Genomic DNA, 57,101 nt, shown 5'->3' on the forward strand with positions numbered 1-57,101 from the left:
AGCCATGTCCCCGGGCTGAACACTGCGCTCGCAATGACGGAAGAGAGATTTGGCATCCACACAGCGATCGTTCGCTGCGCAAGACTGCCAGCCTTGTGTCAGCAGCGGCGAGATCACTCCCCCAACCCATGCGCGACGACCTTGCGCATCACGTTCGGCAGCGCCTCGCCGTCGAGCGTCGCAATCGGCACCCATCGCATGCCGTCGGGCGCGCGGGTGCGGGCCGGCACGGTTGCGGTGTAGACCACGAGCTCCAGCGGGAAATGGGTGAAGACGTGGGTGACGACACCGAGCTTGCGGTGCCAGTGCTTGACGCTGGCCAGCTCTGGCGCTTGTGCCAGCGCGTCGGCATCGTCCTGGCCGGCGAGCCAGTCCGAGCCGGGGACCTCGGTCATGCCGCCGAGCAGGCCCTTGGCGGGGCGCGAGCGCACCAGGAGTTCGTCACCTCTGACGACGACGAAGGCGGCGCCGCGCCGCAGCGTGCCGGTCTTCTTGGCGGCCTTGCGCGGGAACGTGTCCTGGTCGCCGCGCTCGCGCGCGGCGCAATCCTCGTTGAAGGGACAGAGCGAGCAGGCCGGCTTCTTCGGCGTGCAGATGGTGGCGCCGAGGTCCATCAGTGCCTGGGCGCTGTCGCCGGCGCGCGCCGGCCCCAGCAAAGTGGCCGCGAGCGCCTGGATCTGCGGCTTGGCCTGCGGCAGCGCCTCCTCCACCGCGAACAGCCGCGAGACCACGCGCTCGATGTTGCCGTCGACCGGCATGGTCAGCCGATCGAACGCGATCGCGGCGATCGCCGCCGCGGTGTACGGGCCGATGCCGGGCAGCTTGCGCAGCCCCTCCTCGGTGTCCGGGAACGCGCCGCCATGCTCGCGCAGCACGGTGACGGCGCAGGCATGCAGGTTGCGCGCCCGCGAGTAATAGCCAAGGCCGGCCCACATCCGCAGCACGTCGTCGAGCTCGGCGCTGCCGAGCGCGGAGACATCCGGCCAGCGCGCCAAAAACTTCTCGAAATACGGGCCGACCGCTTTCACCGTGGTCTGCTGCAGCATGATCTCGGACAGCCAGACCCGGTACGGGTCGGAGCGCTGCCCGGCCGGCGCGCGCCACGGCAGCCGCCGGCGGTGGCGGTCGTACCAGGCGAGCAGTTGCGCGGGGCGCGCGGTGGAGGCACGATTCTCTGGCTGGCTCTTGCGCTTGGAAGGAAGGGCTGATGACACCATTGGCTTAATCTAGTACGTCAGGAGCCATCGTCGCCCCATTGGACAGCGGTCTGGTCCGCGGCATCCACGGCTTTCTTCGCGCCCGGGTTGACGATCGCACGCGAGAACCCTGTTCATCATGGCAAAGCCCGGCCGCCTCACCGCAAAGCCTCTCTCGCTCATGATGGGCGACGTGCTGTCGGCCGCCTATGCCAAGCAGGGCTTTGCCGCGCGCGAGCTGGTCACGCGCTGGCCGGAGATCGCCGGCCGCGACATTGCCGAGCATGCCCAGCCGTTGAAGATGCAATGGCCGCGCCCGGTCGAGGGCCAGCCGCAGGAACCGGCGACCTTGATCCTGCGCGTCGAGGGGCCGATGGCGCTGGAGATCCAGCATTCGTCGGACGCGATCCTGGAACGGGTCAACCGTTTCTTCGGCTGGCACGCGGTGGGCAAGCTGGCACTGCGCCAGGGCCCGCTGACCCGGCCGCCGGTGAAGCGCCGCCCTGCTCCGCCCGATCCGACGACGGTCTCGAAAGTGGCGCAGACCCTGACGGCGATCGAGGACGATGCGCTGCGCGACGCGCTGGCGCGGCTCGGCGCCGCCATCAAGCGAAATTGACGTTCGCTGTTTGATCCACCCTTGCGGCCCGGCATTGCCTCAGACGGGGTTTCAAGCTAGCGAAAAGCCGAGTTACGAGTGTTTCAGGCGCGAGATGCGCCCATTTCGGAGCAGAAGCCTTGATCATCACCCGCCGCGCCTTCACCGCTGCCCTGTCCCTGACCGGCCTCGCCGCGCTGGCCGGCTTTACCCCGCTGCGGCTGATCTCGGAGGCCCTGGCGCAGAGCGCGGCCGACGTCGCCAAGCCGCAATCGCTGCCCGACATGGCGCTCGGCCCGGCAGACGCCGCGGTGACCATCACCGAATACGCCTCGATGACCTGCCCGCATTGCGCCGCGTTCAACGCCACCGTGTTCCCGAAGCTGAAAGCCGAGTACATCGATACTGGCAAGGTGCGCTACATCTTCCGCGAGTTCCCGCTGGACATCAAGGCCGCCGCCGGCTCGATGCTGACGCGCTGCATCGCCAACGGCGACGCGCAGAAGTATTTTGCCGTCACCGACATGCTGTTCCGTTCTCAGAACGACTGGGTGGTGAAGAACACCACCGAGACCCTGACCCGGATCGGCAAGCAGGCCGGACTCAGCCAGCAGCAGGTGGAAGCCTGCCTGAAGGACCAGGCGCTGCTCGACAAGATCGCCGCCGACCAGAAATACGCGAGCGACATTCTTAGAGTGGATTCGACGCCGACCTTCTTCATCAATGGCGAGAAGATCAAAGGCGAATCCTCGATCGAGGAGTTTCAGAAGCGCATCAACCCGCTTCTCAAGAGCTGATTCGAATCAGCAGGACTCACTGAGTCCTGGAGGACACAGCGCGGCCCCTTCGTGGGGCCGCTTCTGTTTGGCGGGCCCGTTGCCACGAGAAAGCCTTGGAAAAGCAGGGCCGACGGGTTGCCCCGCGGGCCGCCCATCGCCATTGTCCGGCCCCTAGAACGGGCGGCCCCCGGCGACTCAGTCCACATTGACATTGCCTTCCATGGTATTGTCGGGGCTGGGAGATTCGTCTCCCGCCAACAGAGAATCTGTGCATGAAACTCACGCGTCTTCGTCTTCACGGTTTCAAGACGTTCGTCGAACCGACTGATTTCGTGATCGAACCCGGCCTCACCGGCGTCGTCGGTCCGAACGGCTGCGGCAAGTCGAATCTGGTCGAGGCGCTGCGCTGGGCGATGGGCGAGACCTCGCACAAATCTCTGCGCGCGGCTGACATGGACGCGGTGATCTTCTCCGGCTCGAACACCCGTCCGGCGCGCAACCACGCCGAAGTGGTGATGACGATCGACAACAGCGATCGCACCGCGCCGGCCGCCGTCAACGACCGCGACATTCTCGAAATCTCGCGCCGCATCGAGCGCGAGGCCGGCTCGGTCTATCGCATCAACGGCCGCGACGTGCGCGCCCGCGACGTGCAGATCCTGTTCGCCGACGCCGCCACCGGCGCGCGCTCACCGGCGCTGGTCCACCAGGGCAAGATCGGTGAGATCATTCAAGCCAAACCTGAGCAGCGCCGCCGCGTGCTGGAAGACGCCGCCGGCGTCGCCGGCCTGCATGCGCGCCGCCACGAGGCCGAACTGCGGCTGAAGGCGGCCGAGACGAACCTGCTGCGCGTCGAGGACGTCATCGGTCAGCTCTCCGGCCAGATGGAAGGCCTGCGCAAGCAGGCGCGCCAGGCGATCCGCTATCGCGAGGTCGCAGCCAAGGTGCGCAAGGCGGAAGCCACGCTCTATCATCTGCGCTGGATGGGCGCGCATGCCGACCTCAACGACGCCGCGCGGGTGCACGATCTCAGCGTGCGCGAGATGGCGGAGCGGACCCGCGAGCAGGCCGAATCGGCCCGCATCCAGGCCATCCGCTCGTCGCATCTGCCGGCGCTGCGCGAGGCCGAGGCCCGTGCCGCGGCGACGATGCAGCGGCTGAAGAATGCCCGCGACCTACTCGACCGCGAGGAGCTGCGCGCCAAGGAGCGCGCCGGCGAGCTCGACCGCCGCCTGATGCAGCTCACTGCCGACGTCGCGCGCGAGCAGCAGCAGAACCAGGATGCCCAGGTCGCGCTGCAGCGCCTGGAGACCGAAGACGCGGAGCTGAAGGAAGAGATCAAGGCGCGCGTCGAAATGCGTAGCGGCGTCGACGAGCGTGTCGCCGAGGCCGAGGCGCTGCTCGCCGAGACCGAGCGCCAGTTCACCGAGCTGACGACGCAGCTCGCCGATCTCACCGCGCGGCGCAACCAGCTCGAAGCCAACGTCCGCAGCCATCGCGACCGGCTGGCCCGCCTCGACCAGGACATCGCCAATGTCCGCGCCGACGAGGAGCGGCTGGCGCAGGAGACCGCCCATCTCGGCGACCTCGACACGCTCGCGGCCGCGCTCGAAGCGGCCGAAGAGGCCGAGGCGCAGGCCGAGGCCGCGGTGCAGACCAACGAGTCGGCGCAGGCCGCCGCGCGGCAGAAGCTCGAAGCCTCGCGCGCCCCGCTCGCCGAGGCCGAGAAGCGTGCGCAGCGGCTGGAGACCGAGGCGCGCACCATCTCCAAGATGGTCAACAGCGAGACCAAGAATCTGTGGCCGCCGATCATCGACGGCGTCACCGTCGCCAAGGGCTATGAGAAGGCGCTCGGTGCCGTGCTCGGCGACGATCTCGATGCACCCGTCGATGCCTCCGCGCCGATGCACTGGACCGTGGCCGGCGCCGAGGTCACCGATCCCGCGCTGCCCGATGGCGTCGAGCCGCTCGCGGCCTATGTCCAGGCGCCGCCGGAGCTGTCGCGGCGGCTCGCCCAGATCGGCGTCGTGTCGCGCGATCGCGGTGCCCAGCTGGTGTCGCAGCTGCGCACCGGCCAGCGGCTGGTGTCGCCGGAAGGCGACGTCTGGCGCTGGGACGGCTTCATCGCCGCCGCGCATGCGCCGACCGGCGCGGCCCGCCGTCTTGCCGAGCGCGCCCGCCTGATCGACATCGAGGCCGAGCTGGAGCAGGCGCGCATCGATGCGACGAACAAGCGCCAGGCGCTGGAGAGCGCCGAGGCCGAGGTGAAGGCGGCGACATCAGCCGAGAGCGCCGCGCGCGAAGCCTGGCGCGCCGCCCAGCGCGAGGTCAATTCGGCGCGCGAGCGCCACGCCAATGCCGAGCGCGAGATCAACCGCCATTCGGCGCGCAAATCGGCGCTGGTCGAGGCGTCCACTCGCTTGGCCCATGACCGCGCCGAGATCGCCGAGCTGCACCAGAATGCGCTGGAGGCGATTGAGGAGCTGCCGCCGACCACCGAAGCCGATGGCCGGCTGGCGGCCGTGCGCGCCGAGATCGAGGCCAAGCGCCGCGCCGCGGCGCAGGTCCGCGCCGAGGCCCAGGCGCTGGCCCGCGAAGCCGAACTCGCCGACCGCCGCGTCCAGGCGATCATCACCGAGCGCAACGACTGGTTCAACCGCATCCGCGGCGCCGGCTCGCAGATCGCCACCATCGAGGCGCGCATCGCCGAGGTGAAGGAGGAGCGAGCCGAGCTGGAGAATGCGCCGGAGATCTTTGCCGAGAAGCGCAGTGCCCTGATCGACGAGCTCGCCATCGCCGAGGAAGAGCGCCAGGTCGCGGCCGACGCGCTGGCCGAGGCCGAGACCGCGATGGGCGACACCGATCGCGCCGCCAAGGCCTCGCTGGAAGCATTGTCGAAGGCGCGCGAGGCCGCCGCCCGCGCCGAGGAGCGGCTGGAAAGCGCCAAGCGTCGCGTCGCCGATGTCGAGCGCGAGATCCACGACATGCTCGAATGCGAGCCGCAGGCCGTCGCCGCCATGGCCGAGATCGGCCCGGACACCGAGCTGCCGCCGCTGCACGAGATCGAAGAGACCCTGGAGAAGCTGCGGCGCGACCGCGAGCGGCTCGGCGCCGTCAATCTGCGCGCCGAGGAGGAGCTCACCGAGGTCGAGGGCTCGCACACCGCGCTGACCACCGAGCGCGACGACCTCGTCGAGGCCATCAAGCGGCTGCGCCAGGGCATCCAGAGCCTCAACAAGGAGGCGCGCGAGCGGCTGCAGTCCTCGTTCGAGACCGTCAACGATCACTTCAAGCGTCTCTTCACCGAGCTGTTCGGCGGCGGCGAGGCGGCGCTGCACCTGATCGAGAGTGACGACCCGCTCGAGGCCGGCCTCGAGATCATCGCCAAGCCGCCGGGCAAGAAGCCGCAGACGCTGTCGCTGCTGTCGGGCGGCGAGCAGGCGCTGACCGCGATGGCGCTGATCTTCGCGGTGTTCTTGACGAACCCATCGCCGATCTGCGTGCTGGACGAGGTCGACGCGCCGCTCGACGACCACAACGTCGAACGCTTTTGCAACCTGCTGCATGAGATGAAGGGCTCGACCGAGACCCGTTTCATCATCATCACCCACAACCCGATCACCATGGCGCGCATGAACCGGCTGTTCGGCGTCACCATGGCCGAGCGCGGCGTGTCGCAGCTCGTCTCGGTCGCGCTCGACGAGGCCGTGAAGATCCTCGACCAGCAGGTGGCGTGATCCTGTTCTGTCGGTCCGGGTCGCTGCGTCAGCGGCGCCCGGGATGACGCGTGGAGAGGACCGATGATCTCTCCTGATCTGCCGGCGGCGCTGAAGTCCGCTTTGGAAGCCAGGCTGCACGGACAGTCGCGACGCGACGCCGGAGAGCGCGCCGGCCGCATCTCGGCTTCCTATCGCAGCGGTGGCAATTCCGGGACGATCACGAGCGAGGCCGACGCCATCGCTTATGCCACGGTGCGGATGCCGGCGACCTACGCCGCCGTCGCGGCCAGCCTGAATGCCCTGATGCAGGCAAACCCGGATTTCGCTCCGGCGTCGCTGCTCGATGTCGGCGCCGGACCAGGCACCGCGAGCTTCGCGGCGGCGGAAGCGTTCTCCTCGCTGGCATCGTACAGCGCCATGGATTCCAATCCCGCCTTGCGCTCGCTGGCCATGGCGCTCGCGGACGACGCGACGCGCCTCCGCGGTCTCACCTACGCGCTCGGCCCGGCGCGGACGCTGCTGGACCGTGCTGAGCGCGCCGATCTCGTCATCGCCAGCTACATGATCGGTGAGTTGACCGAGGTCGAGCGCGCCGCGACGATCGACGCGTTATGGGCACGAACCAACGGCACGCTCCTGATCGTCGAGCCCGGCACGCCCGCCGGCTATCAGCGCATCATCGCGGCGCGCGACCGCCTGATCGCAACGGGAGCCCATGTCGCGGCCCCCTGCCCGCATGCGGCGGCGTGTCCGTTGATCGCACCGGATTGGTGCCACTTCGTCCAGCGGCTGGCGCGCTCGCGGGCGCATCGCGAGCTGAAAGGCGCGGACGTCCCGTTCGAGGACGAGAAGTTCAGCTTCATCGCCCTGACGCGCCAGCCGGCCTCGCAACGGCCGGGCGCCCGCGTGCTCGCGCAGCCCCTGGTCACCAAGGTCGGTGCGACGGCGAAGCTGTGCCGTGCCGATGGCACCGCGGCCGTCGTCAGCATTCCCCGTCGCGACAAGCCGGCTTTTGCCGCGGCCCGGCGCTGGGACTGGGGCGACGGCGTGACGCCGCCTTAGCCCGAGATCCGCGACCCGACATGGTTAAGATCGCGTGGCGTTGGTCGCTCATTTTGTCGACTTCGCGAAACCCGCGAGAAATCCGCGCTTGCTACGGTGGGCTGTAACGGGCGCTGAAGGCGCTGCTCACAAGGGAACGCGTGTCGATGTTCAGGACGATGACGATCGCTGCAATGCTGCTGGTTTCGGCAGGAACCGCCTTCGCCGGCGGCCATGGCGGTGAGTCCTCGGCACCACCGCCGCCGCCGAAGCAGGAGGGTCCGCCGGCCAAGGCGATCATCGGCAAGAACGGCCCGGTCCTGACCGATCCGAAGGGCATGACGCTCTATTATACTGAGCGCGACAACACCGGAAACAAGTCGACCTGCGACGGCGAATGCGCCCAGAAGCGCCCGCCGCTGATCGCGCCCGACAACGCCGTCGCGAGCGGCGATTTCACCATCATCACCCGCAGCGACGGCAAGAAGATGTGGGCCTATCGCTATCGCCCGCTCTACACCTCGCAGCTCGACAGCGCCCCCGGCGACATCAAGGGCACCGATTCCGCCCAGCAATGGCGCGTCGCCCGCCCTTATTGAGCCGACCGGATCAGGTCCGGAGGACCCCGGAGCGTCGGGCGACCACCGAACGGACGGCCTGGCCCGACCCGGCTTGAACGGTCGCGCACCCTGCTGCGACCAATGCACGCCGGTCCGCCTGAGGACCGACGGCGCCGCCGCTTGGCGGCCGCCTTGCCCTTCCGCCTTCGGAGCCCTTCATGTCCGGCTGGATCATTCTCGGCATCCTTGTCGTTCTCGTGCTGTTCGCTTTCAGCGCCTACAACCGTCTGGTGGCGCTCAGCCAGCGTGTCAGCCAGGCCTTTGCCGACATCGACGTCCAGCTCAAGCAGCGGCACGATTTGATTCCGAACCTGGTCGAGACGGTGAAAGGTTACGCCTCGCATGAGCGGGGAACCCTGGACGAGGTGATCAAGGCCCGGAATGCGGCCATCTCGGCGCAAGGCCCGGCCCAGGTCTCTGCCGCCGAAGGCCAGCTGTCCGGCGCTCTCGGCCGCCTGATTGCGCTCTCGGAGGCGTATCCGGACCTCAAGGCCAATGCCAATTTCCAGCAGCTCGCCGGCGAGCTGTCCGACATCGAGAACAAGATCGCCGCCAGCCGCCGGTTCTTCAACAATGCGGTGTCGGAATATAATACCGGGATCCAGCAGATGCCGGCGGCGCTGTTCGCCGGCACCTTCGGCTTCACCCGCAAGGAATTCTTCGACCTCGGCGCCAGCCGGACGGAGCTCGAAGCCGCGCCGAGCGTGAAGTTCTGAGCCAGCGCCTTCGCGCCTGAAAGGCCGATGTCATGGCTGCCTACGGTCTCTACACCCATATCGCATCGAACAAGACCCGTTCGGTGCTGCTGCTCGGCGGCCTTTTCCTGCTGATCTATGTGCTGGTGTTCGCCGGCGCGCTGATCGCGGAGGTGATGATCAACGGCAATGGCAGCGTCGCCGATTACATGAACGCCGCCACGCGCGACCTGGTCAAGGCGCTGCCCTGGGCCACGCTCGGTGCGGCCGCCTGGATCGTGATCGCCTATTTCTTCCATCAGAAGATGATCGATGCAGTGACGGGGGGCCACGCCGTGACCCGCCAGGAGCAGCCGCGGTTGTACAATCTGCTCGAAAATCTCTGCATCTCGCGCGGCATCACCATGCCGCAGCTGAAGATCATGGACAGCCCGGCGCTGAACGCCTTCGCCACCGGCCTGAACCCACGGCAATATGCGGTCACGGTCACGACCGGCCTGCTGGCGGCGTTGGACGACCAGGAGATCGAGGCGGTGCTGGGTCACGAGCTGACCCATATCCGCAACGGCGACGTTCAGCTGATGGTAGTGGCGGTGATCATCGCCGGCGTGGTCGGTTTCTTCGGCGAATTGTTCTTCCGCCTGTTCACCAATATGAGCTGGGGCGGCGGCTGGGGCCGCTCCTCCTCGTCCTCCTCCTCGTCATCGTCCGATTCCGATCGCAAGGGCTCCGGCGGGGGGGCGATCATCGTGGTGATCGTAGCCGTCGTCTTGATCGTGCTGGCCTGGCTGCTGTCCCAGGTCGTCAAGCTGGCCCTGTCGCGTACCCGCGAATATCTCGCCGACGCCGGCGCGGTCGAGCTCACCAAGAACCCCGACGCCATGATCAACGCACTGCGCAAGATCGAAGGCCGCGGCGAGCTGCCCGGCGCAACCTCCGCGGTCATGGAATTGTGCGTCGACAATCCCCGCGAGGGGTTTTCCGATCTGTTCGCCACGCACCCTTCGGTCGATGCCCGGGTCCAGGCGCTGATCAAATTCGCCGGCGGCCATGATCCGGGCCCGCTGGCGCTGCCGTCCGAGGCCGCCGAGGGGGACGCTGCCCCGACGGACGAGAATGCTCCGCCTCCGCTGCCCCCATCAGGCCCCTGGAGCGATGCGGGCCAATCGAACGCCTCTCCCGCGCCAGCAGACGCCCCTCAGGGTCCCTGGACCACGCCGGCCTCCGGCCCCTGGGGCAGACATTGACCCGGCGGACCGAGGCAGGGTTCGCGCACTGATCGCGCACAGCGTGCGGCTGTTCTGCCACTCCCTCTCAAGTGTGTCCGAGCCGGAGCGCGATTTCGGCCGGAATGCTTCCGATTACGTCGGTCTGTTGCAGCAAAAGCGCAAAATTCGCCGCTCCCGTGCTGCAATGAATTTGAATTCTTCAGCGTTTCTGCCATGTTCGCGCCCAAAGCAGAATGCAATGCGCCGGCCCGCTGGCCGGCCTCAAGGCTGAAGGACTTTCCATGGCGAAACCGGCAGTGGTTGTGGTGGGCGCGGACAAGGGTGGGGTCGGCAAGACCACGGTGTCGCGGACGTTGCTCGATTATTTCAGCGCCAACAACGTGCCCACCCGGGCGTTCGACACCGAGCATCCGCGCGGCACCCTGAAGCGCTTCCACCCGGAAATCACCGAGATCGTCGACATGAATTCGACGCCGGACCAGATGAAGATTTTCGACACGCTGAGCGCGGTGGCGCCCTCGGTGACCGTGATCGACGTCCGCGCCGGCCTGATGTCGCCGACGCTCGCGGCGCTGCGCGATATCGGCTTTCTCGACGCTGCCCGCTCCGGCCAGATCACCTTCGCGGTGTTCCACATCCTGGGCTCGTCGATCGCCTCGCTGGACGAAATCGCCGAGACGGCGAGCTACATGATCGGCGCGAAATATTTCCTGGTGAAGAACTTCATCAACAACACCAGCTTCTTCGAGTGGGACCAGTCGACCTACAATTCCTACTTCCACCGCATCAAGGACGCGACCGAGTTGACCATTCCCAAGCTCAACGAGATGGCATTCGAGCAGGTCGAGGTCGCCTCGGTGCCGTTCCTCAAATTCGTCGCCAACAAGGGCCCCCGTGACGAGGCCGCCAACTACTCCTTCGTGCTGCGCGGCTATGTCCGGCATTGGCTCGCCAACGTCTGGAGCGAGTACGATCGCATCAAGCTGACCGACATCGTCGGATCGACGAAGGCGGCGACGCCGCGGCCGGCCGGGGAAAAATAGCGTTTCCGTGAATGATGGGACTTTATCGCAAGCGCATTTGACCTGATATAGGTCTGATGCCCGCGACGCCCGTCTACATCGTCTGCTCGCCCCGGCCGCAGTCCGGGAAGACGCTGCTCGCGCGGGTGCTGAGCGAGTTCCTGCTGCTCAAGGACGGGCAGGTTCTCGCCTTCGACGTCACGCTGCGCGAGCCGTCGCTGCTCGACTTTCTGCCCCAGGTCACCGAAACCGCGACGATCGAGGACACCTACGGCAAGATCCAGCTGATGGATCGCGTGATCCTCAACGATGGCATCGCCAAGGTGATCGACCTCGGCTACTACTCGTTCGAAGAGTTCTTCAAAATGTCCGAGGAGATCGGCTTTTTGAAGGAGGCCGCGCGACGGGGCGTGGTCCCGGTCGTGCTGTACTGCGCCGAGGGCGACCGGGTCTCGATGCGCGCCTATGACGCCCTCCGGCGCCAGATCCCGCGGCCCCAGCTCATCGTGGTCGAGAACGACCATGTGCTGCGCGAGGACCTTCCGGACCTGTACAGCCGCGGCAAGCATCTGCGCATCGGCGCGCTGCCCGCCTTCCTGCGGACCTATATCGAGCGCTTCTCGTTCTCCTTCACCGGCTATCTGCGCCAGGAGAAGGATCCCTCCACCGAGCTCTACCAATGGATCCGGCGCAATTACTATGCGTTGCGCGAGATCGAGATGGAGGTCCTGATGCAGCGGTCCTGAGGCCGGCTGTCCTCAATGGCCCTCGAATGCGATCAGCGCACGCACGGGAACGTCGAGCGCGCGCAACTTGGCCGCGCCGCCCAGATCCGGCAGGTCGATGATGAAGCAGGCCGCCACCACGGTGGCGCCGATCTGCCGCAGCAGCTTCACCGCGCCCTCCGCCGTGCCGCCGGTGGCGATGAGGTCGTCGACCAGGATCACCCGCTCGCCGGGCTGCACCGCGTCGACATGCATCTCCATCTCGTCGGTGCCGTATTCCAGCGCATAGGACATGCTGACCGTCTTGTGCGGCAGCTTGCCCTTCTTGCGGATCGGCACGAATCCGGCCGAGAGCTGATGCGCCACCGCACCGCCGAGGATGAAGCCGCGCGCCTCGATGCCCGCGACCTTGTCGATTTTCGACCCGGCCCAGGGATGCACCAGTTCGTCGACCGCGCGGCGGAATGCGCGCGCATCCGCCAGCAGCGTTGTGATGTCCCGGAACAGGATGCCGGGCTTGGGATAGTCCGGAATGGTGCGGACCGTGTTCTTGATGTCCAGATCGAACGTCATCGCGCTCTCGTTGCCTTGTTTGGCCGTGACCGCGAGGAATTCGTCATTGCGAGCGAAGCGAAGCAATCCAGGGGCGAGAAAACAAGTCTGGATCGCTTCGTCGCTCACGCTCCTCACGATGACGGTGACCACGTTTCATCCCGGCTGATTGAGCCGGAACGCATTCTCCACGATCCTCAACCCCACGGCATCGCCGAGCGACATCAGCGATTCCGGGTGGAACTGCACGCCCCCGACCGGCAGCGTCTTGTGCTCGATCGCCATCGCGACGCCATCCTCGGTCGCCGCCGTGACGGTCAAGACCTCGGGCATGCTGTCGCGCTCGACGAACAAGGAATGGTAGCGGCCGATGACGATCTCGTTCGGCAGTCCCTGCATCAGCCGGCCGCCGCGCACCTGGACGCGCGAGGGCCTGCCATGCGCCGGCTGGGCCAACTGGCCGAGCTGGCCGCCAAAATACTCGCCCATCGCCTGCACGCCCAGACATACGCCGAAAATCGGCAGCTTCCTGGCGAGCGCGGCATCGATCGTCGTCGAGATCTTGAAATCCTCCGGACGACCCGGGCCCGGCGACAGCACGATCAGATCCCAGCTGCGCTCGGCCAGCATCTTCAAGGCATGGACGTAACGCACCACGGTGACGTTGGCGCCGACCTGGCGGAAATAATCGGCCAGCATGTGCACGAAGGAATCGTCGTGGTCGATCAGCAGCACGTTCTTGCCGGAGCCGGTCGCATCCGGCGCGGTCGAGGACAGCGGCTTCGGCGGATCGCCGCGCAGCGCCTGGAACAACGCCGCCGCCTTGACCTGGCACTCGCGATCCTCCGCCGCGGGATCGGAATCGAACAGGCAGGTGGCGCCGACGCGGACCTCGGCGAGCCCATCCTTCATGCGGATGGTACGGATGGTCAGGCCGGTGTTGATCGAGCCGTCGAAATTCACCGCGCCGATGGCGCCGGCATACCAGCGCCGCGGCGAGCGCTCATTGTCCTCGACGAACTGCATGGCCCACAACTTCGGCGCGCCGGTCACCGTCACCGCCCAGGCGTGCGTCAGGAACGCGTCGAGCGCGTCGAAGCCCGGCCGCAGCATGCCCTCGACGTGATCCACCGTGTGGAACAGCTTCGAATAGGTCTCGATCTGCCGGCGCGCCAGCACCTTGATGGTGCCGGGCACGCAGATGCGCGCTTTGTCGTTGCGGTCGACATCGGTGCACATGTTGAGCTCGAACTCGTCCTTCTCCGAGTTCAGGAGCTGGCGGATCTGCTCGGCGTCGCCGATGGCGTCGCGGCCGCGGGCGATGGTGCCGGAGATCGGGCAGGTCTCGACGCGGCGGCCGTCTGAGCGCACGAACATCTCCGGCGAGGCCGAGACGAGGAATTCGCCGTCGCCGAGATTCATCAGCGCGCCATAGGGCGACGGGTTGATGCGGCACAGCCGCTGGAACACTTCCGCCGGCGAGCGCTCGCAGGGTTCGGCGAACAGCTGGCCGGGCACCGCCTCGAACAGGTCGCCGCGGGCGAACGCCGCGCGCGCCTTCTCCACCGTGGCCTGATACTCGCCGGGGGCGTGATCGGCAAAACCCTGGCGCGGCTCCTTCAGATAGAGACTGGCATCGGTGTCGCGTGGCAGGCCCGCCGTGGACTGGCCATTCCAGGCAAAATCGTAGGACAGAACGACGCCGCGGCCGGTGGCGCGATCATAGGCCAGCAGGCGATCCGGCACATACAGCACGATGTCGCGCTGGTCCTTCTCGCGCGGCCGTTTCTGGACGAGATCTTCGATCTGGAACACGAGGTCGTAGGCGAAGGCGCCGAACAAACCGAGCAGCGGATCGTCATTGGCGGACAGCGTCGCGATCATGGCCCGCACCAGCGACATCACGCTGGCGCGCCTTGTGCGCTGGTCCTCCTCGACCGGGGCCGGGCCCCGGACGATGTGGCCGGCGAGCCGCGCGGGCGAAGCCGCGGTGATGACCACGCAGGGCTCGCGCAGGGTATCCTTGAGGAAGGCGACCAGGACCTCGCCGCGGCGGTTCAGCGCCTGCAGGGTGAAATCGGTCCCCCTGGTCTCCAGCACCAACGGCGGATCGGCGAAACCAAGATCGAAACTCTCATAGCGGCCGGGCACGGTGGTGCCGGAGGACAGCACCACGCCGCGGCGGCGGTCGAGCAGGTCGATCAGATCGTCGAGCCGGCTGGCGCCGCCGGAAAACTGCTCGACGGCGCGCGTGATCGCGAGCCCGCCAGAGGTGCGGTAGTCACTGCGGGCCGGAAGGGCGAAAACGGTCCTGTTCATGGGTCCTCTCGGGGCTTCTCTTACGAAACTTGCCGAGGAAACGCCACACAGGACCAACCAGAAGCCGCCGCTGCGTGGCGGCCCCTCTGCGATCGAATGTCAGACAAATCGCACCGGCCACCTTTTACAAGGTGCGCCACCAGAGACGGGCTGGGCGGACAAGGGTGCTCATACGGCGGAAATGACCACGCGAGACGCCTGCGGTCAAGGGCGGCGGGGCCACAGTCCGGGCTGGCTCCAGTGGCAAACCTTGCACGGGCATTGCTCCGCCTCGACCTCCGAGCACCGCGAGGGCCGGCCCGACTGCAACCCTCCCCTGGAGGGGGAGGGTGGACAGCATGCCCGCATGTCGCACAGGTGCCACAGCCGGGACTGGCGGCAGCGCGCGCCAATTGTTGCAGCTCGTCCCTTCGGCTTTCCAGCAGCGCGCGAAGCGCCGCTCCGCGGCCCATCCGCCGTGGGCGGCTAGGCCGTAGCCCTGGCGGCCAAGGCCTGCGCCTCTGCCGCGGCGCGGGCCATGCTGGACGACATCTCGTTCGTCACCGTGCTCTGCTCCTCGACCGCGGCCGCGGTCGAGGTGACGTATTCGCTGACATTGGTGATCGCCTGCTTGATGGAGCCGAGCGCCGTCACGACGTCTCCGGAGATGCCGTTGAGGTTCTCAATTTCCTGGGCGATCTTGTCGGTCGCCTGCTTGGCCTGGTTGGCGAGGCTCTTGACCTCGGATGCGACCACGGCGAACCCCCGTCCGGCTTCGCCGGCGCGCGCGGATTCGATGGTGGCATTCAGTGCGAGCAAATTGATCTGCCCGGTGATGTTGTTGATCATCTCGACGATGCCGCTCATGGCCTGGGCTGCGTCCGACAGGCGCTGGGCCTGACCGTCTGCGGCAGTCACCTGCCCCACGGCCCCGATCGCCGTCTCGCGCGACTTGGTCATCGCTTCGGAAATCTCGCGTACCGACGCGTTCAGCTCCTCCGAGCCCGCGGCAACGGATTCCATCATCGCGCGAACGCGCTCGTTGCCGATCCTGATCAGCACCTGGCGGGTGACGTCGGTGGCATATTTCACCACCTTGAACGGCTTGCCGTTGAGGTCGAGGATCGGATTATAGGACGCCTGGATATAGACCTCCTTGCCGCCCTTCCCAATTCGCTTGTATTCGGCCGCCTGATATTGCCCTCGATTGAGAGCCGCCCAGAACTCGCGATAGGCGGCGCTGTCGCGCTCCGCTGCCTCGACGAACATGCTGTGCTGCTTGCCGCTGATTTCGGCCAAGGTGTAGCCAAGCGCGCGTAGAAAATTGTCGTTCGCCGTGATGATCGTGCCATCCATGTTGAATTCGATTACGGCTTGCGACTTGCCGATGGCGTCGATCTGGCCGGCCAGATCTGCGTTCTTCAGCTTCTGCGCGGTCACGTCCGTTGCAAATTTGACGACGCCGAACGGTTTGCCGGTTGTATCGAGGACGGGATTGTAAGTGGCGAGAATCCAGACCTCCTTGCCGCCCTTGCCAATGCGCTTGTACTCGCCGCTCTGATATTCGCCGCGATTGAGAGCCGCCCAGAACGCGCGATACGCCGCGCTGTCGCGTTGCGATGCCTCGATGAACATGCTGTGGTGCCGACCCTGCATCTCATCGAGCCGATAGCCCAGCACGTCGCAGAAATTCTGGTTGGCCGTCACGATCGTCCCGTCGAGCGTGAACTCGATCACCGCCTGGGCGCGATTGATCGCGGCGATCTTGGACGAGTCCGCCATGCTGCGTAGCTTCTTCGCCGTGATGTCGGTCGAGAATTTCACCACCTTGATCGGCTTCTTGCTGCCGTCGAGAATGGGATTGTAGGACGCCTCGATCCAGACCTCACGTCCCCCCTTGGCGATCCGCTTGAACTCACCGGCCTGGAATTCGCCGGAGTTAAGAGACGCCCAGAACTCACGATAGGCGGCGTTGTCCCGTTCGTCCGGCGCGACGAACATGCTATGATGTTTGCCTTGGATCTCCTCGAGCCGATATCCAAGCGTATCGAGGAAGTTCTGGTTCGCGGTGATGATGCTGCCGTCCATGTTGAATTCGATCATCGCCTGGGAGCGGCTGATCGCATCGATCATCGCCTGCGCGTCACCCTTCGTCGTCCTGCGGCCGAACATTGTCTTCACTCCGTCCTCCGGCGCAGCCACCGCGGCTGCGATATCCGGACTTGCAAAGCTCTGGGATCATGGATGCCACCACAGCGTGCCTCCACCTCAGAACAGCCGGAACCTATTTGATTCAATTTATAGAAGTATTTGTCCGATCGCCGACAGAATGGCCGATTTCTGCCAGCGCCATTAACTTCACTGACACATTCGCATCGCGCGCACCGCCGGTTGTGCACGCGGACGGTACAAACATCCGGCGCGGCCGGCCGCCAGCGTTGCACGCAGTCGTGTAGCTGCCGGATCCTCCGTGTACGAAGCGGTCCGTGAAACTACGGATGGAAGCCCGATCTTCTGCTGACCTTGCGTCACGCTGGCTCGTTGACGAGGAACAAGAACGACCGGATTATGCACGGCGATGTGCTTACGCAGCGTCGCCGATTCGCACCGGCCTTGATGGCGGCGCCCGTGAAGGAAGCAAACTGGGCGGGGGCCGATTGCGCGACATCTCCTATCTCGATCGTTATCCGTTGTTTCGATCGCAAGACCGCGAATTCGCGCGCGATCGTATGATGGCCATCTACGGCGTCGATCGCTTCGACATTCACGATGACGAGTTCGGCATTGCGGCCAACCTCGCGTCCCTGAGCGCCACAGGGCTGGCGTTCTGCGCCTATGACGGCGCCGCGTCGGTGTCATTTCCGGAATCGACGATCATCAGGCAGTTCTTTTCGATCCGGGGGACAGCGTCCTATCGGACAGCTGCATCAAGCCACCCGATTGCCGCGTGGAGTCCGATCGTCTCCGGTCGTTCGAGGCTGGACCTTAAGTTTCCCGCGGGATACCGCCAGCTGGTGCTGAGGGTCGAGACCGCTCCCCTGCAAGGCCTGTTGAAAGCCATCCTTGGCGATGGCAGCGATCGAGACTTGGTTTTCGAGGAGGACAGTCCGGATCCGGCTGTCATGGCCTTCGTTCGCCAGGACGTTTTCAAGGCTGCCGACGAGTTGCAGAAGTTCGGGCAGAACTACTCCCCCCTCGCGATCGCAGAGCTCGAGCGCAGCTTGATGACCCGGCTGCTCCTGGCCCATCGACACAGCTTCAGCGATCGGCTGCACATCGTCCCGCGGCGCCTCAACCGCAGCATTGTCGATCTCGTCGAGTCGTATATCGAGGCTCATTGGAACGAGCCGCTCGACATGGAGAAGATCGCCCGCATCACCAGTGTCAGCGCCAGATCGATCTTTCGGGAGTTTTCGGAAACCGGACGTGGATCACCCGGCCAGTTCGCCAAGCGCGTGCGACTGCGGCGCGCGTCGGAACTTCTCGGAAAGCCCGATGCAAGAACGAGCGTCGTATCAGTCGCCTTCAAATGCGGCTTTGGCAATCTGGGTCGGTTTGCCTCGGATTATCGCCGGGAGATGGGGGAGTTGCCGTCTGAGACCCTGCGAAAAGCACGGCAGAGGCTTGGACATCCGGCCGCGGATCGTCCCGATGCAGACTCCACGCGGCTCTCATGAGCGGGGCGGACTCCATCGCTGCGATCTGTTCGCGCGCTACGCCTGCTCTGTCGGCCTCACCATCCCGAGTTCAGCAAACTTCAGCTCCGTCGCGATGACCGCATTCTCGTACACTTCGCCACGCTCGACAAAGTAGTTGAAATAGCCGGCCGGCGTTTCCGGCTGGATCTCGACCAGATCAACGCGCCTGTATTTGGGATCGGTGATGACGCCCGCCGCGATCAGGTCGTTGATGCGCTTGAGCGCATCGACCTCCGCCTTGTAGCCGACCGAGAACCACATCTCGGTGGTCCAGTCCTGCACCTCGAACCAGTTCTGCGGCGTCTCGCCCCGCCAGCCATTGGCGAGCGGACGCACGGCGAAAACGCGATCGAAGCCGTGCAGTTCGGAGATGATGCTGGCGCGGTGATAGGCGCCATCCATCTGTCCCTGGGGCAGCCTGGTGAAGCCGTACAGCGACAGCCACAGCGCGGCCTTGATCGCCTCCGGCGTGATCGGATGGAGGGCGCGTTCGGCCGCGACATCGGAGGCGTAGCGCAGGTCACGCTTGGCCGCGGACTGCCGCGCCTGCGCCGCGTGGGTGTTGGCAATCGACTTCTCGGAGGGCAGCAGCGCGCGCGCGGCGTCGTTGCCGTAGAGGAGTCCGGTGCCGGACTCGGGATCGTAGGTGTTGAATACGACACCGATCGACGTCCCGTTCAAGGTCGCGGCGGCCTGCGCGAAGTCGGCCTCGCTGCGCACCGGGACATATTGCTGCGCCGGCAGCAGCCGGTCGGCGAGGACGTTGAACGGGCCGTCGCGCCAGTCCGGCCAGGCCACAAAACGCGCCAGCGCCTCGGCATAGGCCGGACGGAACACACCGGGATAGCCGAACATCAAGGTGCGCAGCTGCGACGTCTGATCGCGGAGGCGATCCGCGGAGATCAGCTGCTGGCGCAGATCGAGGCCCTGCAGCCAGGCCGACAGCACCAGGATCTGGCCCGAGGTCGCCGTGACCAGATCCGGCGCGACGCCCCAGGCCCGGGCGGTGTCGAGGAAGCCGGCGCCATGGGCGTTCAGGCCGCCCAGCCCGGCGAGCGCAAAGGCCACACGCACGTCTCTCTCCGTCAGCAGAAGGACAGAAACTACTACCTCAGATTGTTTCGGCTACGCAACGGAGACGACGCGATTGCGCTCATTGAACGAACGAGCCCCATTCCGGGCGACCATGATCGGCGCTCAGCCGGCGTCGAATCAATGGTGATTCGCGGGCATAGGGCCGTGTCCGACGGCGCGGAAGCTGCAGCCAAGGGGTGTGACGAACCTCACAACCTCATGTTGCGCGCGTGCAGTGAGCATTAATTACCCACTCTTGGTTGCCGTGACCCGAAAAAGTTACATAACTTGACCCGGCCCGGGGGCAGCACCGTTGTTTCCCTGCAATAGTATGGCAATGATTGGTTAACCATATTGAATTACCTTGGTTAACATGGCCCGCGGCAAACAGCCTTCAGTGTCGCATGCGCTCCCGAAGCAGCAGACGCTGCTCGATTGCTTCCTCGAAGCGCAGGCGAAGCGGACGAAGCGTCGGCGGCGCTCCGTCGACGGGCCGACCATCGCTGACCCGCTCGATCCGGCCGACACCGCGCCGGCGGCCGACGAGGCCGAGCCGTCGTCGACCGAGATCTAGACCGCCCGCGCGGTCTGAGCCGCGCGGCGCGATCGTTTCCGATGGGCGGGGCCCACCGCGTTCAGCTTACTTACCCGAGATGCTTGTGGAAGAACGCCGTGGCGCGGCCCCAGGCAAGCTCGGCGGCGGCGCGATCATGCACCGTCATGCGCTGCTCGTTCACGAAGGCATGCTCCGCATCGTAGCGGTAGAGCTCGAGCGACTTGCCGGCCGCCTTCATCGCCGCCTCGAAGCCATCGACCAGCGCCGGCGTGCACCAATCGTCCTTGTTGGCGAAATGCGCCTGCAGCGGGATCTTGACGTCGGCGGGCTTGGCCGCCTGCTCCGGCGGAATGCCGTAGAACACGACGCCGGCCGTGAGCTCATCGATCCTGGTCGCACCGATGATCGTCACCGCGCCGCCGAGGCAGAAGCCGGTCAGGCCGACCTTGGCGCCGTTGCGGGCCAGATATTGCGCCGCGCCGCGCACGGTCTGCGTGGTCGCATCCATGAAATCGAGCGAGTTCATCTCGCGCCCGGCCGCGTCCGTGTCGTGATACGGCACCACCGTGCCCTTGTAGAGATCGGGCGCCAGCGCGTTGAAGCCGGCCAGCGCAAAGCGGTCGCACATCCCCTTGATCTGGTCCTGCAGGCCCCACCATTCCTGGATGACGACGACGCCCGGCGCATCGGCCTGCGCGGCCTTGGCCAGATAGCCCTTGGCCTCCTGCCCGTCGGGGCGCTTGAAGCTGATCAGTGTGCCCATGTGATCCTCCGCATTTTCTGTTGGGGTGTTGGGGATGCGGTTTACCGCAAATATGTGTCGCGCGCGACTGCAGCCGATCGGCTTCGCCGGAACGTGAGCATGTCGAGAGCCGGATAAGTGCGGCGACATCCGGGGCGCGACATCGGCACGCTACGCCGGCATCGCGCGCGGGGCGAACAGGATGACGGCCATGCCGATCAGGCAGATGACCGCACCGGTGACGTCCCAGCCATCGGGGCGATGGCCCTCGACCAGCCAGCCCCACAGCAGCGCCGCGGTGATGTAGATGCCGCCATAGGCGGCATAGGCGCGGCCGGCGAGCGGGCTCTCGGCGATGGTGAGCAGCGCGGCGAAGCCGGCGAGCGCGGCCATTCCGGGCAGCAGCCACAGCACCGACTGGCCGAGCCGCAACCACGCCCAGAACGCAAAGCAGCCGACGATCTCGAGCACTGCCGCACCTGCAAAGGCCAGCCATGATGTCATGCGTCCCTCCTCTGCCAGATCGCGCAATTGGCGGCGACGAGCCGACTGCCAAAACAAAAAAGCCCCCAGCTGGGGGCTTTTTCGATCTCATGCCGTGATGGCCGTGCGTCTCTAGTGCGCGGCGGCCCAGACGCGCTTCTTGGTGAAGTACATCAGACCGGCGAAGATGATCAGGAACACAAACACCTGATAGCCAAGCCGCTTGCGGGCTTCCATGTGCGGCTCCGCGGTCCACATCAGGAAGGTCGCCACGTCGTGGGCATATTGCTTCACGGTGGCCGGCGAGCCGTCATCGAAGGTCACCTGACCGTCCGACAACGGCGGCGGCATCTTGATGGCATGGCCGGGGAAGTACTTGTTGTAGTACGAACCTTCCGGGATGGTGACGCCGTGCGGCGGGGTCTCTTCATAACCCTGCAGCAGCGCGTTGACATAGTTCGGGCCCTGCTCCTGGAACTGGGTGAAGAAGTCGATCAGGAACCAGGGAAAGCCGCGCTTGTAGGAACGGGCCTTGGCGATCAGCGACAGGTCCGGCGGAGCCGCGCCGCCATTGGCCGCACGCGCCGCCTGCTCGTTCGGGAACGGCGACGGGAAATAGTCCGCCGGACGGCCCGGACGCTCGAACATGTCGCCGGCGTCGTTCGGACCGTCCTTGATCTTGTACTCGGCCGCGAAGGCCGCCGCCTGCGCCGGCGTGTAGCCGGGGCCGCCGGGCTCCGACAGATTGCGGAACGCGATATATTGCAGCGAGTGGCAGTTCGAGCAGACTTCCTTGTAGACCTTGAGACCTCGCTGCACGGCGCCGCGATCGAAGGTGCCGAACGGACCGGCAAACGACCACTTCGCCGACGGCGGGTTCTCCTGGCCTTCGCTGGCGCGGGCGTCGCCGGTGCTTCCGGCGAGCAGCGACAATGCGGCAACAAGCCCAACCACCGCCGTGGCCACAGCCTTGCGGCCTGACTTCGCCAGCACGTCGTCGGCGATCGAGTTCGGCAACGGCCGCGGCCGCTCGATCCGGGCGAGCAGCGGCAGCACGATCAGGAAGTAGGCGAAGTACAGCACCGTCAGGATGCGGCCGAGCACGACATAGACGCCCTCCGGCGGCTGCGCGCCGAGATAGCCGAGGCCGATGCAGACGACGAAGAAGATCCAGAAGAACTGCTTGCCGAGCGGACGGTACTTGTTCGAACGGGTCTTGGCCGAGTCCAGCCAGGGCAGGAACACCAGCACGATGATCGCGGAGAACATCGCCACCACGCCGGCGAGCTTGTTCGGGATCGAGCGCAGGATCGCGTAGAACGGCAGGTAGTACCATTCGGGCACGATGTGCGCCGGCGTCACCGCCGGGTTCGCCGGGATGTAGTTGTCGGCCTCGCCGAGATAGTTCGGCATGTAGAAGATGAACCAGGAATAGAAGATCAGGAAGCAGGTGACGCCGAAGAAGTCCTTGATCGTCGCATAGGGCGTGAACGGCACCATGTCCTTTTCGGTCTTGGGCTCGACGCCGGCCGGGTTGTTCTGGCCGGCGACGTGCAGGGCCCAGACGTGCAGCACGACCACGCCGGCGATCAGGAACGGCAGCAGGTAATGCAGCGCGAAGAAGCGGTTCAGGGTCGGGTTGCCGACCGAATAACCGCCCCACAGCAGGGTCACGATGCTCTCACCGAAATAGGGTACGGCCGAGAACAGATTGGTGATGACGGTGGCGCCCCAGAAGCTCATCTGGCCCCACGGCAGCACGTAGCCCATGAAGCCGGTCGCCATCATCAACAGGTAGATGATGACGCCGAGGATCCAGAGCACCTCGCGCGGCGCCTTATACGACCCGTAATAGAGGCCGCGGAACATATGGATATAGACGGCGAGGAAGAACATGGATGCGCCGCAGGCATGCATGTTGCGGATCAGCCAGCCGTAGTTCACGTCGCGGACGATCAGCTCGACCGATTTGAAGGCCAGATCGGCGTGCGGCGTGTAATGCATCGCCAGGATGACGCCGGTGATGATCTGCACGCCCAGCATCATCGACAGGATCGCGCCGAACGTCCACCAGTAGTTCAGGTTCCGCGGTGTCGGATAGGCAACGAAGGACGAGTGGACCAGGCCGATGATGGGGAGTCGCTGCTCGAGCCACTTCAAGGCGGGATGGCTCGGCTGATAGTTCGAAGGTCCACTCATGATGCGTTCCTGAAAGAATTATCTTGCACGATCGAGCTTGAGCTTGCGGACGTAACGTCCGCTCAGCCGATCTGGATCTTGGTGTCGGAAACGAACTGATAGGGCGGGACAGGCAGGTTGAGCGGCGCCGGTCCCTGGCGGACGCGCCCGGAGGCGTCGTATTGCGAGCCGTGGCAGGGGCAGAAGAAGCCGTCGTAATTGCCTTCATGGGCGATCGGGATGCAGCCGAGATGCGTGCAGATGCCGATCACGACGAGCCACTGCTCATGGCCGTCCTTGGTGCGGGACTGGTCGGTCGCCGGATCGATCAGGCTCGAGACCGGAACCTTGCGGACCTCCTCGACCTGCTTCTTGGTGCGGTGGGAGATGTAGATCGGCTTGCCGCGCCAGAACACCTTGATGTCCTGTCCTTCGGCGATCGGCGAAAGATCGACCTCGATCGGCGCACCGGCGGCGATGGTCGAGGCATCGGGATTCATCTGAGAGATGAAGGGCCACAGGGTGGCCACGCCACCGACCGCCGCGGCTGCGCCCGTGGCGACGTAAAGAAAATCCCGGCGTGTCGGATGATCCGCAGTAGACGCTGTCACGATTCCAACCCTTTCTTCGTTGCAGCCGGTGGAACCGCCCCGCTCGACGTTGGAATGCACGTGATCGGGAGATGCCTGCCGGCGCCCGCGTCCCCCGCGGCGGCAGAAAACAGCTCATGCCACCGCCCCTGGTGGGGAACAAGCCGTCCAGAATCGTTCTATTGGCACCCTTGCGATACGAGCGCAAGCCCGCTATCGGCCCCGCAGCACGCCATGCACCAATTCCCGCTCACCAAGCGGATGTTCCGCCCAATTCTTAAGACCAATTCGCATGCAGATCGCGCTCTATCAGCCCGACATTCCGCAAAACACCGGAACGATTCTGCGCCTGTGCGCCTGCCTCGGGCTCGCGGCCCACATCATCGAGCCGGCCGGCTTCGCCGTCTCGGACCGGCAGTTTCGCCGCGCCGGCATGGACTATCTCGATCATCTCGCGTGGCGGAGGCACGATTCCTGGAGCGCCTTCGAGGACTGGCGGGCCGCGCAGGGCCACCGGCTGCTGCTGTTCACGACCAAGGCGGCAACCTCCTACCTGGATTTCAGCTACAAGGCGGACGACATCCTGCTGCTCGGGCGCGAGAGCGCCGGCGTGCCCGACACGGTGGCGGAGGTCGCCGACGCGCGGCTGCGCATTCCGCTGAGGCCCGGCCTGCGCTCGCTCAACGTCGCCATGGCCGCCGCGATGGCCGCGGGCGAAGCACTGCGCCAGGTTGGACATTTCGTCCAATTGCAATCTGAGGGGGCGTGAGCGTGAGCTACGCGGTGAAGGAAATATTCATGACCCTGCAGGGCGAAGGCGCCCAGGCGGGGCGTGCTGCCGTGTTCTGCCGCTTCGCCGGCTGCAACCTGTGGAGCGGACGCGAGGCCGATCGCGCAACCGCGACGTGCCGGTTCTGCGACACCGATTTCGTCGGTACCGACGGAACGTTCGGCGGGCGTTACGACGATGCCGCTGCACTTGCCGCCGCCATCGCCGGGCAATGGACAGGCGGTGCGGCCGACCGCTATACGATCCTCACCGGCGGCGAGCCGCTGCTGCAGGTCGATGCGGACCTGATCGCGGCGCTGCATGCGCGGGACTTCGCGGTCGGGATCGAGACCAACGGCACGCTCATTCCGCCGGACGGCATCGACTGGATCTGCGTCAGTCCGAAAGCCGGCGCAGAGTTGAAGCTGCAGCAGGGCCATGAGCTGAAGCTGGTCTATCCGCAGGACGGCGCCGAGCCGGAGCGGTTCGCCGACCTCGCCTTCCAACGCTTCTCGCTGCAGCCGATGGACGGGCCGGAGGCGGCCGCGAACACGGCCCGCGCGATTCAATACTGCCAGCATCATCCGCAATGGCGGCTCAGCCTGCAGACGCACAAGATGATCGGCATCAGATAGAGGACTTCGACCCTTCCGATGTGGGAATTGACCAAATCGTTCACCTTCGAGGCCGCGCATGCGCTGGCGCATACGACGCTCGGGGAAGCCAGCCAGGAGATCCACGGCCATTCCTTCCGCGCCGAGGTCACGGTGCGCGGCACGCCGGACCCGACGACCGGCATGGTCGTCGATTTCGGCCTGCTGACACAGCGCTTAGGCGAGATCCAAGCCATGCTCGACCATAAGTTCTTGAACAAGATCGAGGCGATCGGGCTGCCGACGCTGGAGAACCTGTCACGCTTCATCTATGAGCGCGTCCGCTCCATCGGCCACGTCACCAAGGTCAGCGTCCACCGTGACAGCTGCCGGGAGACCTGCACCTATTTCGGTCCGCAGGGCTGATCACTTGTGGTAGGACTTCACCTGCAGCGACAACAGCGCTGTCACCGACAGCTGTCACCCTCTCTTGACAGCAGCGTGAACGACAATGTGCCAGGGGAAGGTTCATGACCACTGCCGCTATCGAGGATCGCAAGGCCCGCGCCCGCGCCTGGTTCGAGAGCCTGCGCGACCAGATTTGCGCCGCGTTCGAACAGCTCGAGGACGAGGCGCCGGCCGCGCTCTATCCGCGCCAGCCCGGCCGCTTCGTGCGCACGCCCTGGCAGCGCACCGACCATAGCGGCGCGCCGGGCGGCGGCGGCGTCATGGGCATGATGCACGGGCGGCTGTTCGAAAAGGTCGGCGTGCACTGCTCCACCGTGCATGGCGAGTTCGCCCCGGAATTCCGCAGCCAGATCCCCGGCGCGTCCGAGGACCCGCGGTTCTGGGCCTCGGGCATCTCCCTGATCGCGCATCTGTGGTCGCCGCACGTGCCGGCCGTGCACATGAACACCCGCTTTGTCGTCACCACCAAGGCCTGGTTCGGTGGCGGCGCCGACCTCACCCCGGTGCTGGACCGCCGCCGCAATCAAGAGGATCCGGACACGCTCGCCTTCCACGCGGCGTTGCAGGGCGCCTGCGATGCGCACGCCACGGTGGCCCCGTATGACAAGTACAAGCGCTGGTGCGACGAATATTTCTATCTGCCCCATCGCAAGGAGCCGCGCGGCATCGGCGGCATCTTCTACGACCATCATGATTCCGGCGACTGGGAGGCCGATCTCGCCTTCACCCAGGATGTCGGCCGGGCCTTCCTGAAGGTCTATCCGGAGCTGGTCCGGCGCAATTTCGGCGCAGCATGGACCGAGGCGGACCGCGAGGAGCAGCTGATCCGACGCGGCCGCTATGTCGAATTCAACCTGCTCTATGACCGCGGCACGACCTTCGGGTTGAAGACCGGCGGCAACGTCGAGTCGATCCTGTCCTCGATGCCCCCCGAGGTGAAATGGCCGTGAAACTCTCCTTCACTCGACGCGTAAATCCACTATGACCGCTTCCCTCCCCCGCGCCATGTTGATCGACATGGACGACACCATTCTCTCGGCCTATGGCCGGCCAGAGATCGCCTGGAATATCGTCGCCACCGAGTTCGCCGACGAACTCCTGCCGCACGCGCCGCAAGCCGTGGCGGCGGCCATCGTCGGCTCGGCGCGCAGCTTCTGGTCGGTCGCCGGCGCCGAATGGCGGATGAAGCTGATCCAGGCGCGGCAGGAGGTCGTGAAGGGCGGCTTCGCTGCGCTGGCAAGCCACGGCCCGGCACTGCCGACCGAGCTTGCGATCCGCATCGCCGACCGCTTCACCGCCTATCGCGACGAGCAGATGTTCATCTTCCCCGGCGCTCATGAGGCGATCGATACGTTCAAGGCGCGCGGCGTCAGGCTCGCGCTGGTGACGAATGGCGCCGCCGACCAGCAGCGCGCCAAGATCGAGCGCTTCGCGCTGGCGCACCGCTTCGACCACATCCAGATCGAGGGCGAGCACGGCTTCGGCAAGCCCGAGGAACGCGCTTATCTGCATGCGATGGAGCGGCTCGGCGTCGGTCCCGAGGACACCTGGATGATTGGCGACAATCTGGAATGGGAGATCGAGGCGCCGCAGCGGCTCGGCATCTATTCGATCTGGATCGACGTCCATGGCGACGGCCTGCCCGAAGGCACGCATGTGAAGCCCGACCGCATCATCCGCTCGCTGACGGAGCTCGTGCCGGCGCGGTGATCCGGCGCGCTGCGCTCATCGCGGGCTCGGGCGTCTTGCAGCCGGGCGTTTGTGCTCGTCCATCAGCATCGCCACGAACGCGGTCACCTTTGGCGCGCGAAAGCGCGCCGCCGGAAACACCGCATGGATGCCGCCGGACGGCAGCGTCCAGGACGGCAGGATGGGCACAAGGCGGCCGGCCGCGAGATCGTCGCCGATCAGGAAATCGGGCAGCACCGCGAGGCCGCCGCCGGCCAGGGTCGCGGCGAGCACGGCCGGCGTCGTGTTGATGGTCAGCGTCTGGCTCATCTGCACGATTTCCCGCGCGGCACTCCCTTTCGTGAACTGCCATGTGAGCGGCTCCTTCAGCGCCGTGTTCGCAATGAAGGGCAGCGCGGCCAGGTCGCGCGGATGCGCGACGCGCTTGATCGCGTTCGGAGCGGCCACCAGCAACTGACGAAAGCTGCCGATCCGCCGGGTCTGCAGGGTCGAATCGTCGAGCCATCCGACGCGGATCGAGAGATCGATCTGGCTCGCGACGAGGTCGATCTTGCTGTCGGACAGGATCAGTTCGACCCGGCAGGCCGGATAGGCCCGCGAGAACGCCGTCACGATCGGGGCGAGCGTGCAGGTGCCGTAGTCGTTCGGCGCGGCGATCCGCAACAGGCCCATCGGCGCAGCATTGGTCTGCGCCAGCTCGGCCATCGCGCTCTCCGCCTCGCGCAGGATCGCGGCGCATCGGGCGTGCAGCAGACGGCCGGCCTCGGTCGGCTCGACCCGGCGCGTGGTCCGCACCAGCAGGTCGGTTCTGAGCTCGCGCTCGAGCTGCGCGACCTGCTGGCTGACCACGGCCTTGCTGATCCCGAGCCGGCCGGCCGCGCGGGTGAAGGACGCGGCGTCGACCACGGCCGCGAAATAGACGAGGCGATTGAGATTGATCGGCTCCATGTTGCCCCGATGTGATTGTCAGTCTTTGGCATACAGTCTGTCCGATTATGCTGCCTTTCTCAACAAAGGAGATCGGGCTATGTGAGCGCCATGGCGATCCGAGACAGGGTTCTGGAGATGCGACTGACCTATCTGTTCGATCCGCTCTGCGGCTGGTGCTACGGGGCCGGCCCGGTGCTCGAGAAGCTCGCTGCCCGCCACACGGTCGCGCTCGAGCTGCTGCCCACCGGCCTGTTCGCGGGCCGGGGCGCCGGCCGGATGGACGCGCAATTTGCCGAATATGCCTGGAGCAACGATCAGCGCATCGCCAAGCTGACCGGACAGCGCTTCACCGACGCCTACCGCACCCGCATTCTCGGCGCCGGCGGCGCATTCGACTCGACCGCCGCGTCCCTCGGCCTGACGGCGGTCCACGTCACCGAGCCCGACCGGGAGCTCACGGCGCTGAAGGAGCTGCAGCTCGCGCGCTATGTGCACGGCCAGGACATCGTGAGCGCCGCGGGCGTCAGCGAGGTCCTTCGATCGGCAGGCTTCGCAGAGGCCGCCGAACGCATGCTGGCGCGCGACCCGTTGCTCGTCGAAGCCTATGGCCGCCGCATCCAGACCGCGCAGGCCCTGATGCGGCGCCACGGCTTGTCCGGCGTACCGGCCCTGCTGGCCGGGGACGGCACGGACCAGAGGCCCCTGCCCGGCAACGTGTTGTACCAGCCGATCGACGGCCTGCTCGCGCAGCTCGGAGCTTCCTGAGCCAACCAGCTCACCTTCGCCCGGCACACGTCACCCGGCCGTCGCGCACGGCCGGAGCGCCGTCGACTGCCCGGCTTCATCCTTTCACAACACCAAGGAGACTGAGATGCCGACCCGGAGACAGATCATGACGACCACTCTTGCAGGGACTGCCGCGGCCATTCTCGGCGCGTCCGTGACGGGCCGTGCCGCCGACAGCAAGCTGAGCTGGACGCATTTTCCGGCCGGCCCGAACGGCTTCTTCCGCGCACCCGTGCTGCTCTCGGGCCCGACCGAAGCGCTGCTGATCGATGGCGGCTTCAGCTATCCGGATGGCCGCGCGGTGGCGGCCGCGATCAAGGCGAGCGGCAAGTCGCTGACGGCGATCTATGTCAGCCAGTCGGATCCTGACTACTACTTCAGCCTCAAGCCGATCCGCGAGGCGTTCCCCGGCGTGAAGGTGCTCGCCGCCACGGCGACCGTCGAGGCGATCAAGGGCAATGTCGAGAAGAAGCTCGCGGTCTGGGGGCCGCAACTGAAGGAGAACGGCCCGCAGACGATGGCCGACATCGTTCTGCCCGAGCCGTTCGATGGCCCGTCGCTGTCGGTCGATGGCGAGACGATCGAGATCGTCGCAGCCGAGGGGCTCGCCAACCGGCGTTATCTCTGGGTGCCCTCGCTCAAGGCCGTGTTCGGCGGCGTCATGATCTTCTCGGGCGTGCATGTCTGGACCGCCGACACCCCGAGCAAGGAGCAGCGCGCCGCCTGGGTCGCGACCCTCGACACGATCATCGCACGCGCTCCGGCCGTGGTGGTTGCCGGCCATGCTGCCCCGGACGCTGCCACCGGCCTGTCCGGCGTTCGGCACACCAAGGCCTATCTCATCGCGTTCGAGGACGAGCTCGCCAAGGCCAAGGACGCCGCGGCGCTGAAGGCCGCGATGGAGGCGAAATTCCCCGGCCTCGGCATGGGCATCGCGCTCGACATCGGCGCCAAGGTCGCGAAGGGCGAGATGAAGTGGGGCTGACTCGGACGGCGCGATCATCGTAGCAAGCACGACAAGGCTGCACCTGGCCCGGGGCATCCGCCCCGCGCCTTAGGACTGTCGTATAAGGCGCTCTGCGTATGGCTCTGGTCTGTTTTCACGTCGTCATGGCCGGGCGTGTCCCGGCCATCCACGTCGCCCGGCGCCTGCGGAACGACGCGGATGCCCGGAGCCTTCGCCGCGCCGGAGCGGCTTCGGCCGCGCCGGCGGGACAAGCCCGGGCATGACGGAGGAACTCATTGGCAGACGACCGTGCCGCGATTGCCCATCTCTTCAGAATCGATCACCGATCCCCGTGCCCGGTTGCATCGTTAGTACGAAATTCACTCTGCAGCGACACGCGACCTTAACCAGCCGCGCCATTGGTGCCGCCCCCCGGTGCTCTACGGAGCCGCCGTAACCCAATCGCAATCCGCCCCCAGGTGTAGTTGCTGCGGGGCTTGGAGGGGAAAGGCGCCAGTCCGTGCGCGCCGCTTCGACCGATCGCAAGCCATTGGTGCAGCGACGGTGTCATGGCTCTCAATCTGCCGCAGATCTCCCTGAGCGTGTCGATCAGGAACTCGCTCCTGACCTCGGTATTCCTGCTGCTGGCCATTCTGGCCGGCGTGTCGGTGCTGGCGACGATGCGGCTGTCGGCGCTGCAGGACGCGGTCGAGAGCATCAACCGCGACCGGCTGCCGGAGATCCGCGCCCTCGCCGATCTCAATGTCGATGTCGCCCACACCCACCTCGTCGCGATCCGCGCCGCATTGTCCACGGCGGCCGAGCCGCGTGCCGCGGCCGAGCAGGAGCTCCGCCGCCGCACCACCGAGGTCGATGCGAAGATCGCGCGCTTCAAGGAGAGCATCGGCGACGACGCGCCGATGAGGATGGCGTTCGACCAGTTCGTCAACAAATGGGACATGTACCAGAAGCAGCAGGCCGTCATGCTGGAGCCGGAGGTCGGCGCCAACCGCGACCGTCTGGAGCGTGTCGTCAACATCGAGACGCCCCCGCTCTTCCAGGCCGTGGTCGATGCGGTCGAGCACGGCATCAGGCTCGCCGATCACCGCGCGGACAGCGCGATCAACAGCGCAACGCTGGACGCGCAGATCTTTCGCTGGGTGCTGTGGTCGGTCAACGGCGTCAGTATCATGATCGGGCTTGCCACGCTGCTCTTCGTGATTCACGACGTCTCGATGCCGATCTTCCGGATCACGCGCAGCATGGAGGCGATCGCCAAGGGCGAGCTGCAGACCGAGATCCCCTATGCCGATCACACCAACGAGCTCGGCCTGATGGCGCGGGCGCTGGCGGTGTTCCGCGCGAGTCTGGTCGAGAACGAACGGCTCAACGCAGCGACACGGACCTTGTCGGAGCTCAGCGAATGGCTGCAATCGGCAAAGTCCGAGCCGGAGCTGTACCAGATGATCTCGACAGTGCTGGGTGGCCTGATGCCGGAATGCACCGGCGCGCTCTACATCTATGCCGACAGCCGCGACGTGCTCGAGATCGCCGCCGAATGGAACGGCAGCTCGACGACGCGCGCGCTGCATCCGGACGATTGCTGGAGCCTGCGCCGCGGCCATGTCTACATCCACGGCACCAGCGAGGTCGAATTCCGCTGCGACCACGTGCATGACGGCGTCAACGAGAACTATTGCTGCATCCCGATCCTGGCCCATGGCGAGACCGTCGGCCTGCTGCATGTCGAATACAACTCCACGGGCCAGGAGACCGAGGCCGAGGCCAAGGCGCGTTTTGCCGATCGCGCAAGGCTGGGGCTCGCCTGCGCCGAGCATCTGTCGATCGCCATCGCCAACGTGAAGCTGCGCGAGGGCCTGCGCGATCAGTCGCTGCGCGATGCGCTGACCGGGCTGAACAACCGCCGCTACCTGATCGAGACCGCTCGCCGCGAATTGCTGCGCGCCGCGCGCAGCCGCACGCCGGTCAGCGTCGTGACACTCGACATCGATCACTTCAAGTCGTTCAACGACAATCACGGCCACGAGGCCGGCGACACCGTGCTGCGCCACATCGGCGAGATCCTCAAGGCGACGTTCGCCGACGGCGAGATGCCGTGCCGCCTCGGCGGCGAGGAGTTCGTGGTGCTGCTGCCGAACTGCACCATCGAGGAAGCCGCGCTGCGCGCCGAGGAGCTGCGCGCCCGCGTCGAGGCGCTCAACATCAGCTATGGTGACGGCATGCTGCCGCGGGTGACGATCTCGGTCGGCGTCGCCGCCTATCCCGAGGCCGGCATCGATCTGCCGGAGATCCTGCGCGTCGCCGACGGCGCGCTGTACCGTGCCAAGCAGAGGGGCCGCAACCGGGTCGAGCTCGCCTCCGGCGGCATGGTCCCGCCGATCGACGAGATGACCAGCCGGGCCGTCGCGACGCTCGACGCCATCGTTGCGCGCGCCGAGACCAGACCGATCGCGCCCGCCGATCCGGAGAGCGGCGCCCGCGTGGCGTGACCATCATCAGACCGGCGGACAGGCCTCAGCGGCGATGGCGAAGCGCATCGACGACCAGATCGAACGCGGCCGAGGTTTGGCGGCTGATCGGGTAATAGAGATGGTAGCCGGTCCAGGGCACGCACCAATCCTCGATCAGGCGTCGCAGTCGGCCGCCGGCAACATCCGCCAGCACCATGTCTTCCGGAACGTAAGCCAGGCCGAAACCGGCGAGTGCCGCCTCATAGACCTCGAAAATGCTGTTGAAGGCGAGTTGCCCCTCCACCCGCACCTTCAGCTCCTTGCCCCGCTTCTCGAACTCCCAGGCGTAAAGACCGCCATGGGTCGACAGCCGCAGATTGATGCAGCGGTGACCAACGAGATCATCGGGCCGTTCCGGCGGAGAGCGGCCATCCAGATAGGACGGCGCGCCGACCACAGCAAAGCGGATGTCGGGGCTGATGCGCACCGCAATCATGTCCTTGGCAACCTGCTCGCCGAGGCGCACGCCGGCATCGAATCCCTCCTCGACGATGTCGACGAGCTTGTTGTCCGAAACCAACTCCACATTGATGTCCGGATAGGCCGCGAGCAGCCGCTTGAGCTTCGGCCACAGGATGGCGCGGACGGCGTGATCGCCGGCGCTGATCCGGATGGTGCCGGCCGGCCGGTCCTGGAAGTCCCTGAGGCTCGCAAGCTCGGCTTCGATGTCGTCGAGCCGCGGCGCCACGGTGCGCAGCAGGCGTTCGCCCGCCTCGGTCGGGTTGACGCCGCGGGTGTTGCGTGTCAGCAGCCGCACGCCAAGCCGGCTCTCGAGCTCGCGGATGGTATGGCTGAGGGCGGATTGCGAGACGCCAAGCTTGGCGGCGGCCTTGGTGAAGGAGCGCTCGCGGCCGACGGCCTTGAAGGCCTTGAGGTGATCGAGATAGCCGCGCTGCATGAATGGACTCCGCTCAGACGAGCTTGCACCGATCGAGCAAACGCCAAGTGAAAAAACTGGCGCGGCCTGCGCAACCTCTCCCCGCCCTTCGCGGGGAGAGGTCGGATTGCGCAGCAATCCGGGTGAGGGGCATGGCACATACGACGTGACAGTCACAGCTCCATCGGAGTCATGAGTGTCGGCGGCCGCAGATGCACCACCCGTGTGGCTGCCCACCCCGCCCCTCTCAGCGCGAGCGAAGCTCGTCGCGCCCCCGTAAGAACGGGGAGAGGGAGCGCACCGGCTACGCAGCTCCAGCGTTGCCTTACGTGCGACCGGCCGCCTCCTCGAACTTCACCTTGGACAGCGGCAGGCTACGAACGCGTTGTCCGGTGAGTGCCGCGACGGCGTTGGCCACCGCGGGCGGCACGCCCGGCAGACCGGGCTCGCCGATGCCGCCCATCGGCGCGCCGCTCTCGACGATGCGGACATGCACGCGCGGCATCCGGTCCGGCGGCAGGATCGGATAGGCGTCGAAATTCCGCGCCTGCGGCGCGCCGTCGACGAAGACGATCTCCTCCAGCAGCGCCGAGGACAGGCCGAGCGCGACCGCCGAATTGACCTGCGACTCGATGATGGCCGGATTGACGATGCGGCCGGGATCGATCGCCACCCAGACATCGTGGACGCGCACGGCGCCGTCCTTCAGCGACACCTCGGCGATGGTCGCGACCTCGCTGCCGAACGGCGAGGCCATCGCCACGCCGCGCGCCCGCTTGCTGCCGTCGGCGGCGGTGAACGGGCCGCGCTTCCAGCCGCCGGAGAGCTCGCCGACGGCTTCGAGCAGCGTCTTGTGGCGCGGCTTGTCGGCGAGCAGGCGCAGCCGCAGCTGATACGGATCCTGCCGCCCGGCATCGGCAAGCTCGTCGAAGAACGTCTCGTAGAAGAAGTCGTTCATCGAATGCCCGACCGAGCGCCAGAAGCCGAGCACGTTGGGATCTTCGACCAGCACATGGGCGACGCGCCGGTGCGGGATCGCGTAGGGCTTCTCGGCAATGCCTTCGACAGCGGAGGAGTCAGCAGTGTCCGGCTTGCGGCCGAACCAGCGCGCCAGCGGGCCGTCGCCGACGGCCTCGGCCTCGATCGCGACGGGAATGCCGTCCTTGTCGAGGCCACCCTTGAAGCGCGCGAAGCCGAGCGGGCGCATGGCATCGCGCGAAAACTCCTCCTCGCGGCTCCAGATCACTTTCACCGGACGGCCGACGGCCTTGGCGAGCTGGATCACCTGCGGGAACGGATTGGCCGGCGGATAGACGAAGTGACGGCCGAAGAAGCCGCCGAGCGGCGGCGAGTGCAGCTTGACCTTGTCGGGCGTGATGCCGGCGACTTTCGCCGCGGCAGCCTGGAACATCTCCGGCGCCTGGTTGGGCAGCCACAGATCGAGCGTGCCGTCGGCATTCCAGCGCGCGATCGCCGAGGGCGGCTCGAGCTGGCCATGCACCAGATAAGGCGCGTCGTAGCTCGCAGTGATGACCCGCCCGGCTCCCGCAAGGCCAGCCGTGACGTCGCCGACCTTCTCCGCATCGAAGCCCGGCCCCGGCATGGCCGCGAGCTGGGCCTTGCGGCCTTCCGACGAAAAGTTCGCGGGCACCACGCCCTGCGCGCCGGCCGCGGGCTCCGTCCACGTCACTTTCAGCGTCTCGACCGCGCGCCGCGCATACCACCAGCGCTCGGCGACGACGGCGACCGCGCCGGCTAAGCGATGGATCGAATGCACGCCGGGCATCGCCTTGACCTCGGCCTCATTGGCGAAAGCGCCGGGCTCTTGGCCGCGCCGGGGTGCGTGCTGCACGGCGGCCTGCAGCATGCCGTCGACCTTCAGGTCGATGCCGTAGCTCACCTTGCCGGTCGACTTGTCGCGCGCATCGAGCCGCGCGAACGGCTTGCCGATCCAGCGGAAGTCCTTCTCCGGCCGCAGCGCGACCGTCTCCGGCACCGGCAGCTTGGCCGCGTCAGCGGCGAGTTCACCATAGGCGAGCGTGCGGTTCGAGGCGGCGTGACGCACGCGGCCGGGCTCGGTGGAGAGGCTGTCGGCCGGCACGCGCCACCGCGCGGCGGCGGCCTGCAGCAGCATCTGCCGCGCCGAGGCGCCGACACGGCGCATGGTCGCGTAGCTCGCGCGTACGGAGAAGCTGCCGCCGGTGAAGCGGGCGCCGCCGACGACGAGATAATCGGCGCCGGGCGGCGCGCATTCCACGACGAAAGTCGCGGGATCGGCATCGAGCTCCTCGCCGACGATCTGCGCCAGTGCCGTCGAGATGCCCTGCCCGCCTTCGATGAACGGGCTGCGCAGCAGGATGGTGCTATCGGGGCGGATCTCCAGGAACGCTGCGACGTTCGGCGCCTTGGCGACAGGCGCCGCGCCCTGCGCGACGGCCTTGGTGCCCGGCAGATCGAAGCCGAGCACCAGCGCGCCGGCGGCAGCACCGAGAAAGCCGCGGCGCGAGAGATTGACCGGGCGACCGGCGGACGTGGTGGAGGAGTGATCGCGAATGATCCTGTTCATGTGCGCTTGCCCTCAGCCCTGCGCGACCTGCCGCACGGCGGCGGCGATCGCATTGTAGGTGCCGCAGCGGCACAGATTGACCATGGCGGCGGCGATGTCCTGCTCGCTCGGCTTCGGCGTCTGCTTGATCAGCGCGGTGGCGGCCATCACCTGGCCGGACTGGCAATAGCCGCATTGCGGCACCTGGTTGGCGACCCAGGCCTCGACCACGCGGCGGCCGACCGCGTCGTCGCCGATCGCCTCGATCGTGGTGACCTGCTGCCCGGCGACGCTGCCGACCGGCGTGACGCAGGAGCGTGTCGCCTGGCCGTCGATCAGCACCGTACAGGCGCCGCATTGCGCGATGCCGCAGCCGTATTTCGTGCCGGTCATGCCCAACTCGTCGCGGATCACCCACAACAGCGGCGTGTCGTCGGCCATCGTCACTTGATGGCGCTTGCCGTTGATGGTCACTTCCATGGCGCTACTCCCAGGGCATCGGCGGCGGACAGCCGGCCGCGCGGACAGAAAACGAGGCGTCACATCTATCGCCTGCGTCCGCCTCGCATTAGCCGTCCGGCTTCGCATGCACCTATGAGTCGGTTCGATTAATCGAGGCGACATGCCGCAGCCAAATCGCAGCCCGGATGAGCGGGAGCCTGCGCCCGGAGGGCGGAAGGCGGACGCGACATCCGGGTTCTCACGCGCTGCCGCTGGTGAACCCGGATGTCGCTCCAGCCGACGCCGAAGAGGCGTCGGGTGGAGCTCATTCGGGCTACAAACTGGCTCCTGAGCGAACGACCCCGCCCCTCACCCAGAGGAGCCCGCCGCAAGCGGGCGTCTCGAAAGGCGAGGCCCGCAACCGCCGGCCGTGCCGCACGCACACGATCTGCTCACGCGCGATGGCGCAGCGCCTCGACCAGCAGCGTGAAGGCCGCCGACTGCTGGCGGCGGCTCGGGTAATAAAGATGATAGCCCGAATAGGGCAGACACCAGTCTTCGAGCACGCGCTTCAGACGTCCCTTGGCGATGTGCGGCTGCGCCCAGCCCTCCGGCACGTAAGCGAGGCCGAGGCCGGCGAGCGCGGCCTTCATGATCTGCGAGGTTGCGTTGTAGGTCAGCTGCCCCTCGACGCGCACCCGCAGGTCGTGGCCGCCCTTCTCGAACTCCCAGGCATGCAGGCCGCCATGCGTGGGCAGACGAAGCGTCAGACAATTATGGCCGATCAGGTCCTGAGGCTTCTTCGGAATCGGGCGCGTCTTGAAGTAGGACGGCGCACCGACCACGGCGATGCGCATGTCCGGCGCGATCCGCACCGCCACCATGTCCTTCTCGACCTGCTCGCCGCTGCGGACGCCGGCATCGAAGCCCTTGGCCACGATGTCGGTGAGGCCGTAGTCGACCACGATTTCGACCTTGATGTCGGGATAGGCCGGCAACAGCTTCGCGAGCTTCGGCAGCAGGATCGCTTCGGCAGCATATTCGGTCGCCGTGATGCGGATCGTGCCAGCCGGCTTGTCGCGCAATTCGCGGATTGCCGCGAGCTCCGCCTCGATCTGCTCCAGGCGAGGGCCTGCGGTGGTGAGAAGACGCAGCCCCGCCGCGGTCGGCGCGACGCTGCGCGTGGTGCGCGTCAACAGCCGCACGCCGAGCCGCGCCTCGAGCTCGCGGATCGTGTAGCTCAGCGCCGATTGCGAGACGCCGAGCTTGGCCGCTGCGTTGGTGAAACTGCGCTCGCGCGCGATCGCCACGAAGGCCAGGAGATCGTCCAGTCTGCCGCCCTGCATTCATCAATCCTGCTTATAAGTGCATGCCGATTATAGCGGCTAGTGCCGGTCGAGGCGCGCGCTAAATGAGCCATGGCGGCAAGCCTCTGTGAGGAGACCAAGCCATGCGCGGCGCTGTTCTGTATGGTCCACATGACGTGCGTTTCGAGGACCGCGAAACGCCAGATATCATCGAGCCGACCGACGCCATCATCCGCATTGCCGCAACCTGCGTCTGCGGCTCGGATCTGTGGCCCTATCGCGGCCTGCAGCCGCTGAACGGCCCGACGCCGATGGGCCACGAATATTGCGGCGTGGTCGAGGAGGTCGGCCGTGCGGTGCGCCGGATCAAGCCCGGCCAGTTCGTCGTCGGCTCGTTCGCCACGTCGGACAATACCTGCCCGCACTGCAATTTCGGCTATCAGTCGTCCTGCGTAAAGCGCGAGTTCATCAGCCGCGCCCAGGCGCCGTTCCTGCGGGTGCCGCAGGCCGATGGCACGCTGGTGCCGACGCCCGGAGTCCCCTCGCCCGAGCAGTTGGCGAGCATCCTCACCACCTCGGACGTGCTCGGCACCGGCTGGTTCGCCGCCGATGCTGCCAACGTCAAGCCGGGAACGACGGTCGCCGTGGTTGGTGACGGCGCCGTCGGCCTGCTCGGCATTCTCTCCGCCAGGCAGATGGGCGCCGAGCGCATCATCGCGATGAGCCGGCACGAGAGCCGGCAGAAGCTCGCGCTGGAATTCGGCGCCACCGACATTGTCACCCAGCGCGGCGACGCGGGCGTGGCTGAAATCATGGACATGACGGATGGCATCGGCGCCGACTCGGTGCTGGAATGCGTCGGCACGCAGCAATCGATGCTGCAGGCGATCCACGCCGCGCGTCCCGGCGGCTATGTCAGCTATGTTGGCGTCCCGCACGGGGTCGAGCTGAACGGCGAGGAGTTGTTCTTCGCGCACGTCCACCTGCATGGCGGTCCGGCCCCGGTGCGCAAATATCTCCCCAAGCTGATCGACCTGGTGATGAGCGGCGCGATCACCCCCGGCAAGGTGTTCGATCTCACGCTGCCGCTCGAAAAGGTCGCGGACGCCTATCGCGCCATGGATGAGCGCCGCGCGATCAAGGTGCTGCTGCAGCCCTGAGGGCTTCGACCGGCCGCCGTGCCCGACGGCGCCGGCGTCCACTCCACGAAGAAGGACTTGTTCGATGACAAACCCGTTGGACTACACCGGCAAGGTGGCGCTGGTCACCGGCGCCTCCTCCGGCATGGGGCTGGCAACGGCGCAGGCCTTCGCTGTGGCCGGCGCCGCTGTGGTGCTCGCGGATATCAGAGAGGATGCGGTGGTCGCAGCAGCCAGGGAGCTGGTTGGTCGCGGTCACAACGCGCTGGCAATCCGCTGCGACGTGAGCGACGACGCCGACGTGGCCGCGCTGGTCGATCGCACCGTCGCGACCTTCGGGCGGCTCGACGCCGCCTTCAACAATGCCGGCGTGATGGCGCGCATCGCCCCGATCACCGACAGCCCGCGCGAGGATTGGGACCGCGTGATCGGCATCAATCTGCGCGGTGTCTGGAGCTGCATGGCCTACGAGTTGCGGCAGATGCAGAAACAGGGCAGCGGCGCGATCGTCAACAACGCGTCGGTCGGCGCGCTGACCGGCAATCCCGGCATCGCTTCCTACATCGCCTCCAAGCATGGCGTGGTCGGGCTGACGCGGACGGCGGCGCTCGAGGTCGTCAGGCACGGCATCCGCGTGAATGCGGTCAATCCCGGCCTGATCGATACGCAGATCGCGCGCGACGTCGTCGCCGGTGACGAGACCGCCTATGACGGCATCGCCAACACGGTGCCGATCGGCCGCGCCGGCCGGCCCGAGGAGATCGCGTCTGCGGTGCTGTGGCTGTGCAGTCCGGGCGCGAGCTACGTGATCGGCCACGCGCTGACCGTCGACGGCGGAATGACCGTGGCATGATCCGTGCCGCCACGACGCATCTGCTCGCCGCCACGCTCGCGCTGGCGCTCACGCACCGCGCCGAGGCAGCAGGGGAAACGACGGCACCACCGCGCCCGACAGGACAGATCATGAAGCTTCGCCTGACGATCAACGGCAAGGCCGCATCGGCCACGCTGCAGGACAACCCGACGACGCGCGACTTTGTCGCGCTGCTGCCGCTGTCCTTCACTATGAAAGACCTGTTCGGCCGCGAAAAATTCGCCCATCTTCCCCGCGCCCTCACCGAGGGTGGCGAGCGACGCCGCGACTACGCGATCGGCGACGTGATCTACTGGTCGCCCGGGCCTGATGTCGCTATCTATTACCGCCATGACGGGACACCGATCCCATCGCCGGGCGTCATCGTTCTCGGCAGGATCGACGGCAGCGTGGCGGCGCTCGAGGTGCCCGGATCCGTCGAGGTGACCATCGCGGCGGAGTGAGCGTGGCCATGCGTCGTCGCGACCTGCTCGCGGCGATGGCCAGCGCCATCGCCGCACCCATCACTGCCAAGGGCGCGACCGCGCCCGCGGCCCAGCCGAGGAATGAGATCATGGACATCGACATCAAGCGCGCCGGCTCGCGGCCATCCGGCAAAGGTCCGGCCGAGTGGTTCACCGGCGCGGTCCGCATCGACCCGCTGTTTCAGGCCCAGGACCCGGCCCGCGCCAATGGCGCTCACGTCACCTTCGAGCCCGGCGCCCGCACCGCCTGGCATACCCATCCGCTCGGCCAGACGCTGATCATCACCTCCGGGCTCGGCTGGGTACAGCGCGAGGGCGGCCCGATCGAGGAGGTTCGTCCAGGCGATGTCGTATGGTTTCCGCCGGGGCTCAAGCACTGGCATGGCGCGACGGCGACCACCGCGATGAGCCACATCGCGATCCAGGAGTCGCTGAATGGCAGTCCGGTGACCTGGATGGAGCATGTAAGCGACGCGCAGTACGGACGGTGATCGGCGATCTCCGGCTTCGTCTGCACCGCTCGGCGGACTGTCACTCCGGCTCGTAGCTATCGAGCGCTGCGCGCAACGCCGTCACGCCGCTCAGCAACTGCCGCGCCTGCGCCGCGGTCAATCCGGAGGCGGCCTGGATGCAGGCCGGGACGGTCGCGGCCTTGGCGCGCAGTGCCGCGCCCGCCTCCGTCAGGCTGATCCGCACCTGGCGCTCGTCCGAGGGATCACGCCGCCGCGCGATGTAGCAGAGCGCCTCGAGGCGCTTCAGCAAGGGCGTCAGCGTGTTCGATTCCAGGAACAGCCGCGAGCCGAGCTCACCAACGGTCTGGTCGTCCCGCTCCCACAGCAGCACCATCACCAGATATTGCGGGTAGGTCACGTTGAGGTCGTCGAGCAGCTGCTTGTAGACGCGGTTGAACGCGTGACCTGCGGCATAGATGCCGAAGCACAGCAACTCGTCGAGCTTCACCTCCGGGCCGTCCGGGCGCTCCATCGTCTTGCCAGCCATCGTGCCTCGCGACTTGGTCTCCCCGTCCCAGTTTATATCGTACACGATCTAATCGCAAGCGCTTGACACCCGGCCTTCTCGCGTCCATAAATATCGTGCACGATTTAATCGTGAACGATATTAAGGAGTACGGCCATGAGCTTCAACGAATCCGATCAAGCATCGCTATCCCGGCGGGTGGCGCTCGCAGCCGGCGCGGCGCTGGCGACGGCACCGCTGCTGGCATCGACGCCGGCCACGGCGAAGTCTTCGGCCGACCACGGCGCGCAGCGCAGCAGCACACCGGCCTTCATCACCACCAAGGACGGCACGAAGATCGCCTACAAGGATTGGGGCAAGGGCCAGCCGATCCTGTTCTCGCATGGCTGGCCGCTCGCCGGCGACGCCTGGGACGCCCAGATGCTGTTCTTCGGCCAGAAGGGCTTTCGCGTCATCGCCCATGACCGGCGCGGCCACGGCAGCTCCGATCAGCCGTGGGACGGCAACACCATGGATCAGTACGCCGACGATCTCGCCGAGCTGATCGAGAAGCTCGACCTCACCGACCTCGTGCTCGTGGGGCACTCGACCGGCGGCGGCGAGGTCGCGCACTATATCGGCCGTCACGGCTCCAAGCGCGTCGCCAAGGTGGTGCTCGTCGGCGCCGTGCCGCCGCTGATGCTCAAGACCGAGGCCAATCCCGAAGGCACGCCGCTCCAGGTGTTCGACGACATCCGCAAGGGCACCGCGACCAACCGCGCGCAGTTCTTCAAGGACCTGACGATCCCGTTCTACGGCTTCAACCGGCCGGGGGCGAAGGTCAGCGAGGGCCTGCGCGAACAGTTCTGGCGGCTCGGCATGCAGGGCGGCATCAAGGGCGAATACGACTGCATCCACGAGTTCTCGGAAGTCGACTACACCGCCGACCTCAAGAAGATCGACAAGCCGACGCTCGTCATTCACGGCGACGACGATCAGATCGTGCCAATCGCGGCCTCCGCGGCGAAGACCGCGAAGATCGTCAAGGACGCACAGCTCAAGATCTACAAGGGTGGCGCCCACGGCCTCGCCCAGGTCGATCCCGACACGTTCAACGCCGACCTGCTCGCGTTCATCCGAAGCTGAGCACGGTCGTCCGGGCCGGCTCGGCCGGCCCGGAACGCCGTAACGGCTATGCTGCCGGCAGCAGGTGCCGCAGCGCCGATGCGATCATCACGCCGCCGCCGGTGATGACGGCGGCGTCGAGGATCGCGGCATGGATGTGCACCGGCATGCGCGCGACGAAGGCCTTGGCAAGAAAGGCACCGGGCACCGCGATCGCACCGATCAGAAGTGCGAAGGCCAGCACCTGGGCGGTGACAACGCCGGCAAGGCCGAACACCGAGATCTTGATGACGCCGGTCGCCACCGAAATCATCGCGTCGGTGGCGATGACCGCGGCGCCCTCGAGGCCGGCCGCCATCAACAGCGACAGCAGGATTACGCCGGAGCCGGAGGTGCCGCCGACGAGAACCCCATATCCGACAGCGCCGGCAGCCAGCCCGCCATTGCCGATCCTGACCTCACGCTTGCGCAGAATTCGGCGCAGCGGAACGCTCATGATCAGCATGGTGCCGATCACGAAGGCCGCGCCGGCATTGGTCAGGCGGGTATAGCCATAGGCGCCGAGCGCCGTGGTGACCGCGGCCGCGGCGATGACGATGCCGGCGCGCGTGCGGTCGGCATGGCTGATATAGGCGACGACGCGGCTGAGATTGGTGAGGATCGCGGAGATCGCGATGATCGGCACGACCGGCTCGGCGCCCACCATCGGCACCAGCACCAGCGGCATCAGGGCACCCGTGCCGTAGCCGGCGAGACCGCCGATGATCGAAGCGAATAAAGCGACGGAAGCAACGAGCAGGAGCTGCAGCAGCGAGATATCGGCAAAGCCTGCGAGAAAATTCATGCACGTCCGTCGCGGTTGACACGCGCCGCCGCCTGACCGGCGGTCGCGGTCAGCGATGCCGGCCCGGCCGGACGATCCGCCGCGCTAAGCATCCGCTGCGAGAGCCAGTTCATGACCGAGAAGCGGTTCGGCCGCAACCCCGCGCGCGATCAAATCGATGCTTCCGGCAGCAATGCCGCCGAGTCGTGCGCCACGCGCAATGACGCGCGAGCGAAGGACGCCCCGCGACATGCACCCCGATCCGCTTCAGACCTCGATGAAGTCCTGCGTGGTGTGCTCACCCGACCAGATCTTGTCCGGATCATAGATCCGTTCGCGCCGCTTCGATCGGAAATCAATCCCGCGAACGACCTCACCCGTCCCCCTGAGCGGGCGCTGGCCGTCGCTCGCAACGCCGGCGCTTCCAAAACGAGGTCTGCGGATGATTTCGGATTTGCTCATGGATCCTCTCTGGCGGGAGGTTTTGTAATGTTATAACATCACTCTCGTCAAGCGGAAGCCGCGCCGCCCCAGGCGAGCAACGGCGGGACCGAACCCGGCCCTCCGGCCAGCGAGCGGTCGGCACCAGATCGCGACGACAGCAGCGGGGGCTCGCTTGCGATGGCCCCGTCACGACCGGACGGCTCGCTTGCGACGCAGACTTCAACGACCTCAGACGCCGACGACCCAGACGCCAACGACCCCAGACGCCGAAAGAGACGAACATGACCGCGGCCATCAAACAGACTCCCGTCACCGTTCTCACCGGATATCTCGGTGCGGGAAAGACAACCTTGCTGAACCGCATCCTGACCGAGACACATGGCAAGCGCTACGCCGTCATCGTCAATGAGTTCGGCGAAATCGGCATCGACAATGATCTGGTCGTGAATGCGGAGGAAGAGATCTTCGAGATGAACAACGGGTGCATCTGCTGCACCGTGCGCGGCGATCTCATCAGGATCTTGCAGGGATTGATGAAACGGCGCGGCAAGTTCGACGGCATCATCGTCGAAACCACCGGGCTCGCCGACCCCGCCCCCGTGGCACAGACATTCCTTGTCGACGAGGACGTCCGCCGCGACACCAGGCTCGATGCCATCGTCACCGTCATCGATGCGAGACACCTGCTCGGAGACATCGATCGCGCGCAGGAGGCGCAGGAGCAGATCGCATTCGCCGACGTGGTGCTCCTCAACAAGACCGATCTCGCCTCGGAAGCGGAGCTTGATACGATCGAGGCCCGCATCCGCCTGATCAATCCCTATGCGACCCTCCATCGCACGCAGCGCTGCGCGCTCGATCTCGAGCAGATCCTTGATCGCCATGCATTCGATCTCGACAGGGTTCTCGCTTTCGAGCCGAACTTTCTCGCCGAGGACCATGACCACGAGCACGATTCCCATGTCAAAAGCCTGTCCTTGACGACGGAAATCCCGCTCGTTCCGGAGAAGTTCTTTCCGTGGATCCAGCAGACGGTCCAGCTGTTCGGGACGGATATCCTGCGTCTGAAGGGCATCCTCCATTTCCGGAACGATCCCGATCGCTTTGTCGTTCAAGGCATTCACATGCTGCTCGAGGGCGATCATCAACGTCCCTGGAAGCCCGGGGAGCCGAGAAGCAGCCGCTTGGTGTTCATCGGGCGCGATCTGCCGGAGGAGATTCTGCGCGACGGCTTCGGCCGCTGTCAGAGCCCGGAGCCGTGACGCCGCTGTTGTGAGGCAATGCCCCCCAGGATCGAACCGTTAGATGCGTCCGTCGCGGTTCACCCGCGCCGCGGCCTGATCGGCGATCGCACTCAGGGAGGCCTCGTCGAGCGGGAAGTCGGCCGCGAGCCAGGCATCCTCCGCAAGCGTCAGCACATGGCCAAGCAGCGGCCCTTCCGCGACGCCGCGCGCGATGAAATCGGCCGCCTTCAGCGGCAGCTTCGGCGGCGTGAAGCGCTGCGGCAACAGCGCCAGCTCGCGCCAGCGTTGCGCATCGTGATCCCGCCCGGCGCGAGCCCAGCCCAGCATCAGACGGTCGCGATAGACGGTCTCACCGAGACGATACAGAAGGCGCCGCGCGCGCGCCTCGTCGGCGGTCGCAAGCCGCCACCAGCGGTGACCCATGCCGTCGAGCGCTTTGGTCTCGGCATTGGAGAGCTTCAACCGCGCGCCGAGGCGGCGCGCATCCTCGGTGACGGCGACGGCGAGCGCCGCAAGGCGCCGAACGGCGCTCGGCGGCAGCGCCAGCGTGCGTTCGATCTCGATCATCGCCGCGAACGGGCCCAGATAAGCGACGCCGCCGAGAATCGCGGTCAGCAATCCGCCATCGGTCATCGCAGTGACCGCGCCGACCGCGCCCCCGGTGACGAGCAGCTTCAGCATCTCCATGCGCACTCGTTCGGCCGACAAGGTGGCGAGCCCGGCCCGGCCGGCGATGCAGGCGAGATAACCGTCACGGTCGGGCACGCCATGGCCGAACGCCGAATGGATGCGGAAGAAGCGCAGGATGCGCAAATAATCCTCTGCGATGCGCTGTGCCGGATCGCCGATGAAGCGCACGCGCCGCGCCGCGATGTCGGCGAGCCCACCGACATGATCGTGCACGACGCCGTCCGGCCCCACCGACAGCGCATTGATGGTGAAGTCGCGCCGATGCGCGTCGCCGATCCAGTCGCGGCCGAACTCGACCTTGGCCTTGCGGCCAAAGGTCTCGGTATCCTCGCGCAGGGTCGTGACCTCGAATGGATGCCCCTCCAGCACCAAGGTCACGGTGCCATGGTCGATACCGGTCGGCACGCTCTTGATCGAGGCGGCCTTGGCGCGGCGGATCACCTCCGCCGGGAGGGCCGTGGTCGCGATGTCGATATCGCCGATATCGATGCCGAGCAGAGCGTTGCGAACGGCGCCGCCGACCACCCGGGCCTCCTCGCCGTCGCTGTTGAGCAGCGCCAGCACGCGCGCGGCCGGACCGGACGAGAGCCAGGGCGCGCTCAGCACCCGTACCTCGGTCATTTCTCGGCTCCGGGAACGAGCCTGCCATTCTCGATATGGGCGGGGACGTAGGTCGAATGCGGCGGCGCGCCGGAGAATTCCGCCAGCAGGACCAGACTTGCAATCACCAGCAACAACGCCGCCACCGTCAATTTTGCGACCAGGTGCAGCGGCCATGAGGCAGGCACCAGGAGCCCGGACCGGGTCGCGATCAAAAACACAATATAAACTGCGAAAGGAATGAGGAAGATTCCGACTTCCGTCAACACGGGTCGGATCATGGCAGATAAATCCGTTCGTAGAGCACGCGCAGGATCCCCGCCGTCGCCCCCCAAATGTAGCGCTCCGCAAACGGCATCGCGTAGTACGAGCGCTCCATGCCACGAAACTCCTTGGAATGCAGCTGATGATTGGTGGGGTCCATCAGGAAGGCCAGCGGCACTTCGAACGCATCGTCGACCTCGCCTTCGTTGATTTTGAGCGTAAATCCGGGCCGTACGCGGGCCACGGTCGGCAGGATGCGGAAGCCGAACGCGGTGCCGTAGACGTCGAGATAGCCGATCGGGTCGACGAAGCTGCGGTCGAGCCCGACCTCCTCCTCCGCCTCGCGCAAGGCCGCGTCGAGCGGCGAGGCGTCGGTGACGTCGATCTTGCCGCCTGGAAAGGCGATCTGGCCGGCATGGCTGCTGAGATTCGGCGAGCGCTGGGTCAAGAGCACGGTCGGCTCGGGATGATCGACCACGGGGATCAGCACGGCTGCGGGCCGGATCGGCTGCTCGCGGGCGATGATTTCGAGCATGCGATCGGTGCCGGAATCGCCGCTGGTCGGAATGACGTCCGGATCGAGCAGAGCTTTTGGAACGTCGAAGCGCAACCGCTCCCGGCCACGCGCAAAGAACTCGACCGAGTTCACCTCGGCCGTCGTCGTCCTCACCACCATGGGCTCGTTCAAAGCGCCGCCCTCACCTCTTCTGCGTTGGCCATGGGGAAGAACGCACCGTCCGACTCCACCCCGAACATGACATCACCATCGATCATCCGCTCCTGACCCATGTCAACAAGCTCATAATAGAGCGACCGCGTCACCTTGGCCCAGAGATCGGCGCGGACGTGCAGATAGGGCGTCAATCCGCCGCTTTCGCCCGGCTCGAAGCGCAGCCGGTGCTCGGCGTCGCAGACGACCCAATCGTCGACATTGGTTCGGAAGTAGAGCCGCGCTCCGCCCTCACGCGCCTCTTTCCGCATTTCTACGGCCATGAAGGGCGCATCATCGACGCGAATGCCGACCTTCTCGACCGGCGTGACCAGGACATAACGGTCGCCTTCGCGCTTGAGGATGGTCGAGAACAGCCGCACCAGGGCCGGACGGCCGATTGGCGTGCCCATGTAGTACCAGCTACCATCGCTGGCGATTCGTATATCGATATCGCCGCAAAATGGCGGATTCCACAGATGCACCGGCGGGAGGCCTTTTCCCGATGCGCCGGCCTGTGTCACGGCCGAGGTCAACCGATCGAGTCCAATATCGGTACTCTGCCCTTGCTTCGCCATGGTTTGCCCCGAGTTTGCGTTCGCCTTGGCACGATTGGTGCAAGAATTCATCGCGCTCGTCTGTGCAAAAGTTCCTGACGGCCGTGCACGTCATGTAAGGTCGCCATATCGTGATGCCGTCAATACCCCGTAATGCCGATAATATGGGGATAGTTTAACTCAACGAATACAGCGCCTTCGCATAGATTGGCAGCCGGCTCCTGACAAATTGGAGCGGAACAACCGTCTGAAGGTTGAAATGCGGGGCAGAAGGAGCGACGGGAATGGCTGAGAGTGCCGAGAAGCTCGAGGATGCGATCGTCCGATCCGCCGAACAGGTCTCCGGTCAGGTCCGCGCGGCAAAGGAGGCGATCTCCGGCGTCATCTTCGGCCAGGACCGCGTGGTGGAAAACACCCTGGTGACGATCCTGTCCGGCGGCCACGCCTTACTGATCGGCGTGCCCGGCCTGGCCAAGACCAAGCTCGTTGAGACATTGGGCGTCACGCTCGGTCTCGACGCCAAGCGCGTTCAGTTCACGCCCGACCTCATGCCGTCCGACATTCTCGGCGCCGAGGTGCTCGACGAGAGCACCGTGGGCAAGCGCTCGTTCCGCTTCATTGCCGGACCGGTGTTCGCGCAGCTCTTGATGGCCGACGAAATCAACCGCGCCAGCCCGCGCACCCAGTCGGCGCTGCTCCAGGCCATGCAGGAGCAGCACATCACGGTTGCAGGCGCGCGGCACGATCTGCCCAAGCCTTTCCACGTGTTGGCGACGCAGAACCCGCTGGAGCAGGAAGGAACCTATCCGCTCCCCGAGGCGCAGCTCGACCGCTTCCTGATGGAAATCGACGTCGACTATCCCGATCGCGACGCCGAACGCCGCATCCTGTTCGAGACCACCGGCGCCGAAGAGAGCGCGGCCAAGGGCGCGATGACCGCCGATGCGCTGATCGCGGCGCAGCGGCTGGTCCGGCGGCTGCCCGTCGGCGATTCCGTCGTCGAGGCAATCCTGACTCTGGTGCGCTCGGCACGTCCCGGCGCAGAGGCCGGCGATGCCGGCAAGCTGATCGCCTGGGGCCCTGGCCCGCGCGCCAGCCAATCACTGATGCTCGCGGTGCGCGCACGCGCGCTGCTCGACGGCCGCCTCGCGCCGTCGATCGACGACGTGCTCGATCTCGCCGAGCCGGTGCTGAAGCATCGCATGGCGCTGACCTTCCCCGCCCGCGCCGAAGGCCGCACCATTCCGGACGTGATCCGGCAACTGAAGAGCCGGATTGGTTGATGGCCGCAGCGACAGGGCACGCCGACAAGGAGATCCTCGCAATCCGGCGCGCCGACGGCGAAAGCCGGACATTGGCGTCCTCGCTGCCGCGCCTGGTCCTGGAAGCCCGGCAGATCGCCGCCAACGTCATTCACGGCCTGCACGGGCGACGCCGCGCCGGGTCGGGCGAAAGCTTCTGGCAATATCGCCGCTTCGTCTCCGGCGAGCCGTCGCAGCGCGTCGACTGGCGTCGCTCGGCACGCGATGACCATCTTTATGTCCGCGAGCAGGAATGGGAGGCCGCACACACGGTGTGGATCTGGCCGGACCGTTCGCCGTCAATGGCCTTCGCCTCCAAAGGCGCGCGCGACAGCAAGCTGGAGCGTGCGCTGATCGTGACATTTGCGCTGGCCGAACTGCTGGTCGCCGGCGGTGAACGCGTCGGCATTCCCGGCCTGCTCAATCCGACCGGGAGCCGCAGCGTCATCGACCGCATCGCGCAGGCGATGCTGCATGATGAGACGGCGCGGCCGAGCCTGCCGCCCTCCTTCGTGCCGTCGGCGCTGGCCGAAATCGTGGTGCTGTCGGATTTCTGGTCGCCGATCCCGGAGATCAGCACGATGCTCGCCGGCCTGTCGGCGTCGGGCGCGCATGGCACGATGGTGCAGGTGGTCGATCCCGCCGAGGAGACCTTTCCCTATTCCGGGCGTGTCGAGTTCGTCGAGCCCGAAGGTGGCGAGGTGATCACCGCCGGCCGCGCCGAGAGCTGGGCGCAGGACTACGTCGCCCGCGTCGCGCTGCATCGCGACCAGATCCGCGCCGAGACCGCCAAGCTCGACTGGCTGTTCACGACGCACACCACCAGCCGCTCGGCGGCCGAGTTGCTGTTGTTCCTGCACGCCGGCATGACGACGAGCAAGGTCGGCACCCGCGGCAGCGTCAAAGTGGGCGCAGGCACGAGAGGGCTCGGCGCATGATGGGACTGCCGCTGTCATTCGCCGAACCGTTGCTGCTGACCGGCCTCATCAGCCTGCCCGTGCTGTGGTGGTTGCTGCGGGTGATGCCGCCGCGGCCGCGGCGCATCGAGTTTCCGCCGACACGGCTGCTGTTCGACATCACGCCGAGAGAGGAGACGCCATCGCGCTCGCCGTGGTGGCTCACATTGCTGCGGCTGATCGCGGCGGCGCTGGTGATCTTTGCGGCGGCCGGCCCGATCTGGAATCCGCGCACCGAAGCCGTCGGCAGTAAAGCGCCGCTGGTGCTGCTGCTCGACGACAGCTGGAGCGCCGCCGCAAGCTGGGAGACGCGCATCAAGGCGGCCGACGAGATCATCGCCAATGCCGATGCCGACCGCCGCGGCGTTGCGCTCGTGCCGCTGTCGGAGCCCGCGCGCGATCTCACGCTGATGCCAGCCGGCGCGGCCCGCGTCGCGCTGCGCCAGATTGCGCCCAAGGCCTACACCACCGAGCGCGCCGACGCGCTGCCGCAGCTCGATCGCTTTCTCAAGGCCACGGGCGATGCCGAGATCCTGTGGTTCTCGGACGGCGTCGATCCCGGCCGCGGCAGTGAGTTCGTGACCGGTCTCGCCAAGACCATCGGCGATCGCAGCCTGACCGTGTTCGAAGGCGGCACCCTGTCGCCGCTGGCGCTCGCCGGCGCCGAGAATGCCGCCGCCCGGATGACCGTGAAGGTGCTGCGCGCCGATCTCTCGATCCCCGGGGGCGTGGTGCGCGCCCTCGACGCCAAGGGCTCGCCGCTCGGCGAGGCGCAATTCAGCTTCGCCGCCGGTGCACACGACGCGGAAGCCAGTTTCGACCTGCCGGTCGAGCTGCGCAACGACATCACCCGGCTGGAGATCGCGGGCGAGCGCTCGGCCGGCGCCGTGCAGCTGCTCGACAAGCGCTGGCGCCGCCGCGCCGTCGGCATCGTTTCGGGCGCCACCAGCGACACCGCCCAGCCGCTGCTCGCACCGACCTTCTATCTGACTCGCGCGCTGTCGCCCTTCGCCGATCTGAGGCTGGGTGACCGCGGCGCGCCGCAACAGATCATCACGCAGTTTCTCGACCAGAAAGTGCCGATGATCGTGATGGCCGATGTCGGCACGCTGTCTCCGGAGCTGCGCGATCGCCTCAATGGCTGGATCGAGAATGGCGGCGTGCTGGTGCGCTTCGCCGGCCCCCGGCTGGCGCAAGGCGATGACGACCTCGTGCCGGTCAAGCTGCGGCGTGGCGGGCGCACGCTCGGCGGCAGCCTGACCTGGGAGAAGCCGCAGCATCTCGCAGCGTTCGCAGCAGACGGCCCGTTCGCCGGCATCGGCGTGCCGAAGGACGTCACGATCAGCCGTCAGGTGCTGGCCGAGCCCGACGCCGTGCTCGCGACCAAGAGCTGGGCCTCGCTCGAGGACGGCACGCCGCTGGTCACCGGCGAACATCGCGGCAAGGGCCTGATCGCGCTGTTCCATGTCAGCGCCGACATGCGCTGGTCGGATCTGCCGATGTCCGGCGCCATGGTCGAGATGCTCCGCCGCATTGTCGACATGTCCGGCTACACCTCGACGCCGGGGGCGGGTCCCGCCGGCGAGAGCGCCAAGGCGACGCTGGCGCCGCTGCACATCCTCGACGGCTTCGGTGCCTTCGGACCGCCGCCTTCGACGGCCAAGCCGCTGCCGGCCGATTTCAACGACCGGGCTTCGCTCGATCATCCACCCGGCTTCTACGGCCCAGCCGAGGGACCTACCGCAGTGAACACGCTCAGCCCCGCCGATCGCATCCTGCAGCTCGACACCTCTGCGCTGCGCGCCAAGCGCGCGAGCTACACGACGGCGGAACCGCGCGATCTCCGGGGCATCCTGCTGTCGACCGCCTTGCTGCTGTTCCTGATCGACGCGGTCATCGTCGCGCTGCTCGGCGGCGCGCTGGCCGCACTGGCACGCCGGCGGCGCGCCGCGCCGGCGGCGATCGCCTTGGTCATGCTCGCCACCGGTGCGCTGCTTGCGGTCGCGCTGCCGACCGCCGCACGCGCCGACGCGGCCAGCGATGATTTCGCCATGCGTGCAGTGTCGCAGACGCGGCTCGCTTACGTCGTGACCGGCAATGCCGATGTCGATGCGATCGTGAAGGCCGGGATGACCGGGCTGACCTTGTTCCTGGCGCAGCGCACGGCGCTGGAGGCCGGCGACCCCGTCGGCGTCGATCCCGCCCATGACGAACTCGCCTTCTTCCCCCTGATCTATTGGCCGATCGTGCCGGGCGCGCCGAAGCCGCCGCAGGACGCGATCAACAAGATCGACGCCTATATGAAGCAAGGCGGCACCGTGATCTTCGACACCCGCGACGCGGTCGAGGCGCCTCCCGGCGACAACGGCGCCCAGCAGACGCCGGGCATGCAGTCGCTGCGCGACATCCTGTCCTCGCTGGATGTGCCCGAGCTCGAGCCGGTGCCGCGCGAGCATGTGCTGACCAAGACGTTCTATCTGCTGCGCGACTTCCCCGGCCGCTTCACCGCAGGGCAGACCTGGGTCGAGGCGCTGCCCAAGGACGAGGACGAGGACAGCGCGGCCCGCCCGGCGCGCGGCGGCGACGGCGTGTCGCCGATCATCATCACCTCGAACGATCTCGCCGGCGCCTGGGCGCTCCGCCCCGACGGCCAGGCCATGCTGCCGATGGTGCCGGGCGAGCCGCGCCAGCGCGAATTCGCCTTCCGCGCCGGCGTCAACATCGTGATGTACACGTTGACCGGCAACTACAAGGCCGACCAGGTGCATGCACCGGCGCTGATCGAACGGCTCGGACAGTGACCATGGTCGTCATGAACGTCGGTCCCGCCCCAATCTCCGCCGTCATGCCCTTGCTTGTCCCGGGCATCCACGTCCCTCCGTTCTCTCAGCACGACGTGGATGGCCGGGATGGGCCCGGCCATGACGAAGCCAGCGAGTTTGCCTCATGAACTACGGCATCGCGTTCACGCCTCTGGTTCCGACATTGGTGCTGTGGCTGGCGATCGGCGCGATCGTGGTCATCGCGGCGCTGCTGTTGCTCGGCCGCTCGCGCTCGGCCTGGATCCGCGTCACTGCGCTCGCGCTGATCGCGCTGGCGCTCGCCAATCCGCAGTTCACGCGCGAGGACCGCGAGCCATTGAGCTCGGTGGCCGCCGTCGTCGTCGACAAGAGCCCGAGCCAGAATTTCGGCGACCGCAACAAGCAGACGCAGGCGGCCCAGGAGGCGCTGGTCGACAGCCTGAAGAAGATCAAGGGCCTCGAGGTCCGCGTCGTCGATGCCGGCCAGGCCGATGGCGAGACCGACGGCACGCATCTGTTCGGCGCGCTGACCTCGGCGCTGTCGGACGTGCCGGTCGATCGCGTCGCCGGCGCCTTCCTGATCACCGACGGCCGCGTGCATGACATTCCCGGCAATGTCGCAGCCCTCGGCTTCCAGGCGCCACTGCAAGCGCTGATCACCGGACAGAAGGCCGAGCGCGACCGCCGCATCGCCATCACCGCCGCACCGCGCTTCGGCATCGTCGGCCAGCCGCAGACGATCAGCTTCCGGCTCGACGATCAGGGCGTCAGTGGCGCCAGCGCCAAGGTCGTGATCCGCCGCGACGGCGAGGTCATCAGCGAGCGCACCTTGACCAGCGGTCAGGCCGCCAATGTCGACGTCGACATCAAGCATGAAGGCCAGAACATCGTCGAGATCGAGGCCTCCCCGCTCGACAACGAGCTGACGCTCGTCAACAACCGTGCTGTCGTGTCGATCGACGGCGTGCGCGACAAGCTACGCGTGCTGCTGGTGTCGGGCGAGCCGCATTCCGGCGAGCGCACTTGGCGCAACCTGTTGAAGTCGGACGCCAGCATCGACCTCGTCCACTTCACCATCCTGCGGCCGCCGGAGAAGCAGGACGGCACGCCGATCAACGAGCTGTCGCTGATCGCGTTTCCGACCCGCGAGCTGTTCCAGCAGAAGATCAACGAATTCCAGCTGATCATCTTCGATCGCTACGCCCGCCAGGGCGTGCTGCCGATCGCCTATTTCGACAATATCGCCCGCTACGTCAGGAATGGCGGCGCGGTGCTGGTGTCGGCCGGGCCGGACTACGCCTCCAACACCAGCATCTGGCGCACGCCGCTGGACTCGGTGCTGCCCGCCGAACCGGTCGGCGTGACCGAGAAGCCGTTTTATGCGCATCTCTCCGACGCCGGCAAACGCCACCCGGTCACGCGCGGGCTCGAAGGCTCGGCCTCCGAGCCGCCGCATTGGAGCCGCTTCTTCCGCACCGTCGAGACCCGCAACGCGGTCAGCCCGCCGGTCATGACCGGCGCCGACGGCAAGCCGCTCTTGCTACTGTCGCGCTTCGGCGCCGGCCGCGTCGCACTGCTGTTGTCCGACCACATCTGGCTGTGGGCACGCGGCTATGAAGGCGGCGGTCCACATCTCGATCTGCTGCGGCGCATGTCGCATTGGCTGATGCAGCAGCCTGACCTCGACGAGGAGGCGCTGCGGCTGCAGGTCCAGGGCAAGGACCTCGCCGTCATCCGCCAGACCATGGGCGACACCGTGCCGCCGGTGACCGTGACGTCACCGTCGGGCCAGACGCGTGAGCTCACCCTGGCCCAAGGCGATCCTGGCGAATGGCGCGCGACCCTGCCCGCCAACGAGCTCGGCCTGTGGCAGGCCACCGACGGCACCTTGAAGGCGCTGATCAATGTCGGGCCGACCAATCCCAAGGAGTTCTCCGAGGTCACCTCCACCACCGAGACCCTGAAGCCGCTGGCGCAGGCGACCGGCGGCGATGCCCGCCGCATCGGCGATGGATCGGGCATCGACATGCCGCGCATCGTCCCGGTCCGCTCGTCGACGCTGTTCAGCGGCGATGGCTGGATGGGCGTGCGGATCCGCGATGCCAGCGTGGTCAAGGGCGTCGGCGTGCTGCCGATGTTCGCCGGCGTGATCGGCCTCCTGCTGCTGCTCGGCGCGCTCGCCGCGACCTGGGTTCGCGAGGGACGCTGAGACCAATCGTTCGGGTGCGGCCCTTCATGCGCATCCGGACGCGTCAGCGTGGCGCTGAGGGCACAGCTGGGCCGATTCAGTGGCCATTTGTCGTCGGCTGATTGACAGTTCCTGATCCCCCCTGCGATGTTACTTTGTAACAATGGCTGAGCCTCTCAGCTGAACGGGGTGGCCGATCGACATGAGCCAATGCTGGCCATGAGCTGGTTTCGCGCGAACATCAAACATGGATCGCGGCTGGCGCTGTGTGCGCTGCTGCTGCAGTTCGCGCTCGCCTTCGGTCATGTTCATTGGCTCGCAGCGCAGGCTCAGGATGGCGCGGCGGTCAATATCGCCAGCGTTCGCACCGGCTCGCCGGCAAGTCCCGATCCCGATCAGCAGCCGTCCGCAGACAACTGCGCCATCTGCGCCGTCATGGCGATGGCGCAGTCGATCCTGCTGTCCCCGGCGCCGGTTCTCGCCCTTCCCGCCCCCGTCGCGTTTCGTCTGCCCGACGCGATCACTGCTCCGCTCGCCGCCGTCGCGGTCAGCACGGCGTTCCAGCCGCGCGCCCCTCCCACCGCCTGATCTCAACCACGCGAAACATCGCCACCGCTGCGCGCACGCGCGCAGCGACAGCATGCACGAATGGGGCCGGCGCAAGCCGGCGGCAGGCGCATCCCACAAGCGACGATGTGGGACGCCTGATCAGAATCAGGAATGGAAAATGTTGCCCAGAGCTTTGATGTCAGGCTGCAGCGCCGCAGCCATTTTGTGCCTTTTCAGCGCCTCCGCGCGTGCCGATGATCCAAAGCCGGCGGCCGAACTGCCTGAAGTCAACGTCACCGCGCCGAGCCCGATCCGAGCGCGCAAGCCGGTGGTGCCGCGGCCCAATCCGACCACGCGCGTGGCGCGCGGCGGCACCCGTGCGCCGGCGCCCGCGCGCGAAACACCGGCCGCGCCGCCGCCCCCCCAGCAAGGCGTGCTGCCGGTCGTGACCGATCAGTTCGCCACCGTCACGGTGGTGCCGAACGAGGAGCTTCGCCGCTCCGGTGCCGCCACACTCGGCGATCTGCTGAACTCGAAGCCGGGCATCACCGGCTCCAGCTTCGCACCGGGCGCCTCGAGCAGGCCGATCATCCGCGGCCTCGATGTCAACCGCGTGGGCATTGTCGAGAACGGCATCGGCGGCGGCGGCGCCTCGGATCTCGGCGAGGACCATTTCGTCCCGATCGATCCGCTCACCAGCGATCAGATCGAGGTGGTCCGCGGTCCTGCGGCGCTGCGCTATGGCTCGACGTCGATCGGCGGCGTCGTCAGCGCCACCAACAATCGCATCCCGCAGGCGCTGCCGACGTGCTCGAGCGCGCCGTTCCAGAGCTATGGCCTGCCCGCGACCGCGCCCGCGGCGGCAAGTGCGCCCTGCGTCACGGCCGAGACGCGCACCTCCTTCAGCTCGGTCGATCGCGGCGTCGAAGGCGGCGTGCTGCTCGATGCCGGCGGCGGCAATTTTGCCCTTCACGCCGACGCCTATGGCCGCAAGACCGGTGATTATTCCATTCCGGGCTATCCGTATCTGTTCGACCAGACCCGTCCGGTGAACGGCCGGCAGCCCAATTCGGCGGTGCAGAATGACGGCGCCTCGATCGGCGGCAGCTATTTCTTCAGCGGCGGCTTCATCGGCGCGGCGATCACGCAGACCGACGCGCTCTACCACATTCCGGGAACCGACGGATCCGACAACCGGACGCGCATCGATGCGCATCAGACCAAGATCACCGCGAAGGGCGAGTACCGGCCGGACTCGGCGGCGATCGACGCGATCCGCTTCTGGGCCGGTGCGACCGACTACCGGCACAATGAAATCGGACTCGCCGATGTGACCAACCCGGCGACCGACGGCATCCGCCAGACCTTCACCAACCGCGAGCAGGAAATCCGCGTCGAAATGCAGATGATGCCGGTCAATCTGCGCTTCGCCACGCTGACGACGGCCTATGGCCTACAGGCGGGTCACCAGGAGCTCAACGCGCCGAGCCCGGACAATCCAGGCACCGTCTTCAACGGCCTGTTCGGGCCTAACACCAACAACCGCGTTGCCGGCTACGTCTTCAATGAACTCGCCTTCACGCCCACGACCAAAGCGCAGGTCGCCGGCCGCATCGAGCACGTCTCGTTGAACGGCTCCACGCCCGACTTCCCGGCGGACTTTCTTCCGAACGGCGCGCCGCAAGCCAACATCGCCCGCAACCCGTCTTACACGCCGAAGAGCGCGAGCGTCGGCCTGT

At 66.7% G+C, this 57,101-nt stretch carries 52 protein-coding genes (1 of these 52 running past the window's edge); 31 read left to right on the top strand and 21 right to left on the bottom strand.

The window, feature by feature from the left end; genetic code table 11:
• Window positions 1-113: 113 nt before the first annotated feature.
• Window positions 114-1,217 (bottom strand): A/G-specific adenine glycosylase, encoded by a 1,104-nt coding sequence (mutY, locus tag HL671_RS02050; RefSeq protein WP_172235462.1) that lies wholly within the window; start codon window positions 1,215-1,217, stop codon window positions 114-116.
• 118 nt (window positions 1,218-1,335) lie between these two features.
• Here mutY and HL671_RS02055 point away from each other — a divergent pair, with 118 nt between their 5' ends.
• From HL671_RS02055 to HL671_RS02095, 9 genes are all read left to right on the top strand, one after another.
• Complete coding sequence (locus HL671_RS02055) at window positions 1,336-1,815, top strand: DUF721 domain-containing protein (protein WP_041750545.1); 480 nt, start codon at window positions 1,336-1,338, stop codon at window positions 1,813-1,815.
• Window positions 1,816-1,934: 119 nt separating this feature from the next.
• Window positions 1,935-2,591, top strand: a complete 657-nt coding sequence (locus HL671_RS02060) for a DsbA family protein (RefSeq protein WP_172235463.1) — start codon at window positions 1,935-1,937, stop codon at window positions 2,589-2,591.
• Between the two features lie 254 nt (window positions 2,592-2,845).
• Complete coding sequence (gene smc / locus HL671_RS02065) at window positions 2,846-6,310, top strand: chromosome segregation protein SMC (protein WP_172235464.1); 3,465 nt, start codon at window positions 2,846-2,848, stop codon at window positions 6,308-6,310.
• Window positions 6,311-6,373: 63 nt separating this feature from the next.
• On the top strand, window positions 6,374-7,354 hold the full coding sequence (locus tag HL671_RS02070) for a small ribosomal subunit Rsm22 family protein (protein WP_172235465.1): 981 nt from the start codon (window positions 6,374-6,376) through the stop codon (window positions 7,352-7,354).
• Window positions 7,355-7,533: 179 nt separating this feature from the next.
• Entirely contained in the window at window positions 7,534-7,932 is a 399-nt protein-coding gene (locus HL671_RS02075) for a COG4315 family predicted lipoprotein (RefSeq protein WP_012042517.1), read from the top strand.
• 179 nt (window positions 7,933-8,111) lie between these two features.
• Window positions 8,112-8,669 (top strand): LemA family protein, encoded by a 558-nt coding sequence (locus tag HL671_RS02080; RefSeq protein ID WP_012042516.1) that lies wholly within the window; start codon window positions 8,112-8,114, stop codon window positions 8,667-8,669.
• Between the two features lie 32 nt (window positions 8,670-8,701).
• Window positions 8,702-9,895 (top strand): M48 family metallopeptidase, encoded by a 1,194-nt coding sequence (locus HL671_RS02085; RefSeq protein WP_172235466.1) that lies wholly within the window; start codon window positions 8,702-8,704, stop codon window positions 9,893-9,895.
• Between the two features lie 263 nt (window positions 9,896-10,158).
• Window positions 10,159-10,920: a P-loop NTPase family protein gene (locus tag HL671_RS02090; protein WP_012042514.1), complete on the top strand. Its 762-nt coding sequence runs from the start codon at window positions 10,159-10,161 to the stop codon at window positions 10,918-10,920.
• A 56-nt stretch (window positions 10,921-10,976) separates the two neighbouring features.
• Window positions 10,977-11,645: a hypothetical protein gene (locus tag HL671_RS02095; protein WP_012042513.1), complete on the top strand. Its 669-nt coding sequence runs from the start codon at window positions 10,977-10,979 to the stop codon at window positions 11,643-11,645.
• Window positions 11,646-11,657: 12 nt separating this feature from the next.
• On the opposite strand, the gene HL671_RS02100 is transcribed toward HL671_RS02095, so the two are convergent.
• From HL671_RS02100 to HL671_RS02110, 3 genes are all read right to left on the bottom strand, one after another.
• Window positions 11,658-12,197 carry an adenine phosphoribosyltransferase gene (locus HL671_RS02100; RefSeq protein WP_012042512.1) on the bottom strand — a complete coding sequence of 180 codons (540 nt, stop codon included), beginning with the start codon at window positions 12,195-12,197 and terminating at the stop codon, window positions 11,658-11,660.
• 135 nt (window positions 12,198-12,332) lie between these two features.
• Window positions 12,333-14,495 (bottom strand): anthranilate synthase component I, encoded by a 2,163-nt coding sequence (locus HL671_RS02105; protein WP_012042511.1) that lies wholly within the window; start codon window positions 14,493-14,495, stop codon window positions 12,333-12,335.
• Window positions 14,496-14,960: 465 nt separating this feature from the next.
• A complete protein-coding gene (locus HL671_RS02110) occupies window positions 14,961-16,646 on the bottom strand; it encodes a methyl-accepting chemotaxis protein (protein WP_041750543.1) in 1,686 nt (561 codons plus the stop codon).
• A 326-nt stretch (window positions 16,647-16,972) separates the two neighbouring features.
• Between HL671_RS02110 and HL671_RS02115 the strand changes: the two genes are divergently transcribed.
• The gene (locus tag HL671_RS02115) at window positions 16,973-18,151 is read left to right on the top strand and encodes a helix-turn-helix transcriptional regulator (RefSeq protein WP_246579456.1); all 1,179 of its coding nucleotides are present in this window, start codon (window positions 16,973-16,975) and stop codon (window positions 18,149-18,151) included.
• Between the two features lie 36 nt (window positions 18,152-18,187).
• Here HL671_RS02115 and HL671_RS02120 read toward each other — a convergent pair whose 3' ends face one another.
• Window positions 18,188-19,246, bottom strand: a complete 1,059-nt coding sequence (locus HL671_RS02120; protein ID WP_172235467.1) for a hypothetical protein — start codon at window positions 19,244-19,246, stop codon at window positions 18,188-18,190.
• A 397-nt stretch (window positions 19,247-19,643) separates the two neighbouring features.
• Here HL671_RS02120 and HL671_RS02125 point away from each other — a divergent pair, with 397 nt between their 5' ends.
• Window positions 19,644-19,820 (top strand): hypothetical protein, encoded by a 177-nt coding sequence (locus tag HL671_RS02125; RefSeq protein ID WP_168167850.1) that lies wholly within the window; start codon window positions 19,644-19,646, stop codon window positions 19,818-19,820.
• A 70-nt stretch (window positions 19,821-19,890) separates the two neighbouring features.
• Here the strand turns inward: HL671_RS02125 and HL671_RS02130 are convergent, their stop codons facing one another.
• The 4 genes from HL671_RS02130 to petA form a co-directional block, all read right to left on the bottom strand.
• Window positions 19,891-20,565, bottom strand: coding sequence for a dienelactone hydrolase family protein (locus HL671_RS02130; protein ID WP_012042507.1), 675 nt, complete (start codon window positions 20,563-20,565; stop codon window positions 19,891-19,893).
• 150 nt (window positions 20,566-20,715) lie between these two features.
• Window positions 20,716-21,048 carry a YnfA family protein gene (locus HL671_RS02135; RefSeq protein ID WP_172235468.1) on the bottom strand — a complete coding sequence of 111 codons (333 nt, stop codon included), beginning with the start codon at window positions 21,046-21,048 and terminating at the stop codon, window positions 20,716-20,718.
• A gap of 111 nt (window positions 21,049-21,159) precedes the next feature.
• A complete protein-coding gene (locus HL671_RS02140) occupies window positions 21,160-23,226 on the bottom strand; it encodes a cytochrome c1 (protein WP_172235469.1) in 2,067 nt (688 codons plus the stop codon).
• Window positions 23,227-23,288: 62 nt separating this feature from the next.
• Window positions 23,289-23,819 carry a ubiquinol-cytochrome c reductase iron-sulfur subunit gene (petA, locus tag HL671_RS02145; RefSeq protein WP_085972692.1) on the bottom strand — a complete coding sequence of 177 codons (531 nt, stop codon included), beginning with the start codon at window positions 23,817-23,819 and terminating at the stop codon, window positions 23,289-23,291.
• 268 nt (window positions 23,820-24,087) lie between these two features.
• Between petA and HL671_RS02150 the strand changes: the two genes are divergently transcribed.
• The 5 genes from HL671_RS02150 to HL671_RS02170 all read left to right on the top strand — a co-directional run bounded on the left by HL671_RS02150 (window position 24,088) and on the right by HL671_RS02170 (window position 27,335).
• The gene (locus HL671_RS02150) at window positions 24,088-24,564 is read left to right on the top strand and encodes a tRNA (cytidine(34)-2'-O)-methyltransferase (RefSeq protein ID WP_012042503.1); all 477 of its coding nucleotides are present in this window, start codon (window positions 24,088-24,090) and stop codon (window positions 24,562-24,564) included.
• Window positions 24,565-24,566: 2 nt separating this feature from the next.
• Entirely contained in the window at window positions 24,567-25,199 is a 633-nt protein-coding gene (gene queE, locus HL671_RS02155; RefSeq protein ID WP_172235596.1) for a 7-carboxy-7-deazaguanine synthase, read from the top strand.
• A gap of 18 nt (window positions 25,200-25,217) precedes the next feature.
• On the top strand, window positions 25,218-25,583 hold the full coding sequence (locus HL671_RS02160) for a 6-pyruvoyl trahydropterin synthase family protein (RefSeq protein WP_172235470.1): 366 nt from the start codon (window positions 25,218-25,220) through the stop codon (window positions 25,581-25,583).
• A 104-nt stretch (window positions 25,584-25,687) separates the two neighbouring features.
• On the top strand, window positions 25,688-26,575 hold the full coding sequence (gene hemF / locus HL671_RS02165) for an oxygen-dependent coproporphyrinogen oxidase (protein WP_012042500.1): 888 nt from the start codon (window positions 25,688-25,690) through the stop codon (window positions 26,573-26,575).
• 31 nt (window positions 26,576-26,606) lie between these two features.
• Window positions 26,607-27,335 carry an HAD family hydrolase gene (locus HL671_RS02170; RefSeq protein ID WP_172235471.1) on the top strand — a complete coding sequence of 243 codons (729 nt, stop codon included), beginning with the start codon at window positions 26,607-26,609 and terminating at the stop codon, window positions 27,333-27,335.
• A gap of 15 nt (window positions 27,336-27,350) precedes the next feature.
• Here the strand turns inward: HL671_RS02170 and HL671_RS02175 are convergent, their stop codons facing one another.
• Window positions 27,351-28,262, bottom strand: a complete 912-nt coding sequence (locus HL671_RS02175; protein WP_012042498.1) for a LysR family transcriptional regulator — start codon at window positions 28,260-28,262, stop codon at window positions 27,351-27,353.
• 117 nt (window positions 28,263-28,379) lie between these two features.
• On the opposite strand from HL671_RS02175, the gene HL671_RS02180 reads away from it, so the two are divergent.
• The 3 genes from HL671_RS02180 (at window position 28,380) to HL671_RS02190 (ending at window position 32,486) form a co-directional block, all read left to right on the top strand.
• The gene (locus HL671_RS02180) at window positions 28,380-29,009 is read left to right on the top strand and encodes a DsbA family protein (RefSeq protein ID WP_041751369.1); all 630 of its coding nucleotides are present in this window, start codon (window positions 28,380-28,382) and stop codon (window positions 29,007-29,009) included.
• A 106-nt stretch (window positions 29,010-29,115) separates the two neighbouring features.
• Entirely contained in the window at window positions 29,116-30,015 is a 900-nt protein-coding gene (locus tag HL671_RS02185) for an MBL fold metallo-hydrolase (protein ID WP_172235472.1), read from the top strand.
• Window positions 30,016-30,545: 530 nt separating this feature from the next.
• On the top strand, window positions 30,546-32,486 hold the full coding sequence (locus tag HL671_RS02190; RefSeq protein WP_012042494.1) for a diguanylate cyclase: 1,941 nt from the start codon (window positions 30,546-30,548) through the stop codon (window positions 32,484-32,486).
• Window positions 32,487-32,511: 25 nt separating this feature from the next.
• On the opposite strand, the gene HL671_RS02195 is transcribed toward HL671_RS02190, so the two are convergent.
• The 4 genes from HL671_RS02195 to HL671_RS02210 form a co-directional block, all read right to left on the bottom strand.
• Window positions 32,512-33,405 (bottom strand): LysR family transcriptional regulator, encoded by an 894-nt coding sequence (locus HL671_RS02195; protein ID WP_012042493.1) that lies wholly within the window; start codon window positions 33,403-33,405, stop codon window positions 32,512-32,514.
• Window positions 33,406-33,709: 304 nt separating this feature from the next.
• Window positions 33,710-35,950, bottom strand: a complete 2,241-nt coding sequence (locus tag HL671_RS02200; RefSeq protein ID WP_172235473.1) for a xanthine dehydrogenase family protein molybdopterin-binding subunit — start codon at window positions 35,948-35,950, stop codon at window positions 33,710-33,712.
• A 12-nt stretch (window positions 35,951-35,962) separates the two neighbouring features.
• On the bottom strand, window positions 35,963-36,409 hold the full coding sequence (locus HL671_RS02205; protein ID WP_172235474.1) for a (2Fe-2S)-binding protein: 447 nt from the start codon (window positions 36,407-36,409) through the stop codon (window positions 35,963-35,965).
• 413 nt (window positions 36,410-36,822) lie between these two features.
• Entirely contained in the window at window positions 36,823-37,716 is an 894-nt protein-coding gene (locus tag HL671_RS02210; protein ID WP_172235475.1) for a LysR family transcriptional regulator, read from the bottom strand.
• 104 nt (window positions 37,717-37,820) lie between these two features.
• Between HL671_RS02210 and HL671_RS02215 the strand changes: the two genes are divergently transcribed.
• From HL671_RS02215 to HL671_RS02230, 4 genes are all read left to right on the top strand, one after another.
• Window positions 37,821-38,837 (top strand): zinc-dependent alcohol dehydrogenase family protein, encoded by a 1,017-nt coding sequence (locus tag HL671_RS02215; RefSeq protein WP_012042489.1) that lies wholly within the window; start codon window positions 37,821-37,823, stop codon window positions 38,835-38,837.
• 64 nt (window positions 38,838-38,901) lie between these two features.
• Window positions 38,902-39,669 (top strand): glucose 1-dehydrogenase, encoded by a 768-nt coding sequence (locus HL671_RS02220; RefSeq protein ID WP_041750536.1) that lies wholly within the window; start codon window positions 38,902-38,904, stop codon window positions 39,667-39,669.
• Window positions 39,666-40,133, top strand: coding sequence for a cyclophilin-like fold protein (locus HL671_RS02225; RefSeq protein ID WP_172235476.1), 468 nt, complete (start codon window positions 39,666-39,668; stop codon window positions 40,131-40,133). Before HL671_RS02220 ends, HL671_RS02225 begins: the two co-directional genes overlap by 4 nt.
• A gap of 116 nt (window positions 40,134-40,249) precedes the next feature.
• Window positions 40,250-40,645, top strand: a complete 396-nt coding sequence (locus tag HL671_RS02230; protein ID WP_172235597.1) for a (R)-mandelonitrile lyase — start codon at window positions 40,250-40,252, stop codon at window positions 40,643-40,645.
• Between the two features lie 40 nt (window positions 40,646-40,685).
• Here HL671_RS02230 and HL671_RS02235 read toward each other — a convergent pair whose 3' ends face one another.
• On the bottom strand, window positions 40,686-41,138 hold the full coding sequence (locus tag HL671_RS02235; protein ID WP_172235598.1) for a MarR family winged helix-turn-helix transcriptional regulator: 453 nt from the start codon (window positions 41,136-41,138) through the stop codon (window positions 40,686-40,688).
• Between the two features lie 150 nt (window positions 41,139-41,288).
• On the opposite strand from HL671_RS02235, the gene HL671_RS02240 reads away from it, so the two are divergent.
• The gene (locus HL671_RS02240) at window positions 41,289-42,257 is read left to right on the top strand and encodes an alpha/beta fold hydrolase (protein ID WP_210263733.1); all 969 of its coding nucleotides are present in this window, start codon (window positions 41,289-41,291) and stop codon (window positions 42,255-42,257) included.
• A gap of 46 nt (window positions 42,258-42,303) precedes the next feature.
• Here HL671_RS02240 and HL671_RS02245 read toward each other — a convergent pair whose 3' ends face one another.
• The gene (locus HL671_RS02245; RefSeq protein ID WP_012042483.1) at window positions 42,304-43,080 is read right to left on the bottom strand and encodes a TSUP family transporter; all 777 of its coding nucleotides are present in this window, start codon (window positions 43,078-43,080) and stop codon (window positions 42,304-42,306) included.
• Between the two features lie 246 nt (window positions 43,081-43,326).
• The gene (locus HL671_RS02250; protein WP_041750535.1) at window positions 43,327-43,521 is read right to left on the bottom strand and encodes a hypothetical protein; all 195 of its coding nucleotides are present in this window, start codon (window positions 43,519-43,521) and stop codon (window positions 43,327-43,329) included.
• A 263-nt stretch (window positions 43,522-43,784) separates the two neighbouring features.
• On the opposite strand from HL671_RS02250, the gene HL671_RS02255 reads away from it, so the two are divergent.
• A complete protein-coding gene (locus tag HL671_RS02255; protein ID WP_172235477.1) occupies window positions 43,785-44,765 on the top strand; it encodes a CobW family GTP-binding protein in 981 nt (326 codons plus the stop codon).
• A 39-nt stretch (window positions 44,766-44,804) separates the two neighbouring features.
• On the opposite strand, the gene HL671_RS02260 is transcribed toward HL671_RS02255, so the two are convergent.
• From HL671_RS02260 to HL671_RS02275, 4 genes are read right to left on the bottom strand one after another with little or no spacing between them, the layout of a single operon-like run.
• The gene (locus HL671_RS02260; protein ID WP_172235478.1) at window positions 44,805-46,058 is read right to left on the bottom strand and encodes a CCA tRNA nucleotidyltransferase; all 1,254 of its coding nucleotides are present in this window, start codon (window positions 46,056-46,058) and stop codon (window positions 44,805-44,807) included.
• Entirely contained in the window at window positions 46,055-46,318 is a 264-nt protein-coding gene (locus HL671_RS02265; RefSeq protein WP_012042480.1) for a DUF6111 family protein, read from the bottom strand. The genes HL671_RS02260 and HL671_RS02265 overlap by 4 nt, the downstream gene beginning before the upstream one ends.
• Window positions 46,315-46,977 (bottom strand): CoA pyrophosphatase, encoded by a 663-nt coding sequence (locus HL671_RS02270; protein WP_371260190.1) that lies wholly within the window; start codon window positions 46,975-46,977, stop codon window positions 46,315-46,317. Before HL671_RS02270 ends, HL671_RS02265 begins: the two co-directional genes overlap by 4 nt.
• A gap of 8 nt (window positions 46,978-46,985) precedes the next feature.
• Complete coding sequence (locus HL671_RS02275) at window positions 46,986-47,588, bottom strand: DUF1285 domain-containing protein (protein ID WP_172235479.1); 603 nt, start codon at window positions 47,586-47,588, stop codon at window positions 46,986-46,988.
• 263 nt (window positions 47,589-47,851) lie between these two features.
• Here HL671_RS02275 and HL671_RS02280 point away from each other — a divergent pair, with 263 nt between their 5' ends.
• The 6 genes from HL671_RS02280 to HL671_RS02305 all read left to right on the top strand — a co-directional run.
• Window positions 47,852-48,850, top strand: coding sequence for an AAA family ATPase (locus HL671_RS02280; RefSeq protein WP_012042477.1), 999 nt, complete (start codon window positions 47,852-47,854; stop codon window positions 48,848-48,850).
• Window positions 48,850-49,806, top strand: coding sequence for a DUF58 domain-containing protein (locus HL671_RS02285; RefSeq protein WP_012042476.1), 957 nt, complete (start codon window positions 48,850-48,852; stop codon window positions 49,804-49,806). The genes HL671_RS02280 and HL671_RS02285 overlap by 1 nt, the downstream gene beginning before the upstream one ends.
• Window positions 49,803-52,625 (top strand): DUF4159 domain-containing protein, encoded by a 2,823-nt coding sequence (locus tag HL671_RS02290; RefSeq protein ID WP_172235480.1) that lies wholly within the window; start codon window positions 49,803-49,805, stop codon window positions 52,623-52,625. Before HL671_RS02285 ends, HL671_RS02290 begins: the two co-directional genes overlap by 4 nt.
• Window positions 52,626-52,770: 145 nt before the next feature.
• On the top strand, window positions 52,771-54,834 hold the full coding sequence (locus HL671_RS02295; protein ID WP_172235481.1) for a hypothetical protein: 2,064 nt from the start codon (window positions 52,771-52,773) through the stop codon (window positions 54,832-54,834).
• Window positions 54,835-55,032: 198 nt separating this feature from the next.
• Window positions 55,033-55,401, top strand: coding sequence for a DUF2946 family protein (locus HL671_RS02300; protein ID WP_012042473.1), 369 nt, complete (start codon window positions 55,033-55,035; stop codon window positions 55,399-55,401).
• Between the two features lie 157 nt (window positions 55,402-55,558).
• Window positions 55,559-57,101, top strand: the 5' portion of a protein-coding gene (locus HL671_RS02305) for a TonB-dependent receptor (RefSeq protein WP_172235482.1). It continues 782 nt past the right edge of the window; only the first 1,543 of its 2,325 coding nucleotides appear in the window; it begins with the start codon at window positions 55,559-55,561; its stop codon lies off the right edge, out of view.

The sequence above is a fragment of the Bradyrhizobium denitrificans genome (assembly GCF_013179005.1).
In the GTDB taxonomy this organism is placed as follows: domain Bacteria; phylum Pseudomonadota; class Alphaproteobacteria; order Rhizobiales; family Xanthobacteraceae; genus Bradyrhizobium; species Bradyrhizobium denitrificans.

Excerpts from the sequence above, each read along its gene's own strand:
- mutY (WP_172235462.1), bottom strand. The coding sequence starts at position 1,217 with ATGGTGTCATCAGCCCTTCCTTCCAAGCGCAAGAGCCAGCCAGAGAAT.
- HL671_RS02055 (WP_041750545.1), top strand. The coding sequence starts at position 1,336 with ATGGCAAAGCCCGGCCGCCTCACCGCAAAGCCTCTCTCGCTCATGATG.
- smc (WP_172235464.1), top strand. The coding sequence starts at position 2,846 with ATGAAACTCACGCGTCTTCGTCTTCACGGTTTCAAGACGTTCGTCGAA.
- HL671_RS02070 (WP_172235465.1), top strand. The coding sequence starts at position 6,374 with ATGATCTCTCCTGATCTGCCGGCGGCGCTGAAGTCCGCTTTGGAAGCC.
- HL671_RS02080 (WP_012042516.1), top strand. The coding sequence starts at position 8,112 with ATGTCCGGCTGGATCATTCTCGGCATCCTTGTCGTTCTCGTGCTGTTC.
- HL671_RS02085 (WP_172235466.1), top strand. The coding sequence starts at position 8,702 with ATGGCTGCCTACGGTCTCTACACCCATATCGCATCGAACAAGACCCGT.
- HL671_RS02090 (WP_012042514.1), top strand. The coding sequence starts at position 10,159 with ATGGCGAAACCGGCAGTGGTTGTGGTGGGCGCGGACAAGGGTGGGGTC.
- HL671_RS02095 (WP_012042513.1), top strand. The coding sequence starts at position 10,977 with ATGCCCGCGACGCCCGTCTACATCGTCTGCTCGCCCCGGCCGCAGTCC.
- HL671_RS02100 (WP_012042512.1), bottom strand. The coding sequence starts at position 12,197 with ATGACGTTCGATCTGGACATCAAGAACACGGTCCGCACCATTCCGGAC.
- HL671_RS02105 (WP_012042511.1), bottom strand. The coding sequence starts at position 14,495 with ATGAACAGGACCGTTTTCGCCCTTCCGGCCCGCAGTGACTACCGCACC.
- HL671_RS02110 (WP_041750543.1), bottom strand. The coding sequence starts at position 16,646 with ATGTTCGGCCGCAGGACGACGAAGGGTGACGCGCAGGCGATGATCGAT.
- HL671_RS02115 (WP_246579456.1), top strand. The coding sequence starts at position 16,973 with ATGGAAGCCCGATCTTCTGCTGACCTTGCGTCACGCTGGCTCGTTGAC.
- HL671_RS02130 (WP_012042507.1), bottom strand. The coding sequence starts at position 20,565 with ATGGGCACACTGATCAGCTTCAAGCGCCCCGACGGGCAGGAGGCCAAG.
- HL671_RS02135 (WP_172235468.1), bottom strand. The coding sequence starts at position 21,048 with ATGACATCATGGCTGGCCTTTGCAGGTGCGGCAGTGCTCGAGATCGTC.
- HL671_RS02140 (WP_172235469.1), bottom strand. The coding sequence starts at position 23,226 with ATGAGTGGACCTTCGAACTATCAGCCGAGCCATCCCGCCTTGAAGTGG.
- HL671_RS02150 (WP_012042503.1), top strand. The coding sequence starts at position 24,088 with ATGCAGATCGCGCTCTATCAGCCCGACATTCCGCAAAACACCGGAACG.
- HL671_RS02160 (WP_172235470.1), top strand. The coding sequence starts at position 25,218 with ATGTGGGAATTGACCAAATCGTTCACCTTCGAGGCCGCGCATGCGCTG.
- hemF (WP_012042500.1), top strand. The coding sequence starts at position 25,688 with ATGACCACTGCCGCTATCGAGGATCGCAAGGCCCGCGCCCGCGCCTGG.
- HL671_RS02170 (WP_172235471.1), top strand. The coding sequence starts at position 26,607 with ATGACCGCTTCCCTCCCCCGCGCCATGTTGATCGACATGGACGACACC.
- HL671_RS02175 (WP_012042498.1), bottom strand. The coding sequence starts at position 28,262 with ATGGAGCCGATCAATCTCAATCGCCTCGTCTATTTCGCGGCCGTGGTC.
- HL671_RS02180 (WP_041751369.1), top strand. The coding sequence starts at position 28,380 with ATGCGACTGACCTATCTGTTCGATCCGCTCTGCGGCTGGTGCTACGGG.
- HL671_RS02185 (WP_172235472.1), top strand. The coding sequence starts at position 29,116 with ATGCCGACCCGGAGACAGATCATGACGACCACTCTTGCAGGGACTGCC.
- HL671_RS02190 (WP_012042494.1), top strand. The coding sequence starts at position 30,546 with ATGGCTCTCAATCTGCCGCAGATCTCCCTGAGCGTGTCGATCAGGAAC.
- HL671_RS02195 (WP_012042493.1), bottom strand. The coding sequence starts at position 33,405 with ATGCAGCGCGGCTATCTCGATCACCTCAAGGCCTTCAAGGCCGTCGGC.
- HL671_RS02200 (WP_172235473.1), bottom strand. The coding sequence starts at position 35,950 with ATGAACAGGATCATTCGCGATCACTCCTCCACCACGTCCGCCGGTCGC.
- HL671_RS02205 (WP_172235474.1), bottom strand. The coding sequence starts at position 36,409 with ATGGAAGTGACCATCAACGGCAAGCGCCATCAAGTGACGATGGCCGAC.
- HL671_RS02210 (WP_172235475.1), bottom strand. The coding sequence starts at position 37,716 with ATGCAGGGCGGCAGACTGGACGATCTCCTGGCCTTCGTGGCGATCGCG.
- HL671_RS02215 (WP_012042489.1), top strand. The coding sequence starts at position 37,821 with ATGCGCGGCGCTGTTCTGTATGGTCCACATGACGTGCGTTTCGAGGAC.
- HL671_RS02220 (WP_041750536.1), top strand. The coding sequence starts at position 38,902 with ATGACAAACCCGTTGGACTACACCGGCAAGGTGGCGCTGGTCACCGGC.
- HL671_RS02225 (WP_172235476.1), top strand. The coding sequence starts at position 39,666 with ATGATCCGTGCCGCCACGACGCATCTGCTCGCCGCCACGCTCGCGCTG.
- HL671_RS02235 (WP_172235598.1), bottom strand. The coding sequence starts at position 41,138 with ATGGAGCGCCCGGACGGCCCGGAGGTGAAGCTCGACGAGTTGCTGTGC.
- HL671_RS02240 (WP_210263733.1), top strand. The coding sequence starts at position 41,289 with ATGAGCTTCAACGAATCCGATCAAGCATCGCTATCCCGGCGGGTGGCG.
- HL671_RS02245 (WP_012042483.1), bottom strand. The coding sequence starts at position 43,080 with ATGAATTTTCTCGCAGGCTTTGCCGATATCTCGCTGCTGCAGCTCCTG.
- HL671_RS02250 (WP_041750535.1), bottom strand. The coding sequence starts at position 43,521 with ATGAGCAAATCCGAAATCATCCGCAGACCTCGTTTTGGAAGCGCCGGC.
- HL671_RS02255 (WP_172235477.1), top strand. The coding sequence starts at position 43,785 with ATGACCGCGGCCATCAAACAGACTCCCGTCACCGTTCTCACCGGATAT.
- HL671_RS02260 (WP_172235478.1), bottom strand. The coding sequence starts at position 46,058 with ATGACCGAGGTACGGGTGCTGAGCGCGCCCTGGCTCTCGTCCGGTCCG.
- HL671_RS02265 (WP_012042480.1), bottom strand. The coding sequence starts at position 46,318 with ATGATCCGACCCGTGTTGACGGAAGTCGGAATCTTCCTCATTCCTTTC.
- HL671_RS02270 (WP_371260190.1), bottom strand. The coding sequence starts at position 46,977 with ATGGTGGTGAGGACGACGACGGCCGAGGTGAACTCGGTCGAGTTCTTT.
- HL671_RS02275 (WP_172235479.1), bottom strand. The coding sequence starts at position 47,588 with ATGGCGAAGCAAGGGCAGAGTACCGATATTGGACTCGATCGGTTGACC.
- HL671_RS02280 (WP_012042477.1), top strand. The coding sequence starts at position 47,852 with ATGGCTGAGAGTGCCGAGAAGCTCGAGGATGCGATCGTCCGATCCGCC.
- HL671_RS02285 (WP_012042476.1), top strand. The coding sequence starts at position 48,850 with ATGGCCGCAGCGACAGGGCACGCCGACAAGGAGATCCTCGCAATCCGG.
- HL671_RS02290 (WP_172235480.1), top strand. The coding sequence starts at position 49,803 with ATGATGGGACTGCCGCTGTCATTCGCCGAACCGTTGCTGCTGACCGGC.
- HL671_RS02295 (WP_172235481.1), top strand. The coding sequence starts at position 52,771 with ATGAACTACGGCATCGCGTTCACGCCTCTGGTTCCGACATTGGTGCTG.
- HL671_RS02300 (WP_012042473.1), top strand. The coding sequence starts at position 55,033 with ATGAGCTGGTTTCGCGCGAACATCAAACATGGATCGCGGCTGGCGCTG.